General features: G+C 39.6%; 50 protein-coding genes (1 of these 50 running past the window's edge). 30 read left to right on the plus strand and 20 right to left on the minus strand.

Features of this window, described 5'->3' with window-relative positions; all coding sequences use genetic code 11:
- Window positions 1-151: 151 nt before the first annotated feature.
- Together lpxL and AAEZ22_RS01070 are read left to right on the plus strand one after the other, a co-directional pair.
- A complete protein-coding gene (gene lpxL, locus AAEZ22_RS01065) occupies window positions 152-1,075 on the plus strand; it encodes an LpxL/LpxP family Kdo(2)-lipid IV(A) lauroyl/palmitoleoyl acyltransferase (protein ID WP_011329241.1) in 924 nt (307 codons plus the stop codon).
- A gap of 48 nt (window positions 1,076-1,123) precedes the next feature.
- Window positions 1,124-1,690 carry a toxin co-regulated pilus biosynthesis Q family protein gene (locus AAEZ22_RS01070; RefSeq protein ID WP_179806956.1) on the plus strand — a complete coding sequence of 189 codons (567 nt, stop codon included), beginning with the start codon at window positions 1,124-1,126 and terminating at the stop codon, window positions 1,688-1,690.
- A 67-nt stretch (window positions 1,691-1,757) separates the two neighbouring features.
- On the opposite strand, the gene glnE is transcribed toward AAEZ22_RS01070, so the two are convergent.
- Window positions 1,758-4,553, minus strand: coding sequence for a bifunctional [glutamate--ammonia ligase]-adenylyl-L-tyrosine phosphorylase/[glutamate--ammonia-ligase] adenylyltransferase (glnE, locus tag AAEZ22_RS01075; RefSeq protein WP_011329243.1), 2,796 nt, complete (start codon window positions 4,551-4,553; stop codon window positions 1,758-1,760).
- 79 nt (window positions 4,554-4,632) lie between these two features.
- Between glnE and AAEZ22_RS01080 the strand changes: the two genes are divergently transcribed.
- The 6 genes from AAEZ22_RS01080 to ruvX all read left to right on the plus strand — a co-directional run bounded on the left by AAEZ22_RS01080 (window position 4,633) and on the right by ruvX (window position 9,045).
- Window positions 4,633-5,526: a DUF350 domain-containing protein gene (locus AAEZ22_RS01080; protein ID WP_011329244.1), complete on the plus strand. Its 894-nt coding sequence runs from the start codon at window positions 4,633-4,635 to the stop codon at window positions 5,524-5,526.
- A 67-nt stretch (window positions 5,527-5,593) separates the two neighbouring features.
- Window positions 5,594-6,073 carry a hypothetical protein gene (locus tag AAEZ22_RS01085; protein WP_089368757.1) on the plus strand — a complete coding sequence of 160 codons (480 nt, stop codon included), beginning with the start codon at window positions 5,594-5,596 and terminating at the stop codon, window positions 6,071-6,073.
- Between the two features lie 72 nt (window positions 6,074-6,145).
- Window positions 6,146-6,880, plus strand: coding sequence for a 16S rRNA (uracil(1498)-N(3))-methyltransferase (gene rsmE, locus AAEZ22_RS01090; protein ID WP_011329246.1), 735 nt, complete (start codon window positions 6,146-6,148; stop codon window positions 6,878-6,880).
- 54 nt (window positions 6,881-6,934) lie between these two features.
- Complete coding sequence (gshB, locus tag AAEZ22_RS01095; RefSeq protein ID WP_089368758.1) at window positions 6,935-7,885, plus strand: glutathione synthase; 951 nt, start codon at window positions 6,935-6,937, stop codon at window positions 7,883-7,885.
- A gap of 140 nt (window positions 7,886-8,025) precedes the next feature.
- Window positions 8,026-8,583, plus strand: coding sequence for a YqgE/AlgH family protein (locus AAEZ22_RS01100; RefSeq protein WP_058374183.1), 558 nt, complete (start codon window positions 8,026-8,028; stop codon window positions 8,581-8,583).
- 12 nt (window positions 8,584-8,595) lie between these two features.
- On the plus strand, window positions 8,596-9,045 hold the full coding sequence (gene ruvX, locus AAEZ22_RS01105; RefSeq protein WP_011329249.1) for a Holliday junction resolvase RuvX: 450 nt from the start codon (window positions 8,596-8,598) through the stop codon (window positions 9,043-9,045).
- Between the two features lie 66 nt (window positions 9,046-9,111).
- Here the strand turns inward: ruvX and AAEZ22_RS01110 are convergent, their stop codons facing one another.
- A complete protein-coding gene (locus AAEZ22_RS01110; protein WP_011329250.1) occupies window positions 9,112-10,248 on the minus strand; it encodes a PilT/PilU family type 4a pilus ATPase in 1,137 nt (378 codons plus the stop codon).
- Window positions 10,249-10,257: 9 nt separating this feature from the next.
- Window positions 10,258-11,298: a type IV pilus twitching motility protein PilT gene (locus AAEZ22_RS01115; protein WP_041454575.1), complete on the minus strand. Its 1,041-nt coding sequence runs from the start codon at window positions 11,296-11,298 to the stop codon at window positions 10,258-10,260.
- A 2-nt stretch (window positions 11,299-11,300) separates the two neighbouring features.
- On the opposite strand from AAEZ22_RS01115, the gene AAEZ22_RS01120 reads away from it, so the two are divergent.
- The 8 genes from AAEZ22_RS01120 to AAEZ22_RS01155 all read left to right on the plus strand — a co-directional run bounded on the left by AAEZ22_RS01120 (window position 11,301) and on the right by AAEZ22_RS01155 (window position 18,434).
- Entirely contained in the window at window positions 11,301-12,014 is a 714-nt protein-coding gene (locus tag AAEZ22_RS01120; RefSeq protein ID WP_011329252.1) for a YggS family pyridoxal phosphate-dependent enzyme, read from the plus strand.
- 17 nt (window positions 12,015-12,031) lie between these two features.
- Window positions 12,032-12,853, plus strand: coding sequence for a pyrroline-5-carboxylate reductase (gene proC / locus AAEZ22_RS01125; protein ID WP_011329253.1), 822 nt, complete (start codon window positions 12,032-12,034; stop codon window positions 12,851-12,853).
- A 12-nt stretch (window positions 12,854-12,865) separates the two neighbouring features.
- Entirely contained in the window at window positions 12,866-13,399 is a 534-nt protein-coding gene (locus AAEZ22_RS01130) for a YggT family protein (protein ID WP_011329254.1), read from the plus strand.
- A 58-nt stretch (window positions 13,400-13,457) separates the two neighbouring features.
- The gene (locus AAEZ22_RS01135; RefSeq protein WP_352295825.1) at window positions 13,458-13,901 is read left to right on the plus strand and encodes a DUF4426 domain-containing protein; all 444 of its coding nucleotides are present in this window, start codon (window positions 13,458-13,460) and stop codon (window positions 13,899-13,901) included.
- 7 nt (window positions 13,902-13,908) lie between these two features.
- A complete protein-coding gene (gene rdgB, locus AAEZ22_RS01140) occupies window positions 13,909-14,508 on the plus strand; it encodes an RdgB/HAM1 family non-canonical purine NTP pyrophosphatase (RefSeq protein ID WP_352295828.1) in 600 nt (199 codons plus the stop codon).
- A complete protein-coding gene (gene hemW / locus AAEZ22_RS01145; protein WP_011329257.1) occupies window positions 14,505-15,641 on the plus strand; it encodes a radical SAM family heme chaperone HemW in 1,137 nt (378 codons plus the stop codon). The genes rdgB and hemW overlap by 4 nt, the downstream gene beginning before the upstream one ends.
- A gap of 82 nt (window positions 15,642-15,723) precedes the next feature.
- Window positions 15,724-17,556, plus strand: a complete 1,833-nt coding sequence (locus tag AAEZ22_RS01150) for a DUF885 domain-containing protein (protein ID WP_011329258.1) — start codon at window positions 15,724-15,726, stop codon at window positions 17,554-17,556.
- Window positions 17,557-17,747: 191 nt separating this feature from the next.
- On the plus strand, window positions 17,748-18,434 hold the full coding sequence (locus AAEZ22_RS01155; protein ID WP_306287735.1) for a hypothetical protein: 687 nt from the start codon (window positions 17,748-17,750) through the stop codon (window positions 18,432-18,434).
- Here the strand turns inward: AAEZ22_RS01155 and AAEZ22_RS01160 are convergent.
- The gene (locus tag AAEZ22_RS01160; protein WP_011329260.1) at window positions 18,403-19,119 is read right to left on the minus strand and encodes an SIMPL domain-containing protein; all 717 of its coding nucleotides are present in this window, start codon (window positions 19,117-19,119) and stop codon (window positions 18,403-18,405) included. The genes AAEZ22_RS01155 and AAEZ22_RS01160 overlap by 32 nt on opposite strands.
- Before the next feature lie 112 nt (window positions 19,120-19,231).
- On the opposite strand from AAEZ22_RS01160, the gene AAEZ22_RS01165 reads away from it, so the two are divergent.
- Complete coding sequence (locus AAEZ22_RS01165) at window positions 19,232-21,898, plus strand: bifunctional acetate--CoA ligase family protein/GNAT family N-acetyltransferase (protein WP_011329261.1); 2,667 nt, start codon at window positions 19,232-19,234, stop codon at window positions 21,896-21,898.
- A complete protein-coding gene (locus tag AAEZ22_RS01170) occupies window positions 21,899-22,852 on the plus strand; it encodes an ion transporter (RefSeq protein WP_011329262.1) in 954 nt (317 codons plus the stop codon).
- Window positions 22,853-22,909: 57 nt separating this feature from the next.
- On the opposite strand, the gene AAEZ22_RS01175 is transcribed toward AAEZ22_RS01170, so the two are convergent.
- The 4 genes from AAEZ22_RS01175 to AAEZ22_RS01190 all read right to left on the minus strand — a co-directional run bounded on the left by AAEZ22_RS01175 (window position 22,910) and on the right by AAEZ22_RS01190 (window position 29,716).
- On the minus strand, window positions 22,910-27,415 hold the full coding sequence (locus AAEZ22_RS01175; RefSeq protein ID WP_352295833.1) for an EAL domain-containing protein: 4,506 nt from the start codon (window positions 27,413-27,415) through the stop codon (window positions 22,910-22,912).
- Between the two features lie 220 nt (window positions 27,416-27,635).
- The gene (locus tag AAEZ22_RS01180) at window positions 27,636-27,839 is read right to left on the minus strand and encodes a DUF3283 family protein (RefSeq protein ID WP_011329264.1); all 204 of its coding nucleotides are present in this window, start codon (window positions 27,837-27,839) and stop codon (window positions 27,636-27,638) included.
- Between the two features lie 181 nt (window positions 27,840-28,020).
- Window positions 28,021-28,266, minus strand: a complete 246-nt coding sequence (locus AAEZ22_RS01185) for a DUF1289 domain-containing protein (RefSeq protein WP_011329265.1) — start codon at window positions 28,264-28,266, stop codon at window positions 28,021-28,023.
- 316 nt (window positions 28,267-28,582) lie between these two features.
- Complete coding sequence (locus AAEZ22_RS01190; RefSeq protein ID WP_011329266.1) at window positions 28,583-29,716, minus strand: 1-acyl-sn-glycerol-3-phosphate acyltransferase; 1,134 nt, start codon at window positions 29,714-29,716, stop codon at window positions 28,583-28,585.
- Between the two features lie 502 nt (window positions 29,717-30,218).
- Between AAEZ22_RS01190 and AAEZ22_RS01195 the strand changes: the two genes are divergently transcribed.
- Entirely contained in the window at window positions 30,219-31,163 is a 945-nt protein-coding gene (locus tag AAEZ22_RS01195) for a D-2-hydroxyacid dehydrogenase (protein WP_182683903.1), read from the plus strand.
- Window positions 31,164-31,300: 137 nt separating this feature from the next.
- Here the strand turns inward: AAEZ22_RS01195 and AAEZ22_RS01200 are convergent, their stop codons facing one another.
- From AAEZ22_RS01200 to AAEZ22_RS01210, 3 genes are all read right to left on the minus strand, one after another.
- Window positions 31,301-32,200: a GGDEF domain-containing response regulator gene (locus tag AAEZ22_RS01200; protein ID WP_011329268.1), complete on the minus strand. Its 900-nt coding sequence runs from the start codon at window positions 32,198-32,200 to the stop codon at window positions 31,301-31,303.
- Window positions 32,184-35,954, minus strand: a complete 3,771-nt coding sequence (locus AAEZ22_RS01205) for a PAS domain-containing hybrid sensor histidine kinase/response regulator (RefSeq protein WP_352295836.1) — start codon at window positions 35,952-35,954, stop codon at window positions 32,184-32,186. The genes AAEZ22_RS01200 and AAEZ22_RS01205 overlap by 17 nt, the downstream gene beginning before the upstream one ends.
- Before the next feature lie 66 nt (window positions 35,955-36,020).
- A complete protein-coding gene (locus AAEZ22_RS01210; RefSeq protein WP_086997728.1) occupies window positions 36,021-37,418 on the minus strand; it encodes a PhoH family protein in 1,398 nt (465 codons plus the stop codon).
- A gap of 444 nt (window positions 37,419-37,862) precedes the next feature.
- On the opposite strand from AAEZ22_RS01210, the gene rapA reads away from it, so the two are divergent.
- Both rapA and AAEZ22_RS01220 read left to right on the plus strand, forming a co-directional pair.
- The gene (gene rapA / locus AAEZ22_RS01215) at window positions 37,863-40,757 is read left to right on the plus strand and encodes an RNA polymerase-associated protein RapA (RefSeq protein WP_011329272.1); all 2,895 of its coding nucleotides are present in this window, start codon (window positions 37,863-37,865) and stop codon (window positions 40,755-40,757) included.
- A 182-nt stretch (window positions 40,758-40,939) separates the two neighbouring features.
- On the plus strand, window positions 40,940-41,773 hold the full coding sequence (locus tag AAEZ22_RS01220) for a hypothetical protein (protein WP_352295839.1): 834 nt from the start codon (window positions 40,940-40,942) through the stop codon (window positions 41,771-41,773).
- Window position 41,774: 1 nt separating this feature from the next.
- Here the strand turns inward: AAEZ22_RS01220 and AAEZ22_RS01225 are convergent, their stop codons facing one another.
- Window positions 41,775-42,062 carry a type II toxin-antitoxin system RelE/ParE family toxin gene (locus AAEZ22_RS01225; protein WP_182683900.1) on the minus strand — a complete coding sequence of 96 codons (288 nt, stop codon included), beginning with the start codon at window positions 42,060-42,062 and terminating at the stop codon, window positions 41,775-41,777.
- A complete protein-coding gene (locus AAEZ22_RS01230; protein WP_352295842.1) occupies window positions 42,062-42,289 on the minus strand; it encodes a ribbon-helix-helix domain-containing protein in 228 nt (75 codons plus the stop codon). Before AAEZ22_RS01230 ends, AAEZ22_RS01225 begins: the two co-directional genes overlap by 1 nt.
- A gap of 137 nt (window positions 42,290-42,426) precedes the next feature.
- Here AAEZ22_RS01230 and rluA point away from each other — a divergent pair, with 137 nt between their 5' ends.
- Both rluA and AAEZ22_RS01240 read left to right on the plus strand, forming a co-directional pair.
- A complete protein-coding gene (gene rluA, locus AAEZ22_RS01235; RefSeq protein ID WP_179806938.1) occupies window positions 42,427-43,080 on the plus strand; it encodes a bifunctional tRNA pseudouridine(32) synthase/23S rRNA pseudouridine(746) synthase RluA in 654 nt (217 codons plus the stop codon).
- A gap of 92 nt (window positions 43,081-43,172) precedes the next feature.
- Window positions 43,173-44,198, plus strand: a complete 1,026-nt coding sequence (locus tag AAEZ22_RS01240) for a DUF3530 family protein (protein WP_352295845.1) — start codon at window positions 43,173-43,175, stop codon at window positions 44,196-44,198.
- On the opposite strand, the gene djlA is transcribed toward AAEZ22_RS01240, so the two are convergent.
- The 3 genes from djlA to AAEZ22_RS01255 are packed head-to-tail and all read right to left on the minus strand — an operon-like array spanning window position 44,181 to window position 46,710.
- Window positions 44,181-45,041, minus strand: coding sequence for a co-chaperone DjlA (gene djlA / locus AAEZ22_RS01245; protein WP_089368767.1), 861 nt, complete (start codon window positions 45,039-45,041; stop codon window positions 44,181-44,183). The genes AAEZ22_RS01240 and djlA overlap by 18 nt on opposite strands.
- Window positions 45,042-45,058: 17 nt before the next feature.
- Entirely contained in the window at window positions 45,059-45,712 is a 654-nt protein-coding gene (murU, locus tag AAEZ22_RS01250; RefSeq protein ID WP_058374205.1) for an N-acetylmuramate alpha-1-phosphate uridylyltransferase MurU, read from the minus strand.
- Window positions 45,709-46,710, minus strand: coding sequence for an aminoglycoside phosphotransferase family protein (locus AAEZ22_RS01255; protein ID WP_089368768.1), 1,002 nt, complete (start codon window positions 46,708-46,710; stop codon window positions 45,709-45,711). The genes murU and AAEZ22_RS01255 overlap by 4 nt, the downstream gene beginning before the upstream one ends.
- 93 nt (window positions 46,711-46,803) lie before the next feature.
- Here AAEZ22_RS01255 and lptD point away from each other — a divergent pair, with 93 nt between their 5' ends.
- From lptD to AAEZ22_RS01290, 7 genes are all read left to right on the plus strand, one after another.
- Window positions 46,804-49,050 (plus strand): LPS assembly protein LptD, encoded by a 2,247-nt coding sequence (gene lptD, locus AAEZ22_RS01260; protein WP_041454580.1) that lies wholly within the window; start codon window positions 46,804-46,806, stop codon window positions 49,048-49,050.
- A gap of 98 nt (window positions 49,051-49,148) precedes the next feature.
- Window positions 49,149-50,444, plus strand: coding sequence for a peptidylprolyl isomerase SurA (surA, locus tag AAEZ22_RS01265; protein ID WP_011329281.1), 1,296 nt, complete (start codon window positions 49,149-49,151; stop codon window positions 50,442-50,444).
- Between the two features lie 2 nt (window positions 50,445-50,446).
- Window positions 50,447-51,439: a 4-hydroxythreonine-4-phosphate dehydrogenase PdxA gene (pdxA, locus tag AAEZ22_RS01270; RefSeq protein ID WP_011329282.1), complete on the plus strand. Its 993-nt coding sequence runs from the start codon at window positions 50,447-50,449 to the stop codon at window positions 51,437-51,439.
- Window positions 51,436-52,242: a 16S rRNA (adenine(1518)-N(6)/adenine(1519)-N(6))-dimethyltransferase RsmA gene (rsmA, locus tag AAEZ22_RS01275; protein ID WP_011329283.1), complete on the plus strand. Its 807-nt coding sequence runs from the start codon at window positions 51,436-51,438 to the stop codon at window positions 52,240-52,242. The genes pdxA and rsmA overlap by 4 nt, the downstream gene beginning before the upstream one ends.
- A complete protein-coding gene (gene apaG, locus AAEZ22_RS01280; protein WP_011329284.1) occupies window positions 52,226-52,615 on the plus strand; it encodes a Co2+/Mg2+ efflux facilitator ApaG/CorD in 390 nt (129 codons plus the stop codon). Before rsmA ends, apaG begins: the two co-directional genes overlap by 17 nt.
- Before the next feature lie 12 nt (window positions 52,616-52,627).
- Window positions 52,628-53,446 carry a symmetrical bis(5'-nucleosyl)-tetraphosphatase gene (locus AAEZ22_RS01285; protein ID WP_011329285.1) on the plus strand — a complete coding sequence of 273 codons (819 nt, stop codon included), beginning with the start codon at window positions 52,628-52,630 and terminating at the stop codon, window positions 53,444-53,446.
- A 252-nt stretch (window positions 53,447-53,698) separates the two neighbouring features.
- A complete protein-coding gene (locus AAEZ22_RS01290) occupies window positions 53,699-55,714 on the plus strand; it encodes a methyl-accepting chemotaxis protein (protein ID WP_182676543.1) in 2,016 nt (671 codons plus the stop codon).
- 57 nt (window positions 55,715-55,771) lie between these two features.
- Here AAEZ22_RS01290 and rfaH read toward each other — a convergent pair whose 3' ends face one another.
- The 4 genes from rfaH to radC form a co-directional block, all read right to left on the minus strand.
- Window positions 55,772-56,257, minus strand: a complete 486-nt coding sequence (gene rfaH, locus AAEZ22_RS01295; protein WP_011329287.1) for a transcription/translation regulatory transformer protein RfaH — start codon at window positions 56,255-56,257, stop codon at window positions 55,772-55,774.
- A gap of 316 nt (window positions 56,258-56,573) precedes the next feature.
- A complete protein-coding gene (gene rpmG, locus AAEZ22_RS01300; RefSeq protein WP_004335545.1) occupies window positions 56,574-56,729 on the minus strand; it encodes a 50S ribosomal protein L33 in 156 nt (51 codons plus the stop codon).
- 11 nt (window positions 56,730-56,740) lie between these two features.
- Window positions 56,741-56,977 (minus strand): 50S ribosomal protein L28, encoded by a 237-nt coding sequence (rpmB, locus tag AAEZ22_RS01305; RefSeq protein ID WP_041454777.1) that lies wholly within the window; start codon window positions 56,975-56,977, stop codon window positions 56,741-56,743.
- 273 nt (window positions 56,978-57,250) lie between these two features.
- Window positions 57,251-57,671, minus strand: the 3' portion of a protein-coding gene (radC, locus tag AAEZ22_RS01310) for a RadC family protein (protein ID WP_011329290.1). 254 nt of this gene lie beyond the right edge of the window; the window shows 421 of its 675 coding nt (coding positions 255-675); its start codon lies off the right edge, out of view — the gene reads right to left on this strand; its stop codon occupies window positions 57,251-57,253.

A 57,671-nucleotide genomic window follows, 5' to 3' on the forward strand; every position in this document is an offset into this window, starting at 1 on the left:
TAGCGAAACTAATTACGGATTATTCACGATCATTTAGATCGGTCAACCGATCAATTAACCTTAACTGATCGGCATTAAGCATTTTGCTGGCTTTTTGTGTTTTATAGCGCTTAGCGTTAAACTAGCGTTTTTATTATTAGAGAATTTTTTTGTGGTTACCTCATCTCCTTTTAAAATATCTTTTTTGGGTCCTCGTTACTGGTTAACTTGGGTGGGTGTTTTCTTTTTATATTTAATTTCGTGGCTACCACAAAAGCTACAACTAGCAATGGGCAAGCAGCTTGGCCGATTAGTGCATAAATATATGAAGCGACGCCGCCATATTGCTGAGGTAAATATAAGACACTGCTTCCCAGATATGAGCGAAGCAGACCAACAAGCATTAGTATTAAAAAACATGGAAAATACCGGAATGGCCATGGTCGAAACCGGTATGGCATGGTGGTGGCCAAAGTGGCGAGTACAAAAAGCTTACGGTTCAATTAAAGGGCTTGAGCACTTTGAGCGTATTCAAGCGTCGGGCAAAGGCGTGTTAATGCTAGTTCCGCATATTTTGCATCTTGAAATGGCGAGCCGTGTAATGGGATTAAAATACCAAGGCTTAGGTTTTTATCGCCCGCACAACAATCCGCTTATGGAATACTTTACTACCAATGGCCGCTTGCGCTCTAACGAATATTTAATTGGCCGAAAAGACGTAAAAGGTTTATTAAAAGCACTTAAAAACAAAAAAATATGTTACTACTTACCTGATCAAGATTATGGTCGTAAGCATTGTGAATTTGTGCCATTTTTTGCCGTACCAGACACAGCAACAACCACAGGAACGCTAATGTTTGCAGCCAGTAAACACTGTGAAACAGTTAGTTTAGTTAGCCGTCGCGACGAACACGGTAAATACCACTTAGAAGTATTACCTGAACTTGAAAACTTCCCCAGTGGCGACAAGAAAGCCGATGTCACTCGTGTTAACCAACGCATAGAGCAAGCAATTAATGCCGCTCCTGAGCAATATATGTGGCTACACCGCCGTTTTAAAACACGCCCCGATGAAAATAGCACTTCTTTTTATTAAAAGTAATGGTATAACAATAGATAATAAAAATAAAAATGAGTACCAACTATGTGGTTCTGGATTAAACATTTATCACTGGCTGCGGGGCTAATAATTCTCGCAGTCTACTTTTTATTAGGTGATGGTCCAGTATTTGATTTTAAAGAATCAAACAATGCAGCGGCGCAAGGATTAAGTCGGTTTTACTCTTCAATTCGTAATAAAGTGAGCGACGAGCAAGGTAAGTTTGTATTGCAGCTTAAAAAGCCAGAACAAACTCTTGAGCGTGTTTTAGCTGAGCGCATGCGTATTATTGAACCGATTCCAAAAACCTGGACAGGTAAAATTGAGCCTCGACGCTTTGAAAACGGGTCAACACTAAAGAAGGCGTTATCGCAATATGCCAGTAATGAAGGCATAGAGTTATATTGGTATTTAAGTAAAGATTACGTCGTTAAAGATCATTTTAGAGTCGATAGCAATTTCACTTCTACCTTGTATCAAGTAGGGCGTGCAATTAACGACGACTTTGAAAACGAAGTATACACTTACTTATGTCATAAACAGCGCGCGGCCGTAATTACTGAACTACCTTCTGAATTTGTTCGCACTAACTGCTTACAACTTAAAACTTGAACTTAATAATTAGCACTTTGATACTCATCTGAGTATCAAAGTGACGCGCGCTTAACCAAAGTTCAAGTTAACTTAATTCAAACACAGTTTGCCAGATTGCAGTTACATTTTTAATGTCATCACTAAATTGTGCACGCTCTGCGCGGCGCCCTTGCTGATCTAAACTCAACACATGATAGCGCGAACGGTAATTAATATACGCCTGAATTAATTGCTGCTTTTGCGCCTTGGTAATGCAGCCAAGCTTTGCAGCATCAGTTAAAATTCTGACGTTATCGGAATACACACATAGCTCTTCAAATTGTTGCGCATAATTTAGCACTAAGTACTGAGTAATAAATTCAATATCTGTCATTGCGCCAACATCTTGCTTTAAATCAAATTGCTGCTCATTTCCTGTTGCTAAATGTTCACGCATTTTTTCACGCATTTTTATTACATCGTCTTTGAGCACTTTTTTATCGCGCGGCTGACACAGTATATTTTTACGAATTTGCGCAAAACGCTCAACAAATTCAGCTTGCCCTAAAATCAGCCTAGCTCGCACTAGCGCTTGATGCTCCCACGTCCATGCCTGTGTTTGTTGGTAATGATTAAAGCTCTCTAGGTTAATTGCCAGCAACCCCGATGCGCCTTCAGGGCGTAGTCGTGTATCAAGCTCATATAAAATCCCCGAAGCGGTTCGGGTATTAAATAAATGCATTAAACGTTGCGCCAATTTTAAATAAAATTGCCTTGAATCTATTGGCTTTACACCATTAGTTTGGCTGCTGCCATCGTGGTTATGTACAAAGACTAAATCTAAATCAGAGTCATAACCCACTTCAAAGCCACCGGTTTTACCATAGGCAATAACCGCAAAACCTTTGCTTTCGTCGTTAGTACTAGGTGGCATACCAAAGCGTTTTACACAATTGTGCCATGCAATATTAACGGCCTGATCGACAATAGCCTCCGCCAGTGCCGTTAAATGATCGCTCACCTTCATTACATCCATAACATCGGTGGCATCGGCAGCGGCAATTCGTAACTGATGCGTTTGTTTAAACTGTCGTAACGCCTCCATTTGCATTTCTAAGTCGTCGGGTTCAATACGTAAAAAATATTGCCTAATTTCGTCTTTATAGGCGCTTAAAGGTGTTGGCTTATAAAGTACTGCGGGGTCTATTAGCTCATCAAGCAAAATAGGGTAAAGCGAAATATGCTCACCTATCCATTTACTATAACAACACAATAATACTAACTGCTTTAAGGCACCTGGGTTTTCGTATAACAGCTCTAAATAGGCGGTACGCGAAATTATTTTATTGAGTATTTGGCAAATAACATTAAATGTTTCGGCAGTGGCATTAAAGTCGTTCATTTGTTTGAGTAAAACCGGCATTAATTTATCAAGAATATTACGCCCTCGATTACCCACTTTTGCTTTAGATATACGTTGTTTAAAGTCGTGTAGTGGTGTTTGCCAATCTTCCCTGGGATCATTTAAAAAACTCACATCACCATGATCCCAAGTACTAATAAATGCGCCTTCGCAAGTATCTAGCGGCTCGGTTTCCTCCCCTATTACATGATTAAACTCATTATGAATTTGCCCCATTACATGCTCTAAATAGCTTAACGTAGCGCTAAAGTCGGGCTGATTGAGTAAATAGTTTAAACGTTGCTGATTTAGCTCCTCATCCGGGAGGGTTTGCGTTTGTTGGTCATCAAATATTTGTAGGTACTGCTCTACTTTACGCAGGTATAAGTAGTTTTTTTGCAGATCTTTTGCTTCAAGCTCATCAATTACTTGGCTTAAGCTAAGCTCTTTAAGGGCGTGTAATAATGATTGAGTTTGCAAATTAGCCTCTCGCCCACCACGTACCATTTGTAGTGCTTGTACAATAAATTCAACTTCTCGTATTCCGCCTGCGCCTAGTTTTATATTGTTGGTTAGGCGCTTACGACGTACTTCTTGAGCAATCATCAACTTCATTTTTCGCAGCGACTCAATCACCGAAAAGTCAATATAGCGTCTATATACAAACGGCTTTAATAGCTGGTTAAACTCGCTAAAATAAATGTTAGGCGTGCCAATTAAGCGCCCTTTTAACATGGCATAACGTTCCCAATCACGGCCTTGCTCTTGGTAATAATCTTCAATTGCATTAAAGCTCATAACTAACGGGCCACTTTCACCAAAAGGTCGCAGTCGCATATCTACTCTAAATACTTGGCCGTCAACGGTCACTTGATTAAGTGCGGTTATTAACTTTTGCGCCACTTTGGTATAAAACACTTGGGCTTCGAGCGAGCGACGCCCGCCTTGGGTTTTAATATTGCGAGGATAGGCAAAAATAAGATCTATATCTGATGAGTAATTTAGCTCTTGTCCGCCAAGCTTACCCATTCCTAACACCATTAAAGGCAATGGCTGACCTTGTTCATTTAAAGGCTCACCATTGGTTTTTGCCACCTGTGTATAAGCCCACTGATTTGCACTTTCTATTAGGTTATCTGCTAATTGGCTTACATACTTGATACTGTCGGCAATTGGGTTGTCGCAACATAAATCTAAAAAAGCCACTTTAAGCCAGTACTTTTCTCGGTATTGCCGCAGTAATTTATGGCAATCGCGCTCATCAATATTATTTAGGTCTAAGTCAATAAAAGGAGCTGCAATCACCCTATTTTTAATTTCGGTGTTACATAATAACCAGTTTTTTAGCTCAGGTTGCGATGTTAAACAGCGCCATGCAAAGTCACTCAAGGCTAATAACCGTACCAGCGCTAATTCTTGCTTTTGTTGTGGATAAAGCTGTTCGAAGCGTGTTTCGCCAAGTTTTTGTAATTGAATGGGAAGTTGCTTTACGTTACTCATCAATACTCTCTTTTATATCATCAATAACCGTACTAGAATGATTAAAAACCTATTAAGGTAAATACTACTTAGGAAAACCATGTCATATTTGTCATTATCTAACACTAGTTTACTTGCGATTGCTATTAGTTTTATTGTTATTTGCGTGATCATAATGAGCTTAAGAATAACCACTCAACTAAAAGCAAAACAAGCGCTTAAAGATGAGTTAGCGCAGCATGATAACTTTGCAATGGGGATTAGTTTTGCCTCAGAAATATCGGTGGTGATTGCCTCAGTAGCATTTTTATTTGATGAAATAAGCATAAGCACAGCGCAATCGAACCCATTAAAAGTGATCTTTTTAATCGTTTTATTATTTTTATTTATTAAAGTAGGTCACTTAATTCATCGCAAATGGATTTTGCATCGCTTTAATGAAGAAGCCGCTATTTTAAAACAAAATGTCTGCGCCGCACTAGTCGACTCAGGTATGTTAATTGCAAACTGTATTATTACTTTAGGGCTTTACACTTGGACTCACACTCAAGGTTTTAGCAGTTTACTCATTGCCTTTGTAAGTTTTTTTGTACTACAAGGTATGTTTGCTTTTGATAGTAAAATACGTGAATACCACTTTGCCAAAGCTAACCAAGGCGCATCGCTACAAAGTAACTTTGGCCTTGAAAATACCTCTATTGGTATTCGTTACGCGGGTAAATCAATTGGTTTATCGCTGGCCGCGTATGCTGGTTTGTCCAGCGCAGCGTTTCAAAATGGTAAGATGGTCGAAAATTTATTTACACTCGTGATGCATTGCGGTGTAATGTGGGTGCTACTTTACAGTTTAACTTATGTAATAAAAAAGATTTCGTTACCAAATATCGATACTTCGCTGGAAATTGATCATCAAGATAATATTGGTATTGCTTGTATCGAATTTGCGGTTTTTTGTGCTGTAGGTTATTTGCTTATTAGTATGTTTTCAATTTAACACCAAGCTGATTAAATATAATATTTAATCAGCTTGTGAACACTTTGCTTAAGTGTAATGGGGCCTTATGCTATTTGATGTAACCAATTATCTGTTAGTTGATATAGATAATGAGTTTAGCAGAGCATTTGCTGAGTACTCTTTTAATCATGCTCAGAGCCAATCACCCAGCGGGTTAATAGCAGCTGGTAGCCACACCCGGCAGTTAGTAAAAATGATGTTTGATGAACTTATAAAAGATTACTGCTATTGCGACTTTGAAAATGAAATTAGTGTATCAGAGCTCGCTACCTACTTGCATGATCATCATAAAATTAAAGGCGTATTATTTAACCGTGTTGATTACTTACTTGGCGATGATAAACAGCGCTTTATTTATAACTCACTACACAAAAGTCGCTTTTTAGTTAGCCAAGACGAAAATGGCTTTTCGTTTAGCCCAGTAACAGACCCAGGGCATTCAAATCACTTATCGTGCCATACCGATATAGCACAAGCGTCACTAAACCTAATAGAGACTGATGAGCAATTTAATAAAAATAAATAATTGCACCTAGCTCACAGCTTACTTACCATAGCGGCATATAACTTTTATGCACTAACCAATAAGTGACACCACATGCGAGTTCCTCATATTTATCAGGCATCGAGTATTGCCTTAAACACTCCCGTTACATTAGATGACGACGCTGCAGGGCATATTGGCCGAGTATTGCGAATGAAAGTAGGCGAGCACGTGTCTATTTTTAATGGTGAAGGCGGTGAATACCTTAGTGAAATTATTGAGGTGACTAAAAAAAATGTCGTGGTTATGCCACAACAGCTAAATACTCATGATGTAGAGTCGCCCTTAAAAATTCACTTAGGCCAATGCGTATCGCGTGGCGATAAAATGGATTTTACCATTCAAAAATCGGTGGAACTGGGTATTACCGAAATCACCCCTATTTTTAGTCAGCGTTGCGGCGTTAAATTGATGGGCGATCGACTTGATAAAAAACACCAACAATGGCAAAAAATAGCCATAGCCGCCGCAGAGCAATCTGGGCGTAATTTTGTACCTGTTGTTCATCCGCCGGTAGATCTAAAGCAATGGCTTGCACAGCAAAGTGCAGCAATTAAGCTCACTTTGCATCCACGTGCCGAGCACAGTATCAAAACAATTACCGTCCCAAAAGATGGCGTACGCTTTTTAGTTGGCCCTGAAGGCGGCTTTACTGATGAGGAAATGGCGCAAACAAAGCAACAAAACTTTGTAGATATTCGCTTAGGCCCGCGCGTATTACGCACCGAAACAGCAGCATTAACTGTTTTAAGTGCATTACAGCTGCAGTTTGGCGACTTAGCTAATTGAAATAACTAAAAGTACCCACATATATATATTAATATTCATATTAAGGCACAGCGCATGGCAATTAAGTTAGGCATTATTTCAGATCCTATTAGCGGATTTAATATTAAAAAAGACACTGGTTTTGCAATGATGATGCAAGCGCAAGCACGTGGCTATGAAATTTACTATATGGAAATGGATGATCTTTCACTACGCCAAGGTCAGGCATATGCTACAGCTGCAAAAGCACAGGTTTTTGACGATCCAAACAATTGGTACCAGCTTGAGCAAAAAACCACTATTGCACTTGGCGATTTAGACGTTATTTTAATGCGTAAAGATCCCCCTTTTGATACCGAATACATATACGCAACGTATATTTTAGAGCGTGCCGAACAAGCAGGTACACTCATAGTTAACAAGCCACAAAGCCTGCGCGACGCAAACGAAAAGCTGTTTACAGCTTGGTTTAGCGAACACACGCCCGACACTTTAGTAACGCGCAGCCAAAAGCAAATTCGTGAGTTTTTAGCGCAGCATAAAGACATTATTTTAAAACCGCTTGATGGCATGGGTGGCGCGTCGATTTTTAGAGTTAAAGCAGACGATGCTAACATTGGTGTAATTTGTGAAACATTAACCGAGCACGGCAGTCGCTTTGCCATGGTACAAAATTATGTTCCAGAGATCACTCAAGGCGATAAGCGCGTATTGGTTGTTGATGGCGAAGTAATTCCATATTGCTTGGCGCGTATTCCACAAAACGGAGAAACACGCGGTAACTTAGCCGTAGGTGGACGCGGCGAAGCACGTCCTTTAAGTGAATCCGATTTAAAAATTGCACAAGCTGTGGCACCAACACTTAAAGAAAAAGGCCTAATTTTTGTCGGCTTAGATATTATTGGCGACAAATTAACCGAAATTAACGTAACCGCACCAACCTGTGTTAAAGAAATTGAAGCGGCGTACGATATTTCAATTACGGGTATTTTATTTGACGCAATTGAAAAACGACTCGCTAAATAAGTTAGCGTTATTGAAAGCGCTTTCATATTGTAAGGTTTAAGGTATTCATTATTTTTAAATCGTATGAAAGTGCTTATTTTGTTTTAAAAACATGGGTATGTGCCATACTAAAAATTCATTAACTAAAAAGGGTGAAATCTATGCAGTCATTAGAAAATCATTTTTTAATCGCAATGCCGTCGATGCAAGACCCTTTTTTTAAACGTGCTGTTACCTATATTTGTGAGCACAATGAAGACGGGGCTATGGGCTTGGTAATCAACCAACCTATTAATATTACCGTAGGTGAGTTACTCGATAAAATAGAAATTGATAACGACAAAACTCAGCAAGCAGCGCAAGTTAGCGTATATGCTGGCGGGCCGGTTAAAACCGACCGTGGTTTTGTACTGCACTCTCCAAAGCATGGTTACTCTGCGAGCCAAACGCTCAGCAGTGATATCATGATCACCACCTCTAAAGATGTACTCGCTTCGTTAACCACAGCACAAGCACCTGAACAATTTATTATTACTTTGGGCTACTCTGGCTGGGAGCAAGGTCAATTAGAACAAGAGCTATTGGATAATAGCTGGCTGATAATTAAAGCTGATCCGAAAATTATTTTTGACACCCCCGTTGAAAAACGCTGGGAAAAAGCAGTTTCTATGCTGGGCTTTGATATAAGTCAACTCAGCCCTGAAGCTGGTCATGCTTAACAAGATAAACTTATGACAAAAAAAAACTTCAAGCCGCAAGGCCAGCGTACTGTAATGGGCTTTGACTTTGGCACCAAAAGTATTGGTATTGCTATAGGTCAAGAGCTCACTGGCAGCGCATCGAGCCTTAAAGCTGTAAAAGCACAAGATGGCATTCCTAATTGGGATGACATAGCAGTACAAGTAAACGAATGGCAACCCGATTTAATGGTGGTAGGTTTACCGCTAAATATGGATGGCACCGCCCAAGAGGTAACTTTTAAAGCTAAAAAGTTTGCTAATCGATTACACAATCACTATGCCATACCGGTAGAAACACAAGATGAGCGCTTAACCACCGCCGATGCTAAAGCGCGCTTGTTTGAGCAAGGCGGTTATAAAAACTTAGGCAAAGGCAAAGTAGATAACATGTCTGCGGTGATTATTTTAGAGAGCTTTTTTGAAACAAGTTACGGTGAGTAAAAATATTAGGTGTTAGGCTTTGAATATCAGAGCTTTTAAGCTGATACCCAAAGCCTTCTCTTTAACTTAACTAATATTGCCTTTATCATCAAGGCCATCAATAGTGACCCCTTGTAAAAAGCCCGCCCCTTGCTGCTCATTGTTGCGCAGCTTTATCATTAAGCGCAAATCGTTCGCCGAATCGGCATGGTGCAATGCATCTGCATAATTGATTCGTTGCTGTTTATACAACTCAAATAAGGCCTGATCAAAGGTCTGCATACCCATTTCTTTCGATTTAGCCATGGTTTCTTTAATACCGCCTATATCACCATTTTTAATTAGCTCTGCAACCATAGGTGAATTAAGTAATATTTCAATAGCAGCAACTCGACCTTGCCCGTCAGATGTGGGGATCAGCTGCTGGGCAATAATAGCGCGTAAATTTAATGCTAGATCGTACTTAAGCTTATCGTGCTTTTCTTTTGGCACTAAATGCATGATCCGATCTATCGCTTGGTTAGCGTTGTTTGCATGCAAGGTAGCCACACATAAGTGCCCTGTTTCTGCAAAGCTTAATGCATACTCCATGGTTTCTTGTGAGCGTATTTCGCCTATTAATATTACGTCGGGTGCTTGGCGTAACGAGCTTTTAAGCGCTGACTCAAAACTTTCGGTATCTAGCCCTACTTCGCGTTGAGTAATAATACTTTTACGGTGTTCGTGTACAAACTCAATCGGGTCTTCAATGGTTAATATATGTCCGCGCTGATTACGGTTTCTATAGCCAATAAGTGCAGCAAGTGAGGTTGACTTACCCGTACCGGTTCCCCCCACAAATAGCACTAAACCACGTTTCGACATAATCACATCGGTAAGTGTAGACGGCAGCCCAAGTTCGCCAATTTCAGGTATTTTAGTAACAATACGACGAATAACCATGCCCGCTTTATCGCGCTGCCAAAATGCCGAAACACGAAAACGACCTTCGTCAGTGGCAATCGCAAAGTTGCATTCTTTCGTTGTATGAAACTCGGCTTTTTGTTTTTCACTCATTGCCGATTCAACCAACTCAAGTGATTGCTCATCGCTGAGCGGCTCATCATCAAGCGGGGTTAATTCACCATTAATTTTAGCGCTGATAGGCAGTTGGCTTGAAACAAATAAATCAGAGCCTTTTTTATCTATCATTATTTGTAAAAAGTTATTTAAAGATAAAGCCATTAGTATTCCTTAACCACCGAACTGAGTTTTGTCTTGCGCTTTAGCTTGCGCTGCAATATTGGTAACAATGCCATGATTAACTAAGTTTGTTAAACATTGATCCATTGTTTGCATTCCATGCGAAGCGCCAGTTTGAATAGACGAGTACATTTGCGCCACTTTATCTTCACGAATTAAGTTACGAATAGCAGGTACTGCAAGCATAATTTCGTGAGCAGCTACTCGCCCACCGCCAATTTTTTTAAGCAGGGTTTGCGAAATTACCGCACGTAATGATTCCGAGAGCATAGAGCGGATCATAGCTTTTTCTTCACCTGGGAATACATCTATAATACGGTCAATGGTTTTAGGTGCAGAGGTGGTGTGCAAAGTGCCAAATACTAAGTGACCAGTTTCGGCTGCTGTCATTGCCAGGCGAATGGTTTCCAGATCACGTAATTCACCAACTAATATTACATCTGGATCTTCACGAAGTGCACTGCGTAGCGCATTTTTAAAGCTATGTGTGTCGCGATGTACTTCTCGCTGGTTAATCAGACTTAATTTGTTATCGTGGACAAACTCTATTGGATCTTCAATAGTGAGAATATGGTGATGTTTTGTTTGATTTATATAATCAACCATAGCCGCTAATGTTGTCGACTTACCTGACCCTGTAGGGCCAGTTACTAATACTAAGCCGCGAGGATTATCGGCAATGGTTTTAAAAATATCGGGAGCACCTAAATCATCTAGTGTGAGCACTTCACTGGGGATCGTACGAAATACAGCGGCTGGGCCACGATGAGTATTAAAGGCATTAACACGAAAACGTGCTAAATTAGGCACTTCAAATGAAAAATCCACTTCGAGATTTTGTTCGTAGTCCTTGCGCTGGTTATCGTTCATAATATCGTAAACTAGGTTGTTTACATCTTTGTCTCCTAGTGCTGGTATATTAATACGCCGCACATCGCCGTCTACGCGTATCATAGGTGAAACCCCTGATGATAAATGTAAATCGGATGCTTTGTGTTGCACACTAAACGCCAATAATTCGGTAATATCCATTTATGACTCCACAACTAACTGATAAATATATGGTTACAATAGCAGAACGACTCACATCCGCCTACGCTAGAATTGCAGTAGCGGCAAAAAACGCCCAACGAAATAGTAACGAAATAACCTTACTTGCAGTATCAAAAACCAAACCAAGTGCCGATATTATTGCTGCCTACAAGCATGGCCAACGCCAATTTGGTGAGTCTTATGTTCAAGAGGCTGTAGATAAAATAGCGCAACTACACGCATATAGCGATATCATTTGGCATTTCATTGGCCCTATTCAATCAAATAAAAGCGCATTAGTGGCCGCCAATTTTGCTTGGGTACAAAGTGTTGATCGGATTAAAATAGCGAAACGCTTAAACAGCCAACGACCAGCCGATAAAGCCGCGCTTAATGTACTTATTCAAGTAAATATTAGTAATGAAGAGGCTAAGTCGGGTTGCCAGCTTAATGAAGTAGCCGAACTGGCCAGTTTTATTAACCAATGTGAACAATTAACTTTACGCGGACTAATGGCTATTCCGGCTAAAAGCGATGATATTACAACGCAAACTCAATATTTTAAGCAATTACAAACTTGCTTTGATAAACTACAGACCCAATATCCTCAAGTAGATACTTTGTCGATGGGGATGAGCAATGATGTTGAAGCTGCAATTAGTGCAGGCTCAACCATGGTGAGGATCGGCACAGATATTTTTGGCACACGAACTTAAAAGGTGATAACAGATATATGTCAGATAAAACAATCGCATTTATAGGCACAGGTAATATGAGCTACGCTATTATTGGTGGCATGGTAAAAAATGGGTTTAATGCAAACAATATTATTGCCACAAACCGTAACCAAGAAAAGCTGGCCAAAGTGGCAGCCGATTTCAAGGTAAAAACCACCAGTGACAATAACGAAGCCCTGCGCGATGCTGACGTAATTGTACTTTCTGTTAAACCACAAATGATGGGCGATTTATGTAAATCGTTTCAAGAGTCGGGTGTCGACTTTAGCGATAAACTGTTTATTTCAGTAGCAGCTGGTTTAACCGTAAAACGTTTGCGCGAAATGCTTGGCCAAGACGTGAAAATGATACGTTGTATGCCTAATACACCTTCGCTACTTGGCCGTGGTGTATCCGGTTTATATGGCGCTGGCGAAACGCCAAGCGAGCACGAATTTGTACAACAAGTTTTTGAATGCACTGGCATTGTAGTGTGGGTTGAGCAAGAATCGCAAATTAACGATATTATTGCAGTTACAGGCTCATCGCCTGCTTATTTTTTCTTATTTATGGAAGCCATAGAAGAGAAAGCCAAAGCACTGGGCTTTAACGATGCAGATGCACGTCGCTTAGTACAACAAACAGCACTTGGCGCTGCCGAAATGGCGCTAAGCCAACCCGATATAACCATTTCGCAGTTACGCTCAAACGTAACATCTAAAGGTGGTACTACGCATGCAGCCGTTGAACATTTAAAAGATAAAGGCTTAACCCAAACCGTTGCCGATGCCATGGATGCGTGTATTACGCGTGCACAGCAAATGGAACAAGAACTTTAAGAAGGTTAAATTATGAATGCCATGCAATTTTTAATCAGTACCCTGTTTGATCTATTTTTAATGGTGGTATTACTGCGTTTTTGGCTACAGTGGGCAAAAGCCGACTTTTACAACCCAATGAGCCAATTTGTGGTTAAAGCCACCTCTTTCGCAGTAAAGCCACTGCGTAAAATTATTCCTGGGTTTGGAGGCCTTGATTTAGCCTCGCTATTGCTGGCATTTTTTGTTGCCGCAGCCAAAATAAGTGTGCTTATGTGGCTTATTTATAAGTCATGGGCTATACAACCTGTACTTATTCAAGCATTAATCACCGTACTAAAAGAAGGTTTAAACTTAGTTTTTTGGGTACTTATTATTCGCGCTATTCTAAGCTGGGTTAGCCAAGGCTACAACCCAATAGAAGCGGTATTCCACCAGCTGACTGAACCTATGTTAAAACCTATTCGTAAAATCCTACCATCGCTAGGTGGCTTAGATTTATCGGTTTTAGTGCTTATTATTGGTATTCAGTTTTTACAAATGCTGCTTATGGATCTGTTAGTTTAAGCGCTTATTTTAGCTAAAGAGGTCACAAGACCTCTTTTTTATGTTTTAGGAGTTAATTATGCAACGGTTAATTAAATTGTTTTTTATTACCTGTTTAGCTTTTACCTTTAATACCCACAGTGAGCAAGTTTCCGGCGCGCAGTACAAAGAGTTAGGTCAGTGGCAAGTACATTACATCGCTTTTCCTTCAACCTTTGTGCAACCTAAAATAGCCCAAGCTTATGGCCTTGAGCGTAGCGGCTACAAAGGGATTGTTAATATATCTATATTAGCTAATGATACCAATAACACGGCGCAAAAGGCCGTGCTAAAAGGCACAGCTAAAAATCTACTCGGCAATAAACAAACGCTTAACTTTAAAGAAGTAATTGAAGGCGATGCAATTTATTACCTTGCTCAAGTTAACTACACTAACGAAGAAGTTTTACGTTTTGAGATTGAAATACAGCAAGACTCACAATTTCAAAAATTACAGTTTCAGCAAAAATTTTACGTAGATTAAATAACTTATGATAAAAACTTTAGTACTTGCCACAGGCAACCCTGGCAAAGTAAATGAACTTGCAAACATGCTCAGCCCGCTCAATATTAATGTTGTGCCGCAAAGCGACTTTAACGTAGGTGAAGTGGCCGAAACCGGCACCACTTTTGTAGAAAATGCCATTATTAAAGCCCGCCATGCTGCCCTAATTACCGGTATGCCTGCTATTGCTGATGACTCGGGATTAGAAGTAGATGGTTTAAATGGTGCGCCAGGTGTGTACTCGGCGCGCTTTGCCGGTACAGGTGCAACCGATCAAGATAACATAGATAAGCTACTACTTGAGCTGGGTAATAACCCAATTAGAACCGCACGCTTTTGGTGTGTACTGGTATTAATGCGCCACGCTAATGACCCAACTCCGCTTATTTGTAGTGCCAGTTGGGAAGGTGAAATAACCCTAACCCAAAATGGCGAAGGCGGCTTTGGTTACGACCCGGTATTTTTTGTACCAACGCTTAATTGCACCAGTGCCGAGCTTACAAAAGAGCAAAAAAATGCCATTAGCCATCGCGGTCAAGCATTACAAAATTTACTACAGCAACTTAAGCTAAAAGGCGGCCTGTGAACCTACCACCACTAAGCTTATATGTGCACGTACCTTGGTGCGTGCAAAAATGCCCATATTGCGACTTTAATAGCCACGGACAAAAAGGTGAAATTCCTGAAGCTGAATATGTGCAGCATTTAATTGATGATTTAAAAGCCGACCTGCATTTGGTGCAAGGGCGTAAAATTCATAGTATTTTTATTGGTGGTGGCACACCTAGCTTATTAACTGGCGCAGCTTACACACGCCTACTTAGTGAGGTTAAAAGCCTTATTGGGCTTGAAGATAACTGCGAAATAACCCTTGAAGCAAACCCAGGCACCGTTGAAACTGGCCGCTTTAAAGATTATGTAAAAGCAGGTATTAACCGCATTTCTATTGGTGTGCAAAGCATGCAAAACGACAAGCTTAAAGCGCTTGGCCGTATTCATGGCAGCGACGAGGCAAACTACGCCGCAGAGCAAGCTAAAGAAGCGGGGTTAAATAGCTTTAATCTTGATTTAATGCATGGCTTACCTGGGCAAACTCTCGATGATGCACTGGGTGATTTAAAGCAAATCATTGCCCTTAACCCGCCGCATATTTCTTGGTATCAGCTTACTATTGAGCCCAATACACAATTTGCTTCTAAGCCGCCTACCCTGCCACAAGACGAAACCCTATGGGACATTCAAGAGCAAGGCCAAGAGTTACTTGCCCAAGCAGGTTACCTGCAATACGAAATATCAGGCTATGCAAAGCCCGGCTATCAATGCCAACACAACTTAAATTATTGGCGTTTTGGCGATTATATCGGTATTGGTTGTGGCGCGCATGGTAAGGTAACTGATGCAAATACAGGCATAATAACCCGCACCGAAAAAGTTAAGCACCCGCGTGGTTACATGGATCTGATCAAACCTTACTTGTTTAAAAGCTGGCAGGTTGAACAAGACGATTTAGCATTTGAGTTTTTTATGAATCGCTTTCGTCTAGTAGAGCCTTGCCCTATTAACGACTTTAATGCGCTTACACAGCAGCCATTACAAAGCCAACAACACGCGCTACAACAGGCAATTAAAACGGGCTTATTAATACAAACCGATAGCCATTGGCAAGTAACACTGAAAGGTCAGCGCTTTTTAAATGATCTGCTAGAGTTATTTGTTTAACTCTAGGCTCTAGGCTCTAGGCTCTAGGCTCTAGGCTCTACAAAATTATAATAATAAATTTCTAACATCAAGAGGATAAATAATGCGTAAATTTACTTTTATTGCAGCTGCAGTAAGCGTTGCACTACTTGCTGGTTGCCAGCAAGCTACACAACAAGTAACAGCAGCACCTGCGGTACAGGCACAACCAGTACAAAGCGAAATAAACAAAGCAAATACATTTTTTGAAGATACCTTTACTCGTGACGTAATGAGCAGCCCTGTGTATCAAACTTACATGGGTATTAAGCAAGATTACGACAAGTGGGACGATGGTAGCGAAGCTAAAAAATTAAAAGATTTTGCACAAACCAAAGCTGATTTAGTAACGCTTAATAGCATTAATCGTGCTCAGCTTGATGATGCAACTAAAGTAAGTTACGACTTAAAAAAGCAAGATCTTGAAAACTCAATTGCTGACTTCAAATGGCGTTACCACAGTTACCCGGTAAACCAAATGTACGGCACTCACTCTATGATCGCGGCATTTTTAATTAACCAGCATCAAGTAAGTGATGTAAAAGACGCTAAAGCGTATATATCTCGCTTAAACGGTGTGCCAGCAGTATTTGATCAGTTAATTACTGATTTAGAAGTACGTGCTGAAAAAGGCATTATTGCCCCTAAGTTTGTATTCCCGCATGTTATCGACTCAAGTAAAAATATTATAAAAGGCGCTCCATTTGAGCAAGGCGACGACTCTACATTGCTTAGCGACTTTAAACGCAAAGTTAATAAACTAGAAATCAGTCAAAGCGAAAAAGACAGCTTAACAGCTGATGCAGTAGATGCTTTAAAGTCGGCGGTTAAACCTGCTTACTCTAAACTGATTAATTATATAGCCCAACTTGAAAAGCGCGCAGATAACCGCGACGGTGCATGGAAATTTCCTGATGGCGAAGCGTTTTATAACAATGCGTTAAAGCGTACCACCACCACAGACCTAACAGCAAAAGAAATACACGCTATTGGCCTTGCTGAAGTAGCTCGTATTCATGACGAAATGCGCGCCATTAAAGATAAAGTAGGTTTTAAAGGCGATTTAGCCGCTTTCATGCAGTTTATGAAAACCGACAAGCAGTTTTATTTACCAAATACTGATGCCGCTAAAGAGCAATATATTAGCCAAGCAACCGACCTAATTAATAATATGAAGTCGCGTCTTGATGAGTTATTTATTGTAAAACCAAAAGCCGATATGATAGTAAAACGCGTTGAGGCATTTCGTGAAAAAGCAGCTGGCAAAGCGTTTTATCAACAACCGGCACCAGATGGCTCTCGCCCAGGTGTTTACTACGCTAACCTTTACGACATGGAAGCTATGCCTACTTACCAAATGGAAGCACTAGCCTATCATGAAGGCATTCCGGGACATCATATGCAAATTGCTATTTCGCAAGAGCTAGAAGGCGTGCCTAAGTTTCGTAAATTTGGTGGCTACACTGCTTATATTGAAGGTTGGGGTTTATACTCTGAGCTAGTACCAAAAGAAATGGGCTTATACGAAGACCCATATTCTGACTTTGGTCGCCTTTCGATGGAATTATGGCGCGCAGCACGTTTAGTGGTTGATACAGGTATTCACGCTATGCAGTGGAACCGCCAACAAGGTATTGATTACTACGTAAATAACACACCTAATGCGACCTCTGACGGGGTTAAAATGGTTGAGCGTCACATTGTAATGCCATCGCAAGCAACTGCTTATAAAGTGGGTATGCTGAAGATTTTAGAACTACGTGAAAATGCAAAGCAGCAACTAGGTGATAAGTTTGATATTCGCCAGTTCCACGACGTAGTGCTTAAAAATGGACCTGTACCACTTAACGTACTAGAAAACTTTGTTAATCAGTGGATAGCAAGTAAACAAGCTTAACTTGTAATAACTCAGTAACAATATAGAAGGTCGCTTATGCGGCCTTTTTTTGTTTTATAAGCCAATTGTTTAAGCTAGAGTAGGTAACCTGAGCTCCGGATAATAAAATTAAATATAACTATGATTCAATACATTAGTAAATCTCTTAACCAGTGTTCTGGCTAGGTAATAATAAACTAAGGAGATAAGCCATGGAATTATGCATACAATTACTTAACGCACGCCTTGCTAAGTATCAACTCGACGAGCTTGATAACGACTTTAAGCAGTTAACCCCTGCTCAGCAAGCAAGCCAATTAATGCACTTGTATCAAAGCGCGCAGCGAATGAGTGTTAAATATAACTTTATGCAAAATGTGGCAATCCGTATTTTAACCAATAACCCTTTACCAACATCGTTTATTAGCCAACTAAGCACCCTAGACGCATTAAGCTTTTTTACACCTGCACTTAAAGTTAACAAGGGTTTTTTGGCGCAAAATGAGGCCGGTAACACTGTGTTGCATACTGTATTTAAACACCCTGATGCAGATAATTTACCATTTAACTATGTACGTTCGTTAATGTTATTTGAATCTAACGATGACTTACTAAAAGCGCTGGCACAGCCTAACCTGCAAGGGTTAACGCCAGTTGCCTGTTATATTGCTTATGCAAATAAACCGACTACGCCAATAAAGCATGAGTTCTCGGCGCTACTCGCATTAATGGAAATGGAGCAAAAGCAAAATGCACAAGCAAAACAGCAATTATTAAATGTATTACAAAGCAATACGGTAAACGAAACCACGCTTTTATTAAGCGCTGCCTATTTACAGCGCTCAATAACTCAAGTGATTAATTTACTTAGTCAGAAAGATAATATTCAACACTCGTAACCACGCGAATATTTTTGATTTGCGGCGTATTAGAGTCACGATCACTAATGCTAAATTGCCCTTGGCGAGCCGTTTTTATTTTACCTAATTTTGAATTTGAGTCTTTGGCAAATTTAGTCGCAACTTCACGGGCTTTTTCGGTGGCCTCTTGTACCATTGCTGGTTTAATGTCGTTTAAACCAGTGAACATATACTCCACACGGGTTTCGTAGTTATCTTGCACTATGGCAATATTTTGCTTAGCCAGCTGACTTACCTTGCTCAGGGCATTTTTTACTTTGTCGGGCGCATTTGAATAAACAATAATATTAGAGCGCACTATATATCTAAATTGTTGATTTTCGCTGCCGTATTCGCGAGCTTGTTTATCTATAATTGATTGGCTGCCAGTGCTAATTTCTTCATCATCAAAGCCGTGTAACTTTAAAAATGCAATTACTGCATCGTTTTTGCCCTCAACTCTACTCACTAACGCTTCTAAGTTATTGTCGGCATCACTAAATTGCAGTGGCCAGATCACAGTATCGGCCAGCACTTCTTGCTCAGCCAATCCTTTTACTTGTACGGTACGTTCCATACCTTTGATATCAAGCGCAGCACCTTTTAAAATAAATCCTAAGCTAATTAGGCCTATACTTAAACAAATAGCCGCAATAACAATATTAAAGTTAGATACTTTATTCATTAAAACTCCCTTGTTAAGCGCCTAAAACAACCCTAAACGCTCGAAAATATAATATAAACAGAGTACATTGTGAAATAATAGATAGCAAAGATTAATCAGCATAGGAAAAGCCATGAGTCTCAAGCGGATCAGTCAGTTTTTTAACCCAAGCTCGGTAGCCGTTATTGGTGCATCTAACACGCCAACCCGCGCTGGTTATGTAGTTATGCGCAACTTATTGCAAAGTGGTTTTAAAGGGCCAATTATGCCAGTAACGCCAAACCACACTGCGGTGCATGGTGTACTGGCATACCCTAGTATTGATGCTTTGCCAAAAGTACCTGACCTCGCGGTTATTTGTACTAATAAAAACACTTTAGATCTTATTATTGAGCAACTTGGAAAGCTGGGCTGTCATAATGCCATCATCATTGCTGACGGCTTAAGTAACGCACAAAAACAAACTTTAAAAGAGTGCGCACGTAGCCATCAAGTTACGCTGTTGGGCCCAAATTCTTTAGGGTTATTAATTCCTCATATTGGCCTAAATGCCAGCTTTTCACATACCGTAGCGAGCCCTGGCAAACTCGCTTTTGTTTCACAATCGGCGGCAGTGTGCTCAACCATTTTAGATTGGGCAAAAAATAAAGAAATTGGCTTTTCTTACTTTGTGTCAATGGGCGATTGTCTGGATATTAAATTTACTGAATTGCTCGACTTTTTAGGTCGCGATGCTAAAACTACGGCTATTTTGCTCTACATAGATAACATTGAGGACAGTCGCAGCTTTATTTCAGCCGCTCGAGCGGCTGCTTTTAGCAAACCCGTAATTGTAATTAAAACGGGCAGGACCCATGCGGGCGCTATTGCCGCTGAAGCTCAATCGGGAATAGCGCATAGCTCAGATGCGGTATACGATGCTCTATTTCAGCGCGCGGGTATGTTAAGAGTAAACGATTTACGCGAGCTATTTGCTGCAACGCAAACATTAGCCATGCACCCAAAATTATTAAAAGTAGAGCAGCTCACTATTTTAACCAATGGTGGCGGCCCTGGCGTAATGGCAGTAGATGAGCTAATACAAAGTTCAGGTAAATTAACGCAATTGAGTGAAGAGACATGTGATGCACTCAATAAAGTAATTCCTCGCTCAGAGAAGGCCTCAAACCCGGTGGATATTTTTGGTGACTCAGCCCCGAGCCGCTATAAGCAGGCGTTAGAAATTCTACTTAAAGCTCCTGAAGTAAAAAACTTACTGATTATTCACACTCCATCTGCGCTAGCACCTAGCGAAGACTATGCAAATATTATTGTTAAAACCTTACAAGCACTCCCAAAAATGGCGCGCCCGTATGTTATTACTAACTTTACCGGTGAAGATGCCGCCTATGCTGCTAGGCGTGTTTGCGCTAATAACGCGATCCCAACTTATCGTACTCCCGAGGGCGCTGTTGGGGCCTTTATGCACTTAGTTAGTTATCGACGCAATCAAAAGCATTTAACCCAAACACCTGAGTCGAATACCGTAGATACAAAAATTAATAAGTCGGCAGCTAAAGCCTTAGTAAATGAATTTTTAGAAGAAGGACAAAGTTATTTACCGACCCATCAAGCGAGCCAAATTTTAAGTCATTACGGTATTGAGTGTATTCAAACCGAAGTGGCTTACACGCCAACAGAAGCAAAAGAGCAAGCCATTGAGTTAGGGTTTCCGGTGGCGCTAAAATTAATTAGCCCAAGCATTCCTTCAAAATCTGAAGTGGGTGGCGTAGTGCTTAACTTAAATGACGCCCAAGAAGTAGAGCAAACTGCCTTTTCGATGTTATTAAGAATAAAGAACACTTATCCCGATGCCATTATTGATGGTTTTTCGCTACAAAAAATGGCGCCGCGTGCCGGAGCCAACGAGCTGCGAATAGCAATAAAAACCGAGCCTAATTTTGGTCCCGTTATTTTACTAGGAGAAGCAGGCACCGGCCTTGAATACGCACAAGCAGCAGTAGCTTTGCCCCCGCTAAATATGAACCTAGCAAAATACTTAATTGCCGCGGCGCACGATAAAGGCGTACTAAAGGATCGTATTCTACCTGAAAAAGTAGATAAATATCGGCTCTGCGCACTGCTTACTCGCATCTCGCAGTTAGTAATTGATCAGCCCGACATTAGTTCCTTAGAGCTCAACCCTATATTAGCCAGTAATGGGCAATTTTTAGTGCTGGACGCCACCATGACCATTAACCGCTATCGAGTGCAAACGCATCGTAAACGTTTATCTATTCGCCCCTACCCGATTGAATTGGTAGAGGCCGTAACGTTAAAAAATAATACCCAAGCGACGCTGCGCCCAATTAAACCAGAAGATGAGCAAGCACATCAGCAGTTCGATCAGTCTTTAACTAAAGAGGATCGCTATAAACGATTTTTTGGGGAGTTAAGGCAGTTTAATCACGACCAACTCGCTAAAATGACGCAAATAGATTACGACCGTGAAATGGCCTTTATTGTATCTCAAACATATCAAGGGCAGCCTCGCACTCTTGGCGTATCGCGCGTTATTATGGATCCTGATAATTTACAGGCCGAATTTGCCGTTGTAGTGCGCTCAGACTGCCAAGGCCTTGGCCTAGGTCGTATATTAATGACAGCCGCAATTGAGCACTGTAAGCGCCAAGGAGTTAAATCTATTGAAGGGATTACTTTACCAGAGAATACCGGCATGATTGAGCTTGCGCGTAAATTGGGCTTTAAAATAAGCCGCGACTTTGAAGAAGGCAGTATAAATATGGTACTTAAACTATAAATGAACTATATACGAAAACTTAGACAAAAAATTGCGCACACTTTTGAAGCCTCTGGAGAGTATCAGCGCGCGGGGCACATACTTGATGTAATGCTGGTTTGTCTCATAATGGTCAACGTAGTTGCCATTGTACTTGAGTCTGTATCGAGTATTGCTAAGCAGTACCATGAAGAATTTTTCTTATTAGAAATTGTTTCCATAACTATATTTTCTATTGAATACATAATACGGCTTTGGACCTGTGTAGACAGAGTTAAATATGCAGCTATTGAGGGCTCAAATACCAAACGACGCTTGCACTATATTTTTTCGCCTTTAGCATTAATTGATTTAATTGCTATATTACCTAGCTTATTGATGTTTTTCTTTATGCTAGATTTGCGCTTTTTACGAGTTTTAAGGTTACTGCGAGTATTTAAGTTAACCCGTTATTCGCGTGCTATGCAGTTGCTGTTACAAGCATTTATTGATGAAGGCAGTACACTTTTAGCGGCATTTTTTATTATGGCCGTGGTGCTTATTTTAGCCTCTTGTGGTATTTACTTGCTTGAACACGATATACAGCCCGATAAATTTGGCTCTATCCCTGCGGCAATGTGGTGGGCTATGGCAACGCTAACTACCGTAGGTTACGGCGACGTAGTGCCCATAACACCTATTGGTAAACTATTTGGTGGGGTAATAACCCTAGTGAGTATGGGAATGGTTGCAGTGCCTACCGGTTTACTTGCATCGAGCTTTTCAGAGCAAGTACGCAAACGCCGTCAAGTATTCGAAAATGCAGTACATGAACAGATCACTAACGGCACTCTCAGCGAGGAGCACCTCAGTCACCTTGAAGATCTGCGTTACAAACTAGGGCTGAGTAAACTAGAGGCCAATAAAGCCATAAAAGTTCAGCTTAACGAGCGCAGCGAACACATGTTTTGTAGAAACTGTGGCAAGCGCCCATAAATAGGTTAAAAGTAGTTGTCAGCTTTTAGCTGGCAACTGCACACTAAGGGCTTTCCTTTAATCTTGCTTAAACACGTCGCTCCAATCGCGAGTAATTAAAGGAATAACAGCATTTGTGGGCACAGGTTTACTAAATAAATAACCTTGAAAATAGTCGCAACCAAGTGCTTTTAAAAATACTAATTGATGGGTACTTTCAATGCCTTCTGCCACACATTCTTTATTTAAGCTGTGGGCTAAAGTAAGCGTAGATTGGATAATTGCCTCATCATTAGAATCAACCCCTATATCTTGTACAAAACTACGGTCAATTTTTAATACATCAATAGGAAAGCGCTTCAAATAAGTTAACGATGCGTAACCTGTACCAAAGTCATCCATATAAAGCCTACAACCTAGTTGTTTTAACATATCCATACTCGATAAGGCCTGCTTTGAATCGCGCATTAATATTGATTCTGTTATTTCAAATACAATCGCCTTAGAAGGGATAGCTGCTTTAATTAATGCCTTTTTAATTTCAGGCACCAAGTGTTCAAATTCAAAATCGAGTGCCGATAAGTTAATCGACAAATATAACTCGGGAGCAATTTTGCGCCAAGCCACTAACTCTTCTAAAGCACGGCCCAATGTTTGCAGCATTATTTTTGTAATTAAACCAATACTCTCTGCCGCTAACGAAAACTCTTGAGTGTTCACTAATTGATTTTTTGGCCAGCGTAGCAATACTTCAAAGCCTTCGGTTTTTTGGCTATTAGCACTTATAATAGGTTGATAATAATTACAAAATTCATGCTCTTGATACGCTTTAGTTAACTGCGATTCTAGGTGCAGTGCTTTTTGCACCCGTTGATTCATCTCTTGCTTATAAAACTTATAGCTCCCTTCTAAATTATCTTTAGCGTGGTATAAAGCAATATTGGCAGCTTTTAATAGATCTTTATATTGCTGCGCATCACCTGGATATGTGGCAACACCAATGCTTAAATTAATATTAATTACTTGGCCATTAAGGGCAATATTTTTATTAACACAGCCCATTAATTTAGTGCAAACGAGCAATACCTCTTCTATTTGCTGTATATCTTCCACCAACACAACAAATTCATCACCACCAAATCGAGCTACGCTATCGCTGGGGCGTAAGGTACTTTTTAATCGCTCTGCCACTGTTTTAATCAATTCATCGGCAACTTCTCGCCCTAACGAATCATTAAAGTGTTTAAAGCGTTTAATATTAATATGCAGCAAAGCAACCTTACTGTTATGGCGCTGTGCTTGCTCAATGGCATGTATTACACGGTCATTAAATAATGCCCTATTTGGCAGGCTAGTTAGCTGATCGTAGTTGGCGAGTATATGCAGCTCATTTTCTGCTAATTTTTGTGCATTAATATCGGTTAAAATAACAACGTAACTGGTTAGTCTGTGTTCGTTATCGGCAACTGCACTTATTTTAACAAGCACGTGGCGTTGCTCGTTATTAACCAATGTTACTGTGTCTTCGCAAGAAAAGTGCTCCCCTACATTGAGCTTTTGCATAATGCGCAAGTAATCAAAGCGGCTACTGCGCGAAATTCCTAAATTAAGTACTCGACTAGAGCGTGGCTCAGCTGGGAAGTTAAACGCTGTTTGTAAGGATTTATTAGAGGCGCGTATATTAAAGTTTTTATCGAGTATAAATACCCAATCGCGAGTTTGCTCAAAGGCTGCAGCAAATAAACGAGCATGCTCTTCAAACACCATTTCACGGGTCATATTAGTGTAAGTTCCGGCCACTTTTTGCGGCAATTTATTATGCCACTCTACTACTTTGCCAAAATCTTTATACCAGCGCCAATGCCCTTTTGCATGCCTAAGCCTGTAGGTACAATTAAAAGATCCTTTATCTGTAGATAAAAACTCTAACCACTCTAATCTAAATAAAGGTCTGTCTTGTGGGTGTATTTTTACTAAATAGTCATCTAAATTTACGCATTCAACGCTGTAGCCTAATTCATTCATTAACCGCGGTTGATAAATACTAAGGCTGCTTGACTGCCAGTCCCAAACCCCGGATTCACTGCCCTCTAATGCCAGTTTTAAACGCGCTTCGCTTTCTTTACTTTCTTTGTGAGCTGCCAATAAAATACGCTGTATTTTATTGCGGCGCATTACCCAAGCAACCACTAAAGCAATTAACAATAATGCATATAGCACCACAAAATAAGGGGCACGCCATAGTGGGTATTTCACTTTTATTTTTAAACTAGCGGGCGACGTATATTCGCCGGTTAATGGGTCTTTAGCCCACACTTTTAATTGGTAATTACCCGGATTTAATTTTGGAAATAACACTCTGTTGTTACGGGTATAACTTTTTTGCCCGTTATCGAGCTGATACTCATAAATAATCCGCTCTTGAAAACTAAACGACATTGCCGAAAAAGCTATTTCTAAACCTATATCGTCATGATTTAATGTTATTTCTTCAAGTGGTTGCTGTAAATTAAGCGACAAGTTTCGCGACATTAAATTGATCCGAGTAATATTAACGTGATCAATTAACGCTTTGGTGTTTTGATTGTTCATTGGGTGAAAATAGGTAAAGCCTTTTAGGCTACCATAAGCAATACGCCCATCTTTTAAATGTGCCATAGCGCCGCTGTTAAATTCTGCAGAGAGCAGCCCTTCTGACGTAGTAAATTGCTGAAAATGCAGTGTAGTCGGGTTTAAACGCCAGATGCCTTTATGACTACTCATCCAAATCATGCCATCGTCATCAAGCACCATATCGTACAATAAGGTACCCAATTTGTTTTTGTCTAAATCAATAGTATGAACAAGTTCATACGTTAAGGCATCAATGCCAATCAGGCCAAAGTTGGATAACGAGAGCCATAAAATATTATTACGATCAACTTCATACGACAGCACATTTATGGCAACATTTTCATGTTGTTTAGGAACCTTATATATTATTTTTAGAGTTAAACTGTGAGGATTAACTTGATATAAAATCCCACCACTAAAAAATAAAGGCTTATCTGGTTGTGTCGATAATGGTGGTAAAAACCCATGCGCTAAAAAAGGGTCAAACTGAGTAAACTCGCCCTCTAACTGGGTTAGTTGCTGGGTATTAATATTATACATAAGCATGCCATGATCTGAGTGCACATAGTACAAGTTACCATCGGGCATTAAAGTAACACCATGAACCCAGCCGGCGATCAGCTTTTGGTTGCTCGGATTTTGTGTTTGCGGCTCAGTTAATTGCAGGCTAACAGGGTCAAAAATAAATAAACCTCTATTGGAGTGCAGCCATAATTTATTTTTATAAGGCATTATTTTATAAATAGTAAATTCAGTAGTTAGCAAATCAACTTTAAAATCTTGTAAATACGTTTTGCCTATATTTGTTTTTAAATCAACTTCAGTTAAACCATTATGCGTAGCTAGCCATAGCTTGTCTTTATACTCAGTAATACCCCAAATAGAATGATGCGATAAGCCGTCACCGCCAAGCATGCTGCCCTCAACATTGGTAAACTGATAGTTATTATTGGCTAAATAAAACGCCCCATCTGTTTTAGTGGCCACCCATGTTCCACCAGAATTATCTTTAACCATATCAATAATACTGGTATCGGCTAGGGTATATTTACTTTGGTTAATGCGGGTGTTTTTTATTATTTCCCCCGTTTTTAAATTAAACTTGAACAACCCTTTATCAGTGGCTAAATCAATTTTTTCATGGTCATTTGTAATTTGCCAAATATTTAAATTATCAAGCAATACACTATTGTTAAATGCCACATCGGGGCGCTCAAACATGCTCGATAAATTACTAATATCAACTTGGTACAACCCTTTAACAGCGCCCACTAATAGCTGATTATTGTTAGCAATAGCAAATGACTTCACATTATTTTGGTAAATATGCTCAGCCTCTGCGCGTAAATGCTCTAATGGCCGCACTTTTTCACTGGCAATATCAAACACATAAGCACCATGACTAGTACCAATAAATATATAGCCGTTATAATAAAATAGCTTTCTAACTAGGGTGCTTTTGTATTTACTCGGAAGCTCAAAAATAGTGGTTATTTCACCACTTTCAATATCAAGCTTTGCAAAGTCACGGCCTCGGCCAATCCAGAGGGTTTTATCATCTATTGCTAACATGCTAAAAACAGATTGATTAATTATCTGCTCTTCGCTTAGCGGCTTTTCTAAAAACTGTTTATAAGAATCGGTAGCTGGATCATAGCGAAATAGCCCTGCCAGCAGTGAGGCAATCCAAATATGCCCTTGGGTGTCTTGATATATGCGGTCAATAATAGCTTCTTCAAGCTCACCATTAGGCCCGTTAATTGGCATTACTTGGTAGCCATCATAACGGTTAAGGCCACCTTCTGTTGCCAGCCATAAGTAACCGTTATTATCAATAAGCATAGTATTAACATAGCTTTGAGATAGCCCCTCACTAGGAGATAAACGCTTCACTTGTGCGTTTATTTGGCTGCTCATTATTAGCATAAGTGCGAGCAAGCAACTTATTGTTCTGTTAATAGCTTTACCCATTCTTGATCCCACTTATTATGTTGCTTTTGATAGGTATTTGACAGCGACGATATACGATATTGGTACACACCAAAAGTACTACTAAGGAATGATTATATGTTAATATCGAGTTAAAACCAATAATGCGGTATAAATCAGGTCTACTTTTAGAGATGAATGTATAAATCCTATAAACTAAAGAGGTTTTAAATCAACTCGAGCTGCTCAAGTAAGCACAACATTAGCCTAACATTAGCGCTAAATACCTTTCAAATTGTTGCTTTAAAGAAGCTTGCTCTGCAATAGGGCGACTATGGAGGGTGTTATATATTTGCTCACGTGTTTTTTTCCCGCGCTTAATTTGATACGCCCAAAAAGAAGCCTCATAATCTAACTGAATTTGATACTTTTGTTCACGAGGTAAATTACATAAATTAAAACTCACAGTAACTCCTATTACTTACTAAAGATGTTTTATTATACTTATAAATAGTTATGAATGCTGCTTTAATAAAGCATCTAGGCCAACAAGCTTAGTCAGCTAAATGCTATATTATGTTTGGGGATTTAATAGCTTATTGGCTCAGATAATTACGAATTTAATCAACAAAGGGCACGCCCCCTAACTAAAAGTCAAAACCTTGCTGATTAATTAATTCGCTAGCGGCAGTAACGTCTAGTTTTTTTTGTATAAAACGCTTGTAGCGCTGCTGGCACAAATTTAATACTTTTTTCTTTTGTGCGTTAGTTAACGAGTTCCATAAAAAACGCTCATCGCGGCTACGATAACAACCTTTACAATATCCCCTATTATTAACCAAACAAATACTCTTGCAAGGGCTTGGAATATCAAATATTTCAATTTGTTGCATTGCCCCTCCCCACACTTATAAAGATACAGGTTAAGTATAGCGTTATTTACTCAAAGAGCAGCTTTGTGAGTAATTAGCTCTGGACGTTTAGTAAATCTCTTAACCAGATAAAATGTAGGTATCAGCCGGGGCATAAACCACAGCCCAACATGCGCTGAAGCTGTAATACAAATTTACTTCGCTTTAGCTAAAGTGCCGTAACAAAAAGCAGCTTTAGCTATTGCTTTCAGTAATAAAAATACTTTAAATAAATACTGAGTGACTTTTATCGCTTACTAAAAGCTAAAATATAATCGCCAAAAACTGCCTTTAGCTTTTAATGCTCACAACTTTTAATATTTACTTCTGCTTTACGATGATATGGCTTTGCATACATAGCTAATACCAAAGGTTTAAGCTCTTCGGGCACTTTATCCATACGTTTTGCAAACTTTGCAGCGTCGGCTTTATTAATGACCGCTTCTGTACAGCCGCCCGCTATAAAGTTACCTGGGTGCAAATAAAATGAATCTATTATTTGTTTATCTATTGTTTTAGCCAGCTCATCTGCGCTGTCGCAATGTGACTCTATCGGCTGTCCAAAAGCTAAATGAATATGTCCTTTAGATGAGCTAAAACCTTCAACAATACTGGCTATGTCTTCACCTACAGATTTTACATATTGACCATGGTGTTGTTTATGATAAAGCTCTTTTGCTTTAGCAATTGCGCAGGGTTCGTATTGATACGATATTGATACCGGCACTATTTTTAGCTCTTTAATATAATCGCCAAATTCTTTTTTTTGCTTACGCCCATTTAGTTGTAGCATCTTTAGTAGTGCCGGATCGGTTTGATCTACACCGTCTTTTGCTCGCCCTTCTTTTTGCGCTATCCAAATAGAGTTTCCTGCTGTTAGTGAGTCATAAATATAGGAAGATAACTGCGTTAATGCTTTAAGCATTTCTTTAGGGGCTTTTGCAGATCGCTTTACTATAAAGCTTTTATTTAATCGCATAAGCTCAGTGATATAGGGTCTTTGCAATAAATTATCTCCTATTGCAATGCGCACTGTTTTCATTTTATGTTGAAACAATCCCCAATTTACTAAAGCCGGATCGAGCACAATGTCACGATGATTCGATATAAATAAATAGGCCTGATTAGGGTCTAGTTTATCCAACCCTGAAAAAGTGACTTCTGACGTAGTGCGTTTTACTAACTTATTTAAATACTTTGCAACTTCATTTTGTACATCTTCAACGCTATTAATTTGGCCCCATTTTTTACGTAGTTGCTGTCTAATTAATGGTCGTGCAACAAATGGAATTGCCGATAAAATGCGTGGTAAATTGTACTTTGCAATTACATCAATAAATGCATTATCGTCAATTAAACGCTTCAGCGAAGTGGCAACTTCATCATCATTGTAAGGTCTTATGTCAGCGTACTTATCTTCTAATTCAATCATTTAGCGCATCTACAAAGTTAAAAACGGCACGCCAAAGCGCACCGTCGTGTCTAATTTTGATTATAACTCAATCAAAAATACGAAACTAGCAATACTAAAGTTCGATTTACCTAGTTCAAATAGAGTTATAGTTTAGTCGGCAAGTTTATAAGTTTGCACACTTGATGCAACTTACATTGCCCTGTTGTTATTTATAGTGAATATTAGTTAAAGCAAATAGCTTTACTAAAGCTGCATGGCGACGGCAGTACAACAAAATAGCCGTAAAGGGTAGCATGTAACAACTAACCTAGTGGGCAGACCACATTTAAGTTGGCCTACGTTTTTACGACTTTAAAATTAACAAAGTGTATGCTTTATAGTACTTTAGTGTATTAATCTTGCATACGTATGCTGCGCTGTATTTGCTTTCATTAGTACTGCAAATATTTCCAACCTCAAATCAAGCAATGCAAGCATTGCAAATAACTCTCTTAAATGGGGTTTAATTTTAGGAAAAAATATGAAAATTACTATTCTCGATAATGCGACTCTTGCTAAAACATCACTTGATTGTATTGCTCAATTAGGTGAGCTTACCGTTCATGAATTAACAAGTGCGGAGCAAGTTGTTGCTCATAGTAAAAATGCTGACGTTTTAATTACCAACAAAGCAGTTGTAAACCGTGAAACTATGAGCCAATTAAAATCACTAAAGCTAATTTGTGTTAGTGCCACTGGTACTAATAATGTAGATTTAGTAGCAGCTAAAGAGCTTGGTATTGCAGTAACTAACGTTGCCGGCTATTCAACCCCCTCTGTAGTACAACATACCTTTTCTTTAATCACTAATTTATTAGGTAATACACATCGCTACCAAGCGGACTGCCAACAAGGTGCATGGCAAAAAAGTGAAATGTTTTGCCGCCTAGATTATAGCTTTAACGATTTACAAGACAAAACATTCGCTATTATTGGTGGTGGAACACTTGGTAGCGCGGTTGCAACGGTTGCTAGCGCTTTTGGCGCAAATGTAATTACTGCCGAGCGCAAAGGGACACAGTGCCGTGAAGGTCGTATCCCTTTTGAACAAGCAATTAAAACCGCCGATATAATTAGTGTGCACTGCCCATTAACCGATGAAACTCGCGATCTAATTACACTCAATGAGCTTAAAATGATGAAGCCAAGTAGCATTATCATTAATACTGCACGTGGCGGCATTATTAACGAAGCAGACTTAGCAACCGCTCTTGAGCAAAACTTAATTGCAGGTGCCGGGGTTGATGTGCTGACTAAAGAGCCCGCTGAACTAACTAACCCACTGGCTAATTATAAAGGCAATAACTTACTGCTTACGCCACATATTGCTTGGGCAAGCACAGAGTCAATTGTACGTTTGGTAAATGAGGTAAGTTTAAATATTGTGGCGTTTACGCAGCAGCAATCACGTAATCGCTTAGTGTAATACCTTGCTGTAGTGCCCTGCTGTAATGCCCAGCTGTGTAGCTCTAAAAAGCGCTACACTTTTTAAAACGTGTTCATCCGAAAATTAACTATTAAACGCCAATAACGTTGGCGTTTACTTTACAAATAAAAGTTTAATTAGCGGGCAACAACTTGATTACGGCCACCCTCTTTCGCTGCATATAAACCTAAATCAGCTTCTTCTAAAAGTGCCTGCTCAGTTTCAATACTTGCGTTTTCAGTACTAGCTACACCAATACTAATAGTTACATGCTCAGCATTAAGCGATGCTTTATGCGCTATATTTAATGCATTAACAGCATTACGTAGCTTATTTGCAAAGCCTGTCGCTTCAGCTTTATCTACACCGGGTAAAACGGCTGCAAACTCTTCTCCGCCATAGCGTGCAATAAAGTCACTGCCACGCTCACATTGTGCCGCAAGTGCTTGAGCCACCGCTTTTAAGCAGTCATCGCCAGCTCGGTGCCCATAAGTATCGTTGTAACGCTTAAAGTGATCTATATCCATAAGTAGCACTGAAAGTGGTGTGTTGTTGCGCTTACTTTTACGCCATTCACGAGATAGGTTTTCGTCTAGGTTGCGTCTATTGGGTATTTCGGTTAGGCCATCAATCGAAGCTAACATTTCAAGCAAATCATTTTTTTGCTTAATAAGCAGTTGATTACGTACTCTTACGCGCACAATTGATGAACAAAATGGCTTAGTTATATAATCCATTGCACCTAGTTCTAAACCTTTAGACTCGTCATCATGGCTGCTATTTGCCGATATAAAAATAACCGGGATCATTTGCGTTGCTGAATCTTCTTTTAATTTAACCAGTACTTCGTAGCCATTCATTCCTGGCATAACAATATCGAGTATAATTAAATCAACTTGTGTTGTTTTTATAAAAGTAAGCGCTTCGTCACCACTTTTAACTAAAAACACCTCATGCTCATCGCTAAGTGTTTTTTCGAGTACAATTCGATTAAGAGCATCATCATCAACAATTAATACTTTAGCTTTTTTTGACATCCATTGCCCCTAAAACGTTTATAAAAACAACCACCTGTTCTAACTGCATAATAAGCTCTTTCGTTGTTATTTCAACAGCTTTATCGGTTGTTTTAAGATCTTTTTCAGTTTGCTGTGCGCATTGCGACAGCCGACTAAAGCCTAAATTACCCGCTACGCCTTTAATACTATGCGCTATACGAATTAAGTCATCTTTATTATTACTTATTTTGAGCTGCGCTAATTGAGTTTTGCACACACTAGCAAATTTACCGATCATAGTGTTAAGCAGTGTTTCGTTTAAACTAAACTGAGTTAAAGCAAATGAGTACTCAAAAAAGCTCGGCTTATAAGGTGCTAAATCGGTTATTGCACCTATAAGCACTTCTGCAACCACAGGTTTAGTTAAATGCTTATTCATGCCACACGCTAAAGAGCGTTCAATATCTGCAGGCTCACAATGAGCGGTTAGTGCAAAAATAGGTAATTGCTCTGCACTATACTGCTGCCTAATTAAAGTTGTTGCTTGGCAACCATCTAAATGAGGCATTTGCACATCCATTAAAATTAAGTCTGGCATTAAATTCGGTAATAATGCCATACCATCAATGGCACTAGTGGCTGTAACCACATTAATTTTTGCTTGGCGTAACACGCTGCTAATTATTTCTAAGTTTAATTGATTATCGTCAATCGCTAACACTAACAGACCCGACACACTTGGGTTTAATTTCGTTGTATTCGTTATTTTTAAAGCTGACTCTAAATTTAAATTAAACAATCGCTGTGCAAGCGCTGACGTTTTAATATGCTGTACAGTTAAACCCATGCTGATCGGCAAATTTAACCTTGGTTGATTACTTACAACAATAAGCGTAATTGCTTTTGCAAATAAAATATCTTTAATTACAGCTACCGCTAATAAAGCAGGTAAATCTGCTGCACCTATAATTAATTGCTTGGCTTTTAAATGCTCCCGAGGAGATTTTAATATTTGCTCTAAATTAGTATAAGTAAGCGTAGGGAATGCATTTATAACCTGAGTTAATTCGTGACTATGCGCTGATAAAATAACTAATGTATTATCAGGTAGCTGCTTACAAGCAGGTACAACATCTAATAAAACACTAAAGTAAAACTCACACCCTTCGCCTTTTTCACTATTTAGCGCTATTTCGCCACCCATTAACAGCACTGCCGACTTTACAATAGCCAGCCCTAAGCCCACGCCATGATGAGTTCGCGTAGATGACTCATCCCCTTGGGTAAAGGCATCGAATAAGCGCCTTTGATCGGCTTTATCTATGCCAACTCCGGTATCTATTACCTTAAAGCAAATATGTTGTTGCTCTGAGGTATCGCTTGGTAATAAATCCATTTTAAGGGTAATACTACCGGTTTTAGTAAATTTAACAGCATTAGTTAATAAGTTACCTAATACTTGCTGTAAGCGAATGCTGTCGCATATAAGGTTGGGGGCAATTAAGGGATCAATATCAATAATTAATTCAATCCCTTTGTTTTCACATAAAGGTGCCGTTAAACTTTCACAAATATCAACCAACTCAACAATGCTAAATGGCGCGAGTTTTAACTGCGCTGCCACACTTTCTACCCGTGCAAAATCCAGCATTCTGTTAAGCATTAACAACAAGCTGTGTGCTGCGTGCTTAGCTTGCGCGGTTTGTTCTAATTGTTTTGGCGTAAGTCCTTGCTCAATAAGCATATCAAGTAAACCAAATACCGCATTTAGCGGTGTGCGGATCTCATGACTTAAATTAGCAATAAATCGACTTTTTGCTAATGTGGCGCGCTCTGCATCATGTTTTGCTTTGGTTAATATACTTATATCTTGAATATGAATAACATAATACAGCGGCTCGGCATTTTCATTCCACACTAACGACACGCTCAGCTGTAACCAATCTGCCAGTTCACCGTGCGCTAAAGTTAAATGGTATACCCGTTTTTTATTATTTAGTAATTGCGCTAACGTTGCTTTAATTTCTTGCCATTGGGGGTTACTAAACACCCGATTTAAAGGCGCTCCCGCCAATAAATTTTGTTCAGAAGATAGCTCTCTAGCCGCTTTATTCGCTTGTAAAATAGTATGATCAAGCGAAAGTAACACCACTCCATTAGCCGCAAACTCTATCGCACTTCTAAATTTAGTTTCTGATTCTTTTAATGCATGTAGGGTTTGCTGTTGCTCGGTTATGTCGCGGCCAATCCCCATAACGCCTAACAGTTGTTGCTGTTCATTATAAAATGGCGCTATGGTTAATAAGTAAGAGCGTTCTGCGCTATCAATACGTTGTTGAATTTGCGTGCGATTGTGTAGTACTTGTTGCTCTAGCTTACTAATTTTTTTACTATCGCTGCTCTCATTTTCTATTAATTTACCAACTAGCTCAGCTTGCTTTTTACCAATAAATGTTTCAAAAGCTTTATTACAACCTAAAAATAAGCCATCAATACTTTTAAAATAAATAAAGTCAGGAACGTTATTAAGTACAGTATTAAGTAAAGCTAAATGACGCTCTTTGGCTTCGTAGCTGCTGGTTAGTTTTTCAGACTGTAGCTGCAATTTTTTATCTAAATCTTTATTAACGTTCTGTAGGGATTCGACCAGCTGAGTATTTTTAGCAAATATAGCTTTTACCTTTAAAAACCATGGCTGCCAATTTAAAGGAATTTTATAGTTTAACTGCTCGCCAGTTACAGTGTTGTTATGCTCTAGATAACGCATTAAAAAGGTCATCGGCTTGATAAAAATACGCTGGCTCAACCAAAAAAACACGCTAAACATAATGCTTAAAAACACGGTTAAAAATATAAATTCTATCGCTGTTTCGTAAATAATCGGCGCAGATAACTGCTCTATTGGCTCATGGTAGGCAGCATGTATAGGGTAGTTACCAATTGGCTGCATTAAAAACTGATTACCTTTAACTTCCTTAGTATTATTGTGCTCTATTAATACTGCCGGCCAATATTGATTTAACTTAACAGCTTTGTTTATCAACTTTTGTGAGCTGGCAATAACCTCATGATACTGATTCATAAATATATATTCGCCTTGCTGCGGCGATACTTTTTTTAGCCAATTAGAAATAGCTTGTAAGTCATAAATAAGAACTATGTAATCTTGGGAGTTAATATCTTGTTGTCGGCCAATGGCAAAGTAGGCTTTATTAGCAACTTTAATAATTTGGCTAGAGCTGAGTTGCTCGGTTAAAAGTGGTGGTTTAAATTTGCCTTTTAAAATATCAGTTAAAAAGGCACTTTGGCTACGATCTCGCCTGGCAACGTAAGCAAAACCTTGCTCATCAACATAAGCAACTGCACTTAATGACTGTATTAGCGCTAACGTGGTGTTAAATGAAGGGGCTAACATAACGACTTTTTGCCAGCGTAATAAGGCACTTTGCGATTGAGAAAATTCGCCAGCACCTACTATTTCGCCATTTAAATTACTTAAATAACGATAGTAATAGTCATCATACTGATTAACGTGCAATGGCATTGTGCTATCTGCTAAATGCGGCTTAGGTTGGTGATACAAATTAAACATAGCGGTAAATAAATTATTTACCCCAGCCATAGTATGTTCAATTTGCGCCGATACATTAGCAAAATCGCCATGGCGCTTTTCTATCGCACGTTCAACCTTAATATTGTAAAGGTGCAAACATAATAATAAAGCCACAAACAAAGGCACGGCCAAAGCCACAACTAAAGAGCGGTAATAATCTTTTAAGGGTAAAAACTTCAACTGTTTGCCTGTTTTATGGCTCAATAATCAGCTAATAGACTAGCGAGCCATAATGTTAAGCGCAAGTTATAAGTTTTCTTCAGCGAATGAAGCTAGGCGACTACGTACCACACCATTGAGGTTTATTGTTGCGCTACCTTCAAAGTTTTTAAAGCGCTCCACAATATAAGTTAAGCCCGAAGTAACCGGTGTTAAGTAGTTACTGTCTATTTGTGCCAAGTTACCGGTACAAATTAGCTTAGTACCTTCGCCGCAACGGGTAATAATGGTTTTTAATTGTGCCGCCGTTAAGTTTTGGCTTTCATCTAAAATAACTACTGCATTTTGAATACTGCGACCACGCATAAAATTTACCGACTTAAACTGAATATTGGCTTTTTCCATAATATAATTACGGCTTGAAATTGGATTTTCGTCGCCCTTATGTAATACCTCTAGGGTGTCGGTAATGGCCGCTAGCCATGGCGCCATTTTTTCTTCCTCAGTGCCGGGTAAAAAGCCAATTGACTCGGCTATTTCTGGCGTATTACGCGTTACTATTACTTTGTCGTAAATGCCTTTTTCGATCACCATTTCTAGTGCACTAGCAAGCGCCAATAAAGTTTTACCACACCCTGCAGGGCCGGTTAAAATAACCAGTTCTATGCTGGTATCTAATAAAGCATCGAGTGCCATACCTTGGTAAATATTTTTTGGTTTAATACCCCATGCACCTTGGTTCATTAATCGCTCATAACCTATATCTTTTAAGGTTATATGCTCCTCATCGTACGATTTAACTCGCGCTGCAAACTGATCCCCCTCATCAATTAAATACTCATTATAAAATACATCAGGGATTAAGTTTTTAGCCACATGATGCAAGGTCTCACGGCCATATTGCTCAGTATTACATTGGCCAACATGCTGCCAAAAGTCTCCGGCTATTTTTTTGTAGCCGCTGGTTAGTAAGCTAATGTCGTCTATAAGCTGATCGGTGCGGTAATCCTCAACATAATTAAGCCCTGCACCTTTGGCTTTTAAGCGCATGTTTATATCTTTAGTGACTAATATTACTTTGCTATTTGTGTGCTGCTTTTGTAAATGCACTGCACAGTTAATAATGCGATGATCGTTTTCATTGCCTGGCAGGCCAGAAATAGAGTCGGCAAATAAATGATCGTTTACAATAATTAAAGTGCCGTTTGATGCTGTTTTCGCTTTTTTATTGCTAGGAAGGGCTACGCCTTGGAGCATTTGCTCTGGTGTGGCATTTTTTAATATTTCATCTAAACCACGAATAGCCACGCGAGCATCACGGCTTACATCGTGTTTTCTATCTTTTATATGATCAAGCTCCTCTAACACTGTCATCGGAATAACTACATGGTGCTCTTGAAACGATAAATACGCGAGGGGTTCGTGAAGCAATACATTGGTATCTAGCACATACATTTTACTTTTAAGGTTCGAAGCATTTTCCATAGCACTTTCCTTACTTTTTATGATGAGTATGCTATACCAAACTAACTAAGTGCTTTTGAGTAGTGATGGCTCGTTAGTTACTTAGGTATAATTTTAGTTTAGTCTATTTGTCATAAAAGTCCGTTTTATTACAAACTCGATTTTGTTTTAATTAAACCTTAAAATCAAAGCAATCGACTGACTAAAATAGTGCATTATAAAAGTTAATTAAGTAGGTTTTGCTAAGGAAATATTTTTAATGCTGCTAACGCTCAAAGTAATAGCTGCAGAGCTATTTATTATCTTACTGTGTACTTATTTACCCAAAAAAGATCCAGATGTTAGCCGTTTTGTTAGGAATAATTCACACTTACCGAATTAATTAAAAGTGAGGCTAATAGCGCCTTGCAGTGGTGTTGTCTAACAGGTAACATAGCCGCCTTTTTCTTCATAGACGAGACATATATGAATTTTTCCTTAGGTCAGCGTTGGATCAGTGATACAGAGTCAGATTTAGGATTAGGCACAGTTGTTGCCATTGAGGGCCGTCAGGTCAGCATATTATTTCCTGCTAGTGGCGAAAGCCGCGTTTATTCTTGGGCAGAAGCACCCGTAACCCGTGTGTCATTTAATCCTGGCGATGTGATCAAAAGCGTTGAAGAGTGGGAATTAGAAGTTGAGTCTATTGAAGTGCAAGGCGAGCTACTTTGTTATCACGGTACTCGTGTTGATAATGGTGAAGCAGCCAAACTAAAAGAAACCTTTCTAGATCATTTTATTAAATTTAACAAACCTCAAGATCGTTTATTTGCCGGCCAAGTAGATCGTTTTGATCGTTACACGCTGCGCTACCAAACATGGTTACATAAATTTGAACGTGAACAGTCGCCTATAAAAGGCTTAATTGGTCAGCGTGCTAATCTTATTCCGCATCAGCTTTATATAGCCCAAGAAGTAGGTAAACGTTTTGCACCACGCGTACTTTTATCAGATGAAGTAGGCCTTGGTAAAACAATTGAAGCGGGAATGATTTTACATCAGCAAATTATTAGTGGCCGTGCCAGCCGTGTGCTTATTGTAGTACCCGAAAATTTGCAGCACCAATGGTTAGTAGAAATGCTGCGCCGCTTTAATTTACGTTTCTCTATTTTTGATGAAGATCGTTGCGATGAAGCGTTTGCCGACTCGCCAAATGTATTTGATACCGAACAACTGGTACTTACCAGCCTAGAGTTTTTAACCAAGAAAAAACGTTGGTTCGAACAAGCAACTTTAGCTGACTGGGATTTACTAGTAATAGATGAAGCGCATCATTTAAGTATTAATAATGGCAAGCCAAGCTCAGAGTATCAACGTATGGCCGAGCTTAGCCAAGATATTCCGGGCCTTATTTTACTTACCGCCACGCCAGATCAACTTGGTCATAGCAGCCACTTTGCTCGCCTACAGCTACTCGATCCAGACAGGTTTTACGACTACGACGTATTTAAAGAAGAGGAAGCAAATTACAAAGACGTTGCCGAAGCTGCTAATCAATTACTCCAAGAGCAAGGCCTAGACGAGAGCGCTAAAGCGACTTTAATTGAGCTATTAAAAGAAACCGACATTACCGATATTCTGGCAAAAGCACAGCAAGGTGATTTACCCGCGCGTAAAGAAATACTTAACATGTTACTGGATCGCCACGGCACCGGCCGCATCTTATTTAGAAATAGCCGCAGCGGCATTGACGGCTACCCTAGCCGTATATTACACGCCTACCCTATGCCATTGCCAAAGCAATATAAAACAGCAATGACAGTACTGGGCAATATGAGCGGCATTCAAAATCCCGAACTTAGTGCACAGCGCGCACTATTCCCAGAAAAAATATTTCAAGAGTTTGAAGGCGAAAGCGCCAGCTGGGGAGCATTTGATCCTCGCGTAGATTGGCTAATCGACACTCTTAAAACCCTTAAGCGTGAAAAAGTACTGCTAATATGTGCTAAAGCCGAAACAGCTATCAGCCTTGAGCAAATACTACGTGAACGCGAAGCAATTAAAGCCTCAGTGTTTCACGAAGGTATGTCGATTATTGAGCGTGACCGCGCCGCTGCATTTTTTGCAGACGAGTACGACAACGCGCAAATACTGCTGTGTTCTGAAATTGGCTCTGAAGGGCGTAACTTTCAGTTTTCACATCATTTAGTGTTATTTGATTTACCACTAAACCCAGATTTACTAGAGCAACGTATTGGCCGACTAGACCGCATTGGACAAACTCAAGATGTGAACATTCACGTGCCATATTTTGAAAACACCGCCCAAGAAGTATTACTACGTTGGTACAACGAAGGCCTAGACGCATTCGAATCTACCTCGTCAACGGGACAAATGTTGTATAAAGAATTCCGTGATGACCTACTTGATTACATTGCAGCGCATAACTGCGACGAAGACGAGTTAGATCCATTACTTGAGCAAGTAGCACAAAAAAATGCGGTACTGCGCAAACAAATGGAAAGCGGACGCGACCGTTTACTTGAGCTGCATTCATCGGGCCAAGGCGCAGCCGACTCTTTGGTAGCTGATATTGAAAAACTAGACAATCAGTTTGAACTGCCTAGTTACATGATTAACGTATTTGACACCTTTGGCGTAAGCCAAGAAGATAAAGGCGAAAATACCATTATCTTAAAGCCAACCGAGCATATGTTAAACGCCTCGTTTCCGGCATTAAGAGAAGATGGCATGACAGTTACATTTGACCGCGATACCGCGCTTTCGCAAGAAGACGTGCACTTTATTAGTTGGGATCATCCTATGGTGCAAGGCACCCTAGATATGATTTGTGACGACGATTTTGGTAGCGCATCGGTTGCTTTACTTAAAAACAAAAAACTACCACCAGGCACCTTTTTTGTTGAGCTTATTTTTGTAGCCGAAGCTATGGCACCAAAAGTATTACAAGTAGGACGCTTTTTACCACCTACGCCAATTCGTATTTTACTCGATAAAGCAGGTAATAACTTAGGTGAAAACGTCGCGTTTGACGGCTTTAATCAGCAGCTTTCTGCCGTTGGTCGCCAAACAGCCAGTAAACTAGCTGGCGCATTGCAAAGTGCTATTCACCCAATGATCAGCACCGCAAAAGACATGGCACAAGAAAAGCTTGAAGTTATTCGTGCTGCGTCACTGGCTAAAATGCAAACATCACTAAGTGAAGAGCAGCAACGATTAGTTGCTCTTAAGCAAATTAACCCTAATATTCGCCAAGAAGAAATTACCTTCTACGATAAGCAACGCACAGATTTGACTACCTACATTGAAAAAACCCAGTTAAAACTAGATGCGATACGCTTGATTGTGGTTTCGCACTAACGCTTTGGCGATAAGCTGACAGCCGTTAGTAAAAAATTGCTAATGTGCGAATGAAGAAAGCGCGGTATTTATATCGCGTTTTTTTTCAGCTCGATAAGTAAAAACGTATCAGTTACACTGATTTTGCTATAAAACGCTTATCTAAATTAATATTTTAATATACTGAGTAATCAGAGGCCGTGATGATGAATAAGGATATAAATAAGAAAGAAAAATTTCAAATATTGGTTATTGTTTCTATGTTTATAGTTATTAGCATTGTAATTTTTCAGTTTTCTCAAGACTTCCCTTATTGGTCAAACCATATCAATGCTTGGACAAGTACAGCCAATATATTTAATGGTTTAATTTCTCCTATACTCTTATTTTTTAGCGTTATATTAATATGGTTAACTTGGCGAACTAGTGAAGAAGTATTACAAACTCAAAAAAATGAACTAAAAACTGCACGACTTGAGCATCAGCTTATTAGGTTTGGCCGACACGCAAAACAACTCCACACACAAATTAAAACAATAGATTTATTGCCTGAAAAAACGGCTGTGAGAGGTGAAATAATTAAATATACAGATAAAGATTCTGACTTTAAAAAGTTATGGCTTAAACATCTAAGTTGCACTGACAAAGAGCTTGGTAGTAAATTAGCTGAGTACTTTGTAAATACGCCGCTTTTTATTTATAAGTGTATCGAAGTTTACAACAGGCTTCGTAGAGGCAATGAAAAACCTATAGATGTAAAAAAATTAATTGCTGAATCTAATAACATTGATGAAAGTGTATGTGAATTAATAGGTGAAGCGCTTAGTAGTACATTACAGAATAAAAATGAATTTAAAGACTTTATAAGGCTAATGAAACAAAATATTGATTTGACGGAAAGCGATGATAGCTATTTTCGAGATGAATATATTGCTGAACTCACCTTAAATTTTGATAAAAAACTTATAAAAGAATTGCTTCAATATGATTTAACTCTTTCTCAAGATTTTAAAGTTAATCTGAACAAATATTTATAAATCACAACCACTCTTCTATATCTTGCCCACCCAAAACAGCCATTATTTCAACATCAGTTTCATAAACTCTGTAATGAATACTATCTGAGCCACAAACGGCACGTCGATAACCTTTACGAATATGAGCAACTGATTGGTAGGGATAAGGATTTGCAGCTAGCTTTTCAAACAGAGTAAAAAAAGCATAAAAATAAGTATCTGCTTGCTGCTGTGAATACTCCTTACAGCCATACTGATAAATACGACGTAAGTCTTCTTTAGCATCATTTGAGAGTTTAAACTTTCGCATTACTTAACATTTAGTTTAAATTCAGTCAGGACTTCATCAGCAGATTGATTAGTAAAGCCACTTTTTTCAGATTTAAGCAGTTTACTATTGATAGCTTCAGCCCTTCTTGCACGTCGAATTAAGTCATTCACTAATTCGCTTTTATTCGCGTAATCACCTACATTTTCAATGTGATTACGCAGCCATAAATCATTTTTCGCAGTGAGCGAAATGCTTTGCCTTGCCATAATATATACCTCAAAAAATCATACTGGTGTAATTTTACACCAGTATGAAAAACACGCAATTAAACTTTAATCTTTTTCCTTGAGCCTTAGTGCCCGCTCCACTAAAATGGCGCCCTTGTAAATCACTGAGGTCGGCCGTGTTAATTAACTACAATCCCCCAACAGATCCGTATTTAACTATTCTGTATCAGGATGAGGACTTACTCATCGTTAATAAGCCTAGCGAGTTGTTAACCGTGCCAGGTAAAGACCCTAAACATGCCGATTGCTTAATAAGCCGTGTTAACCGAGTTTTTCCTACTGCTAAAATAGTGCACCGTTTAGATATGGCAACGTCGGGCATACTTTGCTTGGCAATGAATAAAGCCGCACACCGCCATGTAAGTATGCAGTTTCAAGAGCGCGAAACCGCCAAGCGCTATATTGCCCGGATATATGGGCAACTTGAGGCGCAAACCGGCTCGGTTGATTTACCGCTTATTTGCGATTGGCCTAATCGCCCCAAGCAAATGGTTGATCACGAAAACGGTAAGCCGTCGCTTACGCACTTTAAAATACTTGAACGTGAACCACATGCAACCCGTGTAGAACTAACCCCTATTACAGGGCGCTCGCACCAGTTGCGTGTACATATGCTAAGCCTAGGCCATCCTATTTTAGGTGATAGGCTTTACGCGCACAAAGAGGCACTCGCTGCGGCGCCGCGCTTGCAATTACACGCACAAATGCTCAGCTTAAAACATCCAACTACTGAGCAAATACTTACATTTGAAGCTGACCCTGATTTTTAGCGCTAACAATTAATATTAAAGTTTAGCCTGTTACGCTAAACTTTTTTGCTGCTGCGCCGATATCTAAGTAATATTTTTTATTTGAGTTGGTTATGGTATTGGCGCAGTATTTAAAGGTAATTAAACTAAACGTACTGCTAAGCTGTGCGCTAATTTTAACTGTGCAAGTAACTGCAGCAGAGCATATTGCCCCACCCTCGTATGCAAGTATTGAAAATAATGATATTCAACACTTACTTCCCAATGATGAAATAAAGCCTATATTAGCTGGCGATACTGAATTTTTAACTTTATACAGCGAGTATATGAGTGCTGATTTTAGAGGCACTGTACTGCTTATACCTGATTGGCAATCAAGCGCGACCAATAATGCCGGAATGAGCTTTTTACGCAAAGAACTAAATAATTTAGGCTACACTACCTACGCAATGACAGTACCTGATATTAACTGGCAGGCGAGTGAAGTAGCCACTGCTGCAACTAACGAAAACACTGCAACTGAAAGCACCTCAGCTGAAAATATTCTTGCCCAAAGCTCTGACAATGCAAATACAGCTAATCAAAGCACTGATAATGAAAGTGCTGCTGTTGAAAGTGCTGCAGTTGAAAGTGCTACTATTGAGGATACTGGTGTAAACAAAAGTGCTGAGCCACACCATGTTAATGCCATTGAAAAAGTGAGTGACGCGGTACTCGATAACTATAAAGTAAATTTAATCGCCCGCTATGAAGCACTGTATAATACAGCAATGGCAGAGCCGAATAATATTGTAGTAATTGCCCAGGGGATCAGTGCTGGCGTGCTACTTGAACATTATGCGCAATTTCCCGACTCAAGACTTAATGCATTTATAAGTTTAAGCAGTTATTTACCTAACAGTAAGCGTAATCAAGACTTAAGCCAAACTTCGTCTTTAATTGCCCCACCATTACTGGATATTTACTACGCTAACGATAACAACGAGATTTTAATGAACCTTAAAAATCGTCAGCGCTGGGTTAACCGCAACGCAAAATTTGATTATCGCCAACGCCAGTTATTTGGTTTGCGCAATCAGCCCGATCAACATGCACGCCTAAGTAAAGAAATAGACGGCTTTTTACGCCGACTTTTTTAAATACTCGTAAGCAGCTTGAATATCTTGGCTTTTTTTGACCGCTAATTCCATCATATGTTTTGGTAAACCTTGCGATACCAATTTATCAGGGTGATGCTGCGCCATCAGTTTTCGATACGCGAGCTTTATTTCTCGCGCTGTTGCCGAGTCATTAAGCCCTAATAATGCCAACGCTTGTGCGCGGTTTATATTATTATTAGGTGGAACATGATGGCCTGAACCTTCACGGTAACTGCTACTTTGCCCTTGTTGCTGTTGTTTATAACGCTGTTGCTGCTGCCTAAAGCTAAACTCTGCTTGGTAACGCTTTAATACAAAAGCAAAGTGCGCTCTAGATACGCCTAACTGTTTACTCACTTCTTGTAAAAGTAGTTTTTCTTGCTCAGCGAGTACACCATCTGAAAATGCCATTTGAATTTGAATTTCTAAAAATAGCTGTAATAAATCATAACGCTTAGCAAAACGTTCTTTAAAGTCTTGTACTGTTTCTTTTAATGAAAAATCATTTTCTTTACCCGACTGAAATGCATGTTGTGCTTCGCGGCGCTCTTCGCCTTGTAGGCCCATTTCGTCCATAAATAACGTTGCAGCTTTAATATGTACTTCGCTAATGCGCCCATTTGATTTAGCAATATGCCCCATAACTGCAAAACAGCTAGAAAAAAACAGCGCTTGACGCTCGTTGACGTCGTCACCTTTAAATAAGTTTGAAAAGCCACCGGCTTTATCAAAATCTTTTTTTAAGCTTTTATCAAACATATGGCCAAGATATAGGCCAAAAATAGCACCAAATATTTTGCCAAACATAAAACCGAAAATAAACCCGAGTATTTTTCCCCACATCTAAATTATTACCTCTATTAAATTTGTCGTTGATTAAGTGCTGATAATCGCTCAGGAGTACCTACATCATCCCATTGGCCTATGTAGAGTTCGGTAGAGACTAAATGTTCAGTTAATTTTTTAGCTAAAATAGGCCCAAGCGGACGAACACCTTGCTCAAAATCGTTAAAAAAATCGGCTTGATATCGGCCAATTCCAGAAAATGTATATTTTTGACTATCACTCGACAAATGACTGAGTGCAAAATCACCGTTAGGATTATGCGGTGGGTTTTCTATCAGCACTATGTGCGCCTCACCCGCTTGTAAATGCAGTTGAGTTAACGCGCTTACGTCGTAATCGGTATATATGTCGCCATTTATAACAATAAAGGTATCGCCTAATAGGGGCAGCGCAGCAATAATGCCACCGGCCGTTTCAAGGCCACCTGCCACTTCTTGGCTATAGCGTATATTTACGCCCCACTTGCTGCCATTGGCAAAATAATCTTTAATTTTATCACCTTGCCACGCAAGGTTTATTACTATTTCGGTAATACCCGCCGCTTTAAGATTTACAATATGATGCTCAATTAATGGCTTACCTGCTACTGCCAACATAGGTTTAGGCATATTTTGCGTTAGTGGCATCATACGTTGTCCGCGCCCGGCCGCTAAAATCATCGCCTTCATGTGCGCTCCTTTGCCAAGCGCTCAACCACTTTAGGAGCAATGGTATTTTGTATAAATAAGCCAAGGGCCTGTAGCTCTGAATAATTAGCAGCTACCTCTACAATGTATGCAAGTGTAGGAAGTATATTAGCCAAATAACCTTTTTTACCATCACGTAAATACAAACGACAAAAAATACCTGCCGCTTTTAAATGGCGCTGTAAACCGGTTAAATCAAACCAATATTTAAATTCATTAAAGGTAACATTAGCAATTAAACCTTGGCGATTAAATTCATCGTACCCGTATTTAACTAAATGAGTTAATTCGCTCTCTGGCAGTTTAAAATAGCAATCGCGTAACAAAGATACCAAGTCGTAACATAACGGCCCGCGTACAGCATCTTGATAATCTATGATCGCCCATTGCTGGTTGCAGCGCATAATATTACGACTATGGTAATCGCGGTGCATGGTAACGCTAGGCTGAGCAAGCATGGTATTACTAAGCAGATCACAGCTTGTTTGCCACAGCATTTGTTGCTCTGCTGTTAGTTCACAATCAATGAAGTCATGCATTAACCACTGGCTGAATATGCCAAGCTCAACAGCTATAAACTTTTTATCATAAGCTTGCATAGCAGCGGCTGCAGGTGTTTTTGCCCACTGTACGCTCAGCTTAATTAATTGCTGGTAATACTCGGTGCGGTGCTCATCATCAAGCATGTCTGCTAGGTGCGTGCTGCCTAAGTCACTTAAAATAAAAAAACCTTGCTGCTCGTCACTGGCAATAATAGCGGGCAATAAAAATCCTTGCTGCGTAAATACGCTATTAAGCGAGATATACGGCGCATTATTTACTTTAAGCGGATCGGAATCCATCACTATAAAGCTGTTATTAGCACAATTTAAGCGATAATAACGACGAAAACTCGCATCGGCAGTAATTGCCGCTAACGTGCATTGTTGCTCACTAAAGTGAGTATTTATAAAGAGTTGTAAGCGTTCAAAACGTGTCATTTTATAAGCTATCTATTTTTCACTAATTACTTTGCCATTGTTTTCCTTTATTATGTCTACTTGAAATTAATCACAGCGTATAAAGGTCGATAAATGAGCAAAACCTGGGGCATATTGATGCTAAGCGTACTGAGCGCACCATCGCTTGCCGAAACTGAACTGACACACAAGTTTTGTGGCACTTCAATGCAAACCAGAGCTTGGCAACCGCTTCCTGGCTTAAAGCTAGGTATGGTTGATATTCGCGCTAACGACGTAGAGCTTTTAGGCACACAAAGCGCTGAATTTACTGGTAATGTTGATATTAACACCGTTAATATGAGTTTGTCCGCACAAACTGCACTAATCGATAAACAGCGCGGTTTACTCAATGCTACTGGGCCAATTACTTATCGCGACAAAATAAGCGAAGTTAACAGCACTGGCCTCAACGCCGATTTAAATAATTCAGCAATCAGCTTACTTGGTGCACAATATAGCCTAACACAACAGCTAGGCAAAGGTGGCGCTGAAAAACTCACCGTTGATGAGTCTGGCTTAATGCTAATGAATGCAAGCTTTACTGCTTGCCCTGGCGAAGTACCTGTGTGGGCCATTGAAGCCGACGAAATTAACCTTTCTCGCGAAGAAGGCTGGGGCGAAACCTATAATGCGGTTTTACGCATCCTAGATACGCCGGTTTTATATTTACCTTATTTTACCTTTCCGCTTGATGAGCGCCGTAAATCTGGGTTACTTACGCCTAGTTTTTCAAGCTCAGATCGCTATGGTTTAGAAACTATTACGCCTTACTACTGGAATATCGCTCCCAATTTAGATGCCACCATTACCCCGCGTTATATGTCGCGTAAAGGTTTACAACTGCAAACTGAATTTAGATATTTAACCCAAGAGCATGAAGGCTTAGTGGGTATTGAATATTTAAATAAAGATGATTCAGACCCCGATCTTGGCGATCGTTATATGTTTCATTGGCAACAAAAAAGCTATTTAGGTGAAAACTGGCGCGCTAATGTTGATATAACAAACGTGAGTGACGACAACTACTTAACTGATTTAGACTCTAATTATGCCAGTAAAACCGATACTCAATTGTACAGAACAGGCTCGCTTACTCATATGGGCGACACTTGGCGTACCGATATTACAGTACAAAACTTTGAAGTACTGGGCGATCACTTAGAGTCTTATACCGCTTTGCCACAAATTAGTTTTACCCAAACCGCACCTTGGCAATACGACAACTTTGATTTTAGTGTATCGGGAGAAGTTAGCCACTTTACTAATAGCTCAGCTATTATTGATCAAGCTACTCGAATACATATTGAGCCAAAAGCTCGCTTTGATTATAAAGAACATGCATGGTCGTTTTTATCAGAAGTAAGCATATTACAAACAAACTACAAACAGCATGGTGATTTAGAAGGTACTCAATACAGCGAAAGCGTATCGCGTACACTGCCAAAAGTACGTTTGTATACACAACTTAATTTTGAGCGCGAAACCTCCTACTTTATTGATGACGGTATTCAAACTTTAGAGCCACAGCTACAATATTTATATACCCCTAATGAAGATCAATCTGATATTGGCTTATTTGATACTGCCAAACTACAAGATGATTTTTTTGGTTTATTTAGAGACACACGCTTTTCAGGTGTTGATAGAATAGCTGCTGCTAACCAATTTACCTTAGGTGCAACGACTCGGTTATTTGACAAAAAACACCAAGAAGTATTTAATTTTAGCGCCGGACAAATATTTTATTTAAGCGATTCAGCCAAACCTACAGAGCAAGGATTAAACTCAGACACCAACTACAATGCCTTGTTTGCAGCACAAACCATGGTACATTGGCATCGTCGCTGGTATTTATCTGCGGGTATTCAGTATGATACTGACGGTAAACAAATTATTCAGTCTAACGTAACGCTCGACTATAAAGGCGACGATAATGAGCTAGTTCAATTGAACCATCGGTATTCAGATGATGTCTCAGGTAATGCAATTGAACAAACAGGCTTATTTACAAGCATTCCAGTGAGCGACGAATGGCAGTTTATTGCAAGCTATCACCGCGACCTTGAAAATAACCGCAGTATCGAAGTGTTAAGCGGACTACAGTATGAATCGTGCTGTTGGGCATTTCAAATTACTGGCCATCGCCAAATTGTTACCGACTTAAATCAGTCTATAGGGCAACAACAGGCGACTTTTGATTCAAGCATTCGTTTGAATTTTGTTTTAAAAGGGTTAGGTAGTAAAAGCCGTTATGATGCTAAAAAATTATTACAACAAGGTATTTTTGGTTATCGTAGACCGTATTTTCTTAATGACTAGGACACTATTTTTAAAGTTAAAGTAGTATTAATTAACGCTAAAAATTGAGTATTCCCTAGGATCACAACAGTACTATTAGCAAGAGTAGTAAAAAGAATATGAATTTAAAAAAATTATTAACATCAGCAGTTTTAAGTATTAGTTTATGCCAAAGCGCATTTGCAGCTCCGGTTGAAATCGACAAAGTTATTGGCATAGTCAACCAAGGAGTTATTTTAAAAAGTGAAGTGGACACCATAGTTAACCGTGTTAAAAAGCAAGCTGAAGAACAGAGTCAGGAGCTTCCTAAAGACGAAACATTACGTGTCCAGGCCGTAGAGCGATTAGTTAACCAAACACTCATGATGCAAATGGCTGAGCGTATGGGGTTAGAGATTTCAGACAGCCAACTAGATCAAACACTTGCAAGTATGGCTAAAGAGCAAGGCGGTAGCATTGCAGATTTACGTCGTACTATTGAGGGCTCGGGAGAAAGCTTTCAAGCATACCGTGAAGAAATTCGTAAAGAGATCACTACGCAACAAGTTATGCGCGCCAATGTTGATCGCCGTGTTTATGTAAGCGAGCAAGAAGTAGATAACTTACTAAAAATTATGGAAAGCCAAGGTCAAAACGCAGAAGAGTATGACATTGGCCATATTTTAATTGATATTCCTAGTGATGCTAGCGCCGATGAAATTGCGTCAGCTAAAACGCGCGCAGACAAAGTAATTGAATTACTTAATGACGAGCAAGAATTTAAACGCATTGCTATTTCATCATCAAGCGGCTCTCAAGCACTTGAAGGTGGACAACTAGGTTGGATGGGCATTAACGAAATGCCGTCGTTATTTGCTGAAGCCGTAAAAGGTAAAAAGCAAGGCGCTATTATTGGTCCGCTGCGCTCTGGTGCTGGTTTTCATATTATAAAAGTCCAAGATGTTCGTGGTCGTCAAGTTGTAGAAACAACTGAAACTCGCTCACGTCATATTTTAATCAAGCCATCTATTATTTTAAGTGAAGAAAAAGCACGTAGTATGCTTGCCGGTTTTGTAAAAGACTTACGCGCTGATAAAGCCGACTTTGCAAAACTTGCTAAAGAATACTCAGAAGATCCAGGCTCAGCCCTTAAAGGTGGTGAGTACGATTGGGCCGATCCAACTAGCTATGTTCCTGCCTTTAGAGATACTTTATTATCACTTAAGCAAAATGAAATTAGCGAACCATTTAGAAGCCAATTCGGTTGGCATATTGTGCAGTTACTCGATACCCGTGTAGCTGATAAAACCGAGCAAGCTAAACGCAACCGCGCCCATGGCATGCTATTTAATCGTAAATTTAAAGAAGAAAGCTTTAACTGGCAGCAAGAAATGCGCGAACAAGCCCATGTTGAAATTTTCCCAATAGACGAATAACTATGACATTACGTATCGCAATTACCCCTGGTGAGCCTGCGGGCATTGGTCCAGATTTACTGTTAAAACTTGCCCAACAAACTTGGGACGCACAGCTTGTTGCCATTGCCGACGCAAATATGCTTAAGCAACGTGCTAAACATTTAGGCTTAAGTATAAAGCTAATAGAGTTTGACCAGCATGCTGCAGCAACGCCTGCACCAGCAGGAAGCCTTTACCTACATCAAGTAGATGTAGCTGAGCCTGTAGAGCTAGGTGTGCTTAACGATGCTAATGGCCAATACGTATTAGACACTTTGCGTATTGCCAGTGAAAAAAACATGGATGGCACTTTTGCAGCAGTTGTTACCGGCCCTGTACATAAAGGTATTATTAATAAAGCCGGTATTTCGTTTAGTGGCCACACCGAGTATTTTGCACAACAGTCGAATACCGCAGATGTAGTAATGATGCTTGCTACGCAAGGCCTAAGAGTAGCGCTGGTAACGACGCATATTCCGCTTGCCTATGTATCGCGTGCTATTACAGAGGATCGGCTAATCAAAGTAGCGAGTATTTTAAACCACGACTTACAAACTAAGTTTGGTATAGAAAAGCCGCGTATTTTAGTCTGTGGTTTAAATCCTCATGCTGGTGAAGATGGCCATTTAGGCCGTGAAGAAATAGATACCATTATTCCAACACTTGAAATACTTAACAACCAAGGTATGAACCTGATTGGTCCACTCCCTGCCGACACTTTATTTCAAGATAAATACCTAAATGAAGCCGATGCCGTATTAGCTATGTATCACGATCAGGGGCTACCTGTGCTAAAATACAAGGGATTTGGTAACTCGGTAAATATTACCTTAGGTTTACCATTTATCCGCACCTCAGTAGATCATGGTACTGCTCTGGATTTGGCAGGCAAAGGTACTGCTGATGTTGGCAGTTTTGAATTAGCGATCCGCGAAGCAATTAAGCTCGCCCAAGAAAAAGCACAAAATCAATGACCGATAAAGTACATTTAGGACACCGCGCCCGTAAACGTTTTGGACAAAACTTTTTATTTGATGACATGATCATCGGTAAAATAGTGAGCGCAATCGATCCTAAACCAGAAGATAACCTAGTAGAGATTGGTCCAGGCCTTGGCGCAATTACTGAACCGGTAGCCGAATTAAGCGGCCATTTAACGGTTGTAGAATTAGATAAAGATTTGGCACAGCGTTTAATTGAACACCCATTTTTGGGACCTAAATTAACCGTAAACCAAGGCGATGCAATGACCTTTGATTTTGCAAGCTTGGTGAGAGATGACAAAAAACTAAAAGTGTTTGGTAACTTACCGTATAACATTTCGACTCCGTTATTATTTCATCTTTTTGAATTTGCAGACAATATTGAGCACATGCACTTTATGCTGCAAAAAGAAGTAGTAAAACGCATGGTTGCAGGCCCGGGGAGCAAAACCTTTGGTCGTTTAAGCGTAATGACTCAGTACTACTGTAATGCAATGCCGGTTATAGAAGTACCGCCTGAGTGCTTTAAACCTGCGCCTAAAGTTGATTCGGCGGTTATTCGCTTAATCCCTAAAAAGCCTGAACAACGCACTGCAAAAAGCGTGAAAATTTTAAATAACGTTTGCCTAGAAGCCTTTAACCAGCGTCGTAAAACACTACGCAATAGTTTAAGCAACTTACTAACTGCAGATGAGCTAACCAGCATTGGCATAGATGTTACTTTGCGTGCTGAGCGCTTATCGTTACAACAATTTATTGACATAGCAAATTGGATTTATGACAACAAGCAGTAATATTGGATCGCCTGTAAAGGTATCTGTTGAAACATTTTATGTAGAAGAGCAGTCGCAACCTGAACTAGAAAAGTTTGTATTTGCTTATTCTGTAACCATTAAAAACCACAGTTTGTGTAGCGCTAAATTACTGAGCCGTTATTGGTTAATTACCGATGCAAATGGCAAAGAAATTGAAGTGCAAGGCGAAGGTGTGGTCGGCGAAAATCCGGTTATAGCACCCGGCGAAAGTTATAAATATACCAGTGGGGCAATACTAGATACCCCTGTAGGTACTATGCAAGGGCATTATACGTTACGTAACGAGTTTGGCACTGAGTTTAAAGCGCCTATTAACGTGTTTCGTTTAGCCTGCCCTAACATACTGCACTAGTACACTATAAGCATGGCTGACTACGCAATAGGTGATTTGCAAGGCTGCTTTAACGAGTTTAACGCGTTACTCCAACGCGTTAACTTTAATCCAAGTAAAGATCATCTCTACTTGGTGGGCGATATAGTCGCTCGAGGCCCTGACTCACTAGCCTGTTTAGAGTACTTATACAAACACCAAAATAGCATTACAGTTACGCTAGGCAATCATGACTTACACCTGATTGCCTGCTATCTACTTAATAAACCACCCAACCCTAATGATAAATTAGCAGCTGTATTCAATAGCACTAAACTCCCCCACTATATTGCATTTTTACAAACTCAGCCTTTGGCACTTTACCTTAAGCAGTACAATAGCTTTATATCCCATGCTGGGCTCAACCCTGACTGGTCGATAGCACAAGCCTTACAACATGCTCAGTTTGCTCAGCATTGTTACAGCTCGCCTAAAGCGCATGACTTTTTTGCAAACATGTACCAACCTCACCCCATTAATAACCCTAATGAACTTAATAACTACGAAAAGTTTAGATACACAGTTAACTACTTTACCCGTATGCGATTTTTAACTGCCGATAACCAACTCGACTTAAGTGCAAAAGGGGAAGTAACAAGTGGCAATAACTTAACCCCTTGGTTTATGCATCCAGCAATAACAACGGCTAAACAAACGCTTATTTTTGGCCACTGGGCAGCATTAAATGGTAAAACACCTCATAATCATTTATTAGCCTTAGACACCGGATGTGTTTGGGGAGGTGCCATGACCTTAATAGAATTAAAAAGCAAACAAAAAACTGTAGAAAAATCACAACTTTCGTCTAAATAAACTGAAATAAAGTAATACATCTGTTAAGTTTAATGTCGCATGTTGAAACTTTGTAACTACAACCTGTTCACATTAAGTTGGCATTATATTTAGTAGCAAAAATAGCACTCCTATAATTAGAGCTACGCATGGCCATTGCTTAATTAAAAATAATCAACACAGATTAAACAATTAAAATTAACTTTAATTACTTAACTTATTGCAATACAAGCCGATAAGTTTTAACTGATATACTTTAGAATGGAAATCCGTATGAATTTAACAGTGAGCCAGCGTATTTGGGGTGGATTTATTTTCATCACTCTACTGCTTTTAATAATTGGCGGTAACTCTTTAATAAAAATAGCAAATATTGATCGCTCCACCCAAAAAGTAAATCAGTTGTCGCTGCCCGCTTTAAATAAAAGCGCTGAATTACAAGCCGAGTTTATTTTAATGAGCAAAGCTGCTCAAGCTAGTTTTTATACCTCTTCTGCAGAGCAACTAGAACCAATAAAAAACCAAGTGCTCGAACAAAAGCAGTTATTCAATACGCTGCATAGTGAATTACAAGAAGTGGTTAAAAACGATCCACTATTGAGTAAAAGTAGCCAACAAGTTGAAACAACCTATTTAAGTTTTTTAAGCACGGTAGAGGGCTTACTTGCCGACAAAGCTAAACAGCTAGCACTGAATAAAATGTTAAAAGCGCAACTAGAAAGCATAGAGCTTGCCGCCGAAGATGCAAACTCAATTGTACTCGATATTATTGATATAAACGGCTTAGAGCAAAGTAACCCACGCGCTTACCAGGCTGCTAATAATCTTGAAAACAATTTTATGTCTGTAGTAAGCAACAGTACCGACATGCTAACGGTTAAAACGCTTAATACCTTAGATATTGTAAAAAATGAGCAAGTATACTACTTCGAAGAAGTGACCCGCACCGTAGCGCTAATTAAACCAGCCATAGAGCAAAGCCATAGTGGTTTATACAATAGTCTAAAAGAATACGTAGACACGCTAGAGAGCAACATTGTAGGTAACAATAGCCTTGCTGCGAATAAAAAACGCTTAATCGATGCAATTAGCCTTACTGAACGTGAACTTGCAGAGTCTGAGCAAGCAACTAAAACAGCGCTAAATCAAATTGACGTACTTGTAAAACAAGCCAGCGATGTTGCTTTTTCATTGCAAAAAGGGGTGCGCAGCGACGTAGATTCTGCAAACTTGTGGACTTGGATAGGCATGATAATAGCCACCATAATTGCAATTATCGTGGCAGTCGTTACAGTTAATCGTATTACTAAACCACTGGCTGAAGTTAACCGCATTTTAGATATTGTAGCAAGTGGCGATATGACACAGCGCTTAGATGACAGTGCCAAAGATGAGTTTGGTGAGCTATCTAAAAGCTGTAACACCTTAATTGATAGCCTTCGCAGTTTAATTAAAGGCATTATTTCACGCTCAACTCAGCTTGCAGCTGCATCAGAGCAAACCTCAACAATTACTGGCGAATCAAGTAAAGCAATTCGTAATCAGCAAGCACAAGTTGAACAGGCAGCTACAGCAACAACAGAAATGAGTAGTACATCACAAACGGTAAGTAATAGCGCTCAACAGGCGTTACATGAGATTAAAAATGCCGATAAAGAAGCCGAGCGCGTTAAAGACATTTCAAATCAAAATAAAGCCACTATTGAGCAACTAGCTTACGAAGTTGATGAAGCGTCGAATGTTATTAATAAGCTCCACAAAGACAGCGCATCGATTGGCAGTATATTAGATGTGATTCGCGGTATTGCTGATCAAACAAACTTATTGGCATTAAATGCCGCGATTGAAGCAGCGCGTGCAGGTGAGTATGGCCGAGGCTTTGCTGTAGTAGCAGATGAAGTACGCTCCCTGGCAAGTAAAACACAAGAATCAACCCAAGAGATTCAATCTATGATTGAGTCACTACAAAGCGGTGCAGAAGCCGCTGTATCGGCTATGGAAAAAGGTAAACAACAAGCCGTGTCGTGTGTTAAGCAAAGCGATTTAGCAAGCAGCGCTCTCGACTCGATTACTTTAGCCGTATCGCAAGCGCATAACGTGAGTGAAGAAATATCAACGGCAGCGCAAGAGCAACAACAAGTATCACAAGAAATAAGTGAGCGCTTAGAGTCCATTGTTGCTATAGCCGAGCAAACCGCTGAGGGCGCAATACAAACGACCATATCAAGTTCAGAAGTAGCAAAACTAGCAGAAGAACTTAGGTTATCAGTAGAGAACTTTAAGGTTTAATTATTGCTATAAACATTTATAAAAAGGGGAAGTAATTTATTACTTCCCCTTTTTTTATTAGATTTTGCTTATTGCTTGATTACTCACGCTAATTTCTATTTGTTTGTTAAGCAAATTAATGAACAAAATACTGCGCATATCGCCATCAGGCTCTTTATAAATAGCGTCAATATTTTTAAATGACTCATTGTTTACACTCACCAAGTCACCGTTTTTAGGAACTTGCGATTCATGTGAGTGCGAACGCTCTGCTTTAAGCTGATTAATTAACTCAACGGGCACACGCTGATATGCAGCACCATAAGTTACAAAGCCACTTACTCCGCGGGTATTTTTTACCGCAAAAAAGTTACCATTCTCAGCTTCTAAACACACAAATACATAACCAGGAAATAAAGCAGACTGCTTAACAGTGCGGCGTCCTTTAACTAACTTTTCAGTAGTTAACTTTGGAAAAAATGACGCTATTCCTTGGTTTTTTAAATTAACCTGCGCACGCTCTTCTTGGCGAGGTTTACATACAACTAAATACCAACTTTCCATGGCAATTCCTACAGCCTGAGTTGAAGATAAGACAACCATAAACTAAATGAGCGCAGCATTATACTCCTATGCAAACCTTTATGTAAAATAGCCCCACAGTAAATAAGTACTCACTTAGAAAAAGTGATTTAATACGCTGATAATCAAACGAGTAGGTTTTAATTGAGGGGTAAGCGCTGATATATTACAGCTATTAGAAGCAAGCTCTAAGCTAAAGCTAAGGGCAATATTAAACAATTAAGCTATTATTTTACGTAAATCAAAAACAAAAAACCCAGCATAAGCTGGGTTTTTACATTCTAATAGAAAACTAAAATTACTTAATTTTTGCTTCTTTAAAAAGAACATGTTTACGAATCTTTGGATCAAACTTTTTGATTTCCATCTTCTCAGGCATGTTACGTTTGTTCTTGTCGGTAGTGTAGAAAAAACCAGTACCGGCAGTTGAAACTAAACGGATTTTATCGCGCATGATTCAGATCCTTAAACTTTTACGCCGCGAGCACGGATTTCTGTAAGAACCGTGTCGATGCCTTTTTTATCGATAATACGCATACCTTTAGTAGTAGTGCGTAATGTTACAAAACGTTTTTCACTTTCAACCCAAAAACGGTGTGTTTGTAGGTTAGGTAGGAAACGACGTTTAGTCGCGTTTCTCGCGTGTGAACGGTGATTACCAACCGCAGGACGCTTACCTGTAACTTGACATACTTTAGCCATGTCTATATATCTCCAATAACTTAGCTCGAGCTTAATTTTCCCTAAGGCCATGTAGTTGTGCCCTAGAGATAAATCGAAGGGCGCTCTTTATACAGCTTTTACAGGCGAAGATCAAATAACTGATCTCATCCAATCAGCTCATGTGCAAATTTGATAGCGGCTAATTATAAAGATCGAAAGCCCATAGGGAAAGTAAAAACTGCATTTAAATTAAACTAATTTGCCAAAACACACTAAACTGCTCGTTTTTAGTACTCTTCTGTAAAAGTAAAGCTAAATAAGACCTCGTTCAGCAAAAGAAACACAGGTTTCTCCTCCAACAATAATATGATCCAGCACATTTATATCTACCAATTGCAGTGCTTGTTGCAATTTATTAGTAATAAGTTTGTCGGCCTGACTCGGTTCGGCAATCCCGCTTGGGTGATTATGCGCAAAAATAACCGCTGCTGCATTATTTTTAAGTGCCGCTTTTACCACTTCTCGTGGATATACACTGGCAGAATTAATGGTGCCATAAAAAAGTATTTCATCTTTAATTAAGCGATTTTGACTATCAAGATACAGCACCATAAATACCTCCTGCTGCAAACCACGCATTTGCAAGGTTAAATAATCATATACAGCGTTTGGCGAGTTAAATATAGCATCGCGCTGGCAACGCTCCTGCATATAACGCTGGCTGAGCTCAAGC

Origin of the sequence: Pseudoalteromonas sp. 20-MNA-CIBAN-0454, from assembly GCF_040308685.1 — a bacterium.
Classification (GTDB): Bacteria; Pseudomonadota; Gammaproteobacteria; order Enterobacterales; family Alteromonadaceae; genus Pseudoalteromonas; species Pseudoalteromonas nigrifaciens.

Bases quoted from the DNA above. Each gene is read 5' to 3' on its own strand.
- AAEZ22_RS01070 (WP_179806956.1), top strand. From the start codon at position 1,124: ATGTGGTTCTGGATTAAACATTTATCACTGGCTGCGGGGCTAATAATT.
- glnE (WP_011329243.1), bottom strand. From the start codon at position 4,553: ATGAGTAACGTAAAGCAACTTCCCATTCAATTACAAAAACTTGGCGAA.
- AAEZ22_RS01080 (WP_011329244.1), top strand. From the start codon at position 4,633: ATGTCATATTTGTCATTATCTAACACTAGTTTACTTGCGATTGCTATT.
- AAEZ22_RS01085 (WP_089368757.1), top strand. From the start codon at position 5,594: ATGCTATTTGATGTAACCAATTATCTGTTAGTTGATATAGATAATGAG.
- rsmE (WP_011329246.1), top strand. From the start codon at position 6,146: ATGCGAGTTCCTCATATTTATCAGGCATCGAGTATTGCCTTAAACACT.
- gshB (WP_089368758.1), top strand. From the start codon at position 6,935: ATGGCAATTAAGTTAGGCATTATTTCAGATCCTATTAGCGGATTTAAT.
- AAEZ22_RS01100 (WP_058374183.1), top strand. From the start codon at position 8,026: ATGCAGTCATTAGAAAATCATTTTTTAATCGCAATGCCGTCGATGCAA.
- ruvX (WP_011329249.1), top strand. From the start codon at position 8,596: ATGACAAAAAAAAACTTCAAGCCGCAAGGCCAGCGTACTGTAATGGGC.
- AAEZ22_RS01110 (WP_011329250.1), bottom strand. From the start codon at position 10,248: ATGGCTTTATCTTTAAATAACTTTTTACAAATAATGATAGATAAAAAA.
- AAEZ22_RS01115 (WP_041454575.1), bottom strand. From the start codon at position 11,298: ATGGATATTACCGAATTATTGGCGTTTAGTGTGCAACACAAAGCATCC.
- AAEZ22_RS01120 (WP_011329252.1), top strand. From the start codon at position 11,301: ATGACTCCACAACTAACTGATAAATATATGGTTACAATAGCAGAACGA.
- proC (WP_011329253.1), top strand. From the start codon at position 12,032: ATGTCAGATAAAACAATCGCATTTATAGGCACAGGTAATATGAGCTAC.
- AAEZ22_RS01130 (WP_011329254.1), top strand. From the start codon at position 12,866: ATGAATGCCATGCAATTTTTAATCAGTACCCTGTTTGATCTATTTTTA.
- AAEZ22_RS01135 (WP_352295825.1), top strand. From the start codon at position 13,458: ATGCAACGGTTAATTAAATTGTTTTTTATTACCTGTTTAGCTTTTACC.
- rdgB (WP_352295828.1), top strand. From the start codon at position 13,909: ATGATAAAAACTTTAGTACTTGCCACAGGCAACCCTGGCAAAGTAAAT.
- AAEZ22_RS01150 (WP_011329258.1), top strand. From the start codon at position 15,724: ATGCGTAAATTTACTTTTATTGCAGCTGCAGTAAGCGTTGCACTACTT.
- AAEZ22_RS01155 (WP_306287735.1), top strand. From the start codon at position 17,748: ATGGAATTATGCATACAATTACTTAACGCACGCCTTGCTAAGTATCAA.
- AAEZ22_RS01160 (WP_011329260.1), bottom strand. From the start codon at position 19,119: ATGAATAAAGTATCTAACTTTAATATTGTTATTGCGGCTATTTGTTTA.
- AAEZ22_RS01165 (WP_011329261.1), top strand. From the start codon at position 19,232: ATGAGTCTCAAGCGGATCAGTCAGTTTTTTAACCCAAGCTCGGTAGCC.
- AAEZ22_RS01170 (WP_011329262.1), top strand. From the start codon at position 21,899: ATGAACTATATACGAAAACTTAGACAAAAAATTGCGCACACTTTTGAA.
- AAEZ22_RS01175 (WP_352295833.1), bottom strand. From the start codon at position 27,415: ATGGGTAAAGCTATTAACAGAACAATAAGTTGCTTGCTCGCACTTATG.
- AAEZ22_RS01185 (WP_011329265.1), bottom strand. From the start codon at position 28,266: ATGCAACAAATTGAAATATTTGATATTCCAAGCCCTTGCAAGAGTATT.
- AAEZ22_RS01190 (WP_011329266.1), bottom strand. From the start codon at position 29,716: ATGATTGAATTAGAAGATAAGTACGCTGACATAAGACCTTACAATGAT.
- AAEZ22_RS01195 (WP_182683903.1), top strand. From the start codon at position 30,219: ATGAAAATTACTATTCTCGATAATGCGACTCTTGCTAAAACATCACTT.
- AAEZ22_RS01200 (WP_011329268.1), bottom strand. From the start codon at position 32,200: ATGTCAAAAAAAGCTAAAGTATTAATTGTTGATGATGATGCTCTTAAT.
- AAEZ22_RS01210 (WP_086997728.1), bottom strand. From the start codon at position 37,418: ATGGAAAATGCTTCGAACCTTAAAAGTAAAATGTATGTGCTAGATACC.
- rapA (WP_011329272.1), top strand. From the start codon at position 37,863: ATGAATTTTTCCTTAGGTCAGCGTTGGATCAGTGATACAGAGTCAGAT.
- AAEZ22_RS01220 (WP_352295839.1), top strand. From the start codon at position 40,940: ATGATGAATAAGGATATAAATAAGAAAGAAAAATTTCAAATATTGGTT.
- AAEZ22_RS01225 (WP_182683900.1), bottom strand. From the start codon at position 42,062: ATGCGAAAGTTTAAACTCTCAAATGATGCTAAAGAAGACTTACGTCGT.
- AAEZ22_RS01230 (WP_352295842.1), bottom strand. From the start codon at position 42,289: ATGGCAAGGCAAAGCATTTCGCTCACTGCGAAAAATGATTTATGGCTG.
- AAEZ22_RS01240 (WP_352295845.1), top strand. From the start codon at position 43,173: ATGGTATTGGCGCAGTATTTAAAGGTAATTAAACTAAACGTACTGCTA.
- djlA (WP_089368767.1), bottom strand. From the start codon at position 45,041: ATGTGGGGAAAAATACTCGGGTTTATTTTCGGTTTTATGTTTGGCAAA.
- murU (WP_058374205.1), bottom strand. From the start codon at position 45,712: ATGAAGGCGATGATTTTAGCGGCCGGGCGCGGACAACGTATGATGCCA.
- AAEZ22_RS01255 (WP_089368768.1), bottom strand. From the start codon at position 46,710: ATGACACGTTTTGAACGCTTACAACTCTTTATAAATACTCACTTTAGT.
- lptD (WP_041454580.1), top strand. From the start codon at position 46,804: ATGAGCAAAACCTGGGGCATATTGATGCTAAGCGTACTGAGCGCACCA.
- surA (WP_011329281.1), top strand. From the start codon at position 49,149: ATGAATTTAAAAAAATTATTAACATCAGCAGTTTTAAGTATTAGTTTA.
- pdxA (WP_011329282.1), top strand. From the start codon at position 50,447: ATGACATTACGTATCGCAATTACCCCTGGTGAGCCTGCGGGCATTGGT.
- rsmA (WP_011329283.1), top strand. From the start codon at position 51,436: ATGACCGATAAAGTACATTTAGGACACCGCGCCCGTAAACGTTTTGGA.
- apaG (WP_011329284.1), top strand. From the start codon at position 52,226: ATGACAACAAGCAGTAATATTGGATCGCCTGTAAAGGTATCTGTTGAA.
- AAEZ22_RS01285 (WP_011329285.1), top strand. From the start codon at position 52,628: ATGGCTGACTACGCAATAGGTGATTTGCAAGGCTGCTTTAACGAGTTT.
- AAEZ22_RS01290 (WP_182676543.1), top strand. From the start codon at position 53,699: ATGAATTTAACAGTGAGCCAGCGTATTTGGGGTGGATTTATTTTCATC.
- rfaH (WP_011329287.1), bottom strand. From the start codon at position 56,257: ATGGAAAGTTGGTATTTAGTTGTATGTAAACCTCGCCAAGAAGAGCGT.
- rpmG (WP_004335545.1), bottom strand. From the start codon at position 56,729: ATGCGCGATAAAATCCGTTTAGTTTCAACTGCCGGTACTGGTTTTTTC.
- rpmB (WP_041454777.1), bottom strand. From the start codon at position 56,977: ATGGCTAAAGTATGTCAAGTTACAGGTAAGCGTCCTGCGGTTGGTAAT.